The organism is Burkholderia sp. FL-7-2-10-S1-D7 (genome assembly GCF_001524185.1).
Taxonomy (GTDB): Bacteria; Pseudomonadota; Gammaproteobacteria; order Burkholderiales; family Burkholderiaceae; genus Burkholderia; species Burkholderia diffusa.
Window position 1 is genome coordinate 56027 of the sequence record NZ_LOWY01000049.1, and the last position, 55965, is coordinate 111991.

General features: G+C 67.7%; 56 protein-coding genes (2 of these 56 only partly in view). 43 read left to right on the forward strand and 13 right to left on the reverse strand.

All coding sequences use genetic code 11. The annotated features are described in order from the left end of the window. Positions 1–371, reverse strand: partial view of a gamma-glutamyltransferase gene (gene ggt, locus WS75_RS17210; RefSeq protein ID WP_059681615.1) — the 5' end (the start) only. It extends 1522 nt beyond the left edge of the window; the window shows 371 of its 1893 coding nt (coding positions 1–371); its start codon is at positions 369–371; the stop codon falls past the left edge of the window. Positions 372–441: 70 nt separating this feature from the next. Beyond that, complete coding sequence (locus WS75_RS17215; protein WP_059681617.1) at positions 442–1404, reverse strand: LysR family transcriptional regulator; 963 nt, start codon at positions 1402–1404, stop codon at positions 442–444. A gap of 240 nt (positions 1405–1644) precedes the next feature. Here WS75_RS17215 and WS75_RS17220 point away from each other — a divergent pair, with 240 nt between their 5' ends. The 9 genes from WS75_RS17220 to WS75_RS17260 all read left to right on the forward strand — a co-directional run bounded on the left by WS75_RS17220 (position 1645) and on the right by WS75_RS17260 (position 14619). Next, positions 1645–3780 carry a 3-hydroxyacyl-CoA dehydrogenase NAD-binding domain-containing protein gene (locus tag WS75_RS17220; RefSeq protein WP_059681619.1) on the forward strand — a complete coding sequence of 712 codons (2136 nt, stop codon included), beginning with the start codon at positions 1645–1647 and terminating at the stop codon, positions 3778–3780. Positions 3781–3809: 29 nt separating this feature from the next. Beyond that, entirely contained in the window at positions 3810–5006 is a 1197-nt protein-coding gene (locus WS75_RS17225) for an acyl-CoA dehydrogenase family protein (RefSeq protein ID WP_059681621.1), read from the forward strand. 14 nt (positions 5007–5020) lie between these two features. After that, entirely contained in the window at positions 5021–6166 is a 1146-nt protein-coding gene (locus WS75_RS17230; RefSeq protein ID WP_059681622.1) for an acyl-CoA dehydrogenase family protein, read from the forward strand. A 30-nt stretch (positions 6167–6196) separates the two neighbouring features. Then, positions 6197–7402, forward strand: a complete 1206-nt coding sequence (locus tag WS75_RS17235; protein WP_059681623.1) for a CaiB/BaiF CoA transferase family protein — start codon at positions 6197–6199, stop codon at positions 7400–7402. A 102-nt stretch (positions 7403–7504) separates the two neighbouring features. After that, the gene (locus WS75_RS17240) at positions 7505–7810 is read left to right on the forward strand and encodes a DUF485 domain-containing protein (RefSeq protein WP_059451527.1); all 306 of its coding nucleotides are present in this window, start codon (positions 7505–7507) and stop codon (positions 7808–7810) included. Positions 7811–7821: 11 nt separating this feature from the next. Next, positions 7822–9513: a cation acetate symporter gene (locus WS75_RS17245; protein WP_059681696.1), complete on the forward strand. Its 1692-nt coding sequence runs from the start codon at positions 7822–7824 to the stop codon at positions 9511–9513. Positions 9514–9868: 355 nt separating this feature from the next. Beyond that, complete coding sequence (locus tag WS75_RS17250) at positions 9869–11158, forward strand: dicarboxylate/amino acid:cation symporter (protein ID WP_059681624.1); 1290 nt, start codon at positions 9869–9871, stop codon at positions 11156–11158. Between the two features lie 4 nt (positions 11159–11162). Further along, entirely contained in the window at positions 11163–13172 is a 2010-nt protein-coding gene (locus WS75_RS17255; protein WP_059681625.1) for a sensor histidine kinase, read from the forward strand. Between the two features lie 91 nt (positions 13173–13263). After that, on the forward strand, positions 13264–14619 hold the full coding sequence (locus WS75_RS17260; RefSeq protein WP_059681626.1) for a sigma-54-dependent transcriptional regulator: 1356 nt from the start codon (positions 13264–13266) through the stop codon (positions 14617–14619). Between the two features lie 97 nt (positions 14620–14716). Here the strand turns inward: WS75_RS17260 and WS75_RS17265 are convergent, their stop codons facing one another. Next, positions 14717–15253, reverse strand: coding sequence for a peroxiredoxin family protein (locus WS75_RS17265; RefSeq protein ID WP_059681627.1), 537 nt, complete (start codon positions 15251–15253; stop codon positions 14717–14719). Between the two features lie 163 nt (positions 15254–15416). Between WS75_RS17265 and WS75_RS17270 the strand changes: the two genes are divergently transcribed. Next, positions 15417–15989 (forward strand): hypothetical protein, encoded by a 573-nt coding sequence (locus tag WS75_RS17270; protein WP_059681628.1) that lies wholly within the window; start codon positions 15417–15419, stop codon positions 15987–15989. 333 nt (positions 15990–16322) lie between these two features. Here WS75_RS17270 and WS75_RS17275 read toward each other — a convergent pair whose 3' ends face one another. Further along, complete coding sequence (locus tag WS75_RS17275; protein WP_059681629.1) at positions 16323–17957, reverse strand: YifB family Mg chelatase-like AAA ATPase; 1635 nt, start codon at positions 17955–17957, stop codon at positions 16323–16325. A gap of 249 nt (positions 17958–18206) precedes the next feature. Then, on the reverse strand, positions 18207–18458 hold the full coding sequence (locus WS75_RS17280) for an accessory factor UbiK family protein (RefSeq protein WP_059526259.1): 252 nt from the start codon (positions 18456–18458) through the stop codon (positions 18207–18209). A gap of 355 nt (positions 18459–18813) precedes the next feature. Between WS75_RS17280 and WS75_RS17285 the strand changes: the two genes are divergently transcribed. The 7 genes from WS75_RS17285 to ptsP all read left to right on the forward strand — a co-directional run bounded on the left by WS75_RS17285 (position 18814) and on the right by ptsP (position 26234). Next, a complete protein-coding gene (locus tag WS75_RS17285; protein WP_006398175.1) occupies positions 18814–19152 on the forward strand; it encodes a P-II family nitrogen regulator in 339 nt (112 codons plus the stop codon). Between the two features lie 33 nt (positions 19153–19185). Beyond that, a complete protein-coding gene (locus tag WS75_RS17290) occupies positions 19186–20697 on the forward strand; it encodes an ammonium transporter (RefSeq protein WP_059681630.1) in 1512 nt (503 codons plus the stop codon). Positions 20698–20940: 243 nt separating this feature from the next. Beyond that, a complete protein-coding gene (gshA, locus tag WS75_RS17295) occupies positions 20941–22230 on the forward strand; it encodes a glutamate--cysteine ligase (RefSeq protein ID WP_059681631.1) in 1290 nt (429 codons plus the stop codon). A 25-nt stretch (positions 22231–22255) separates the two neighbouring features. Beyond that, positions 22256–23212, forward strand: a complete 957-nt coding sequence (gene gshB, locus WS75_RS17300; protein WP_059681632.1) for a glutathione synthase — start codon at positions 22256–22258, stop codon at positions 23210–23212. Positions 23213–23444: 232 nt separating this feature from the next. Then, positions 23445–23915: a PTS sugar transporter subunit IIA gene (locus tag WS75_RS17305; protein WP_059526247.1), complete on the forward strand. Its 471-nt coding sequence runs from the start codon at positions 23445–23447 to the stop codon at positions 23913–23915. Positions 23916–23989: 74 nt separating this feature from the next. After that, positions 23990–24259 carry an HPr family phosphocarrier protein gene (locus WS75_RS17310; RefSeq protein WP_059599857.1) on the forward strand — a complete coding sequence of 90 codons (270 nt, stop codon included), beginning with the start codon at positions 23990–23992 and terminating at the stop codon, positions 24257–24259. 202 nt (positions 24260–24461) lie between these two features. Then, positions 24462–26234, forward strand: coding sequence for a phosphoenolpyruvate--protein phosphotransferase (gene ptsP, locus WS75_RS17315; RefSeq protein ID WP_059681697.1), 1773 nt, complete (start codon positions 24462–24464; stop codon positions 26232–26234). 83 nt (positions 26235–26317) lie between these two features. Here ptsP and WS75_RS17320 read toward each other — a convergent pair whose 3' ends face one another. From WS75_RS17320 to gpmA, 3 genes are all read right to left on the reverse strand, one after another. Then, positions 26318–27070 (reverse strand): HesA/MoeB/ThiF family protein, encoded by a 753-nt coding sequence (locus WS75_RS17320; RefSeq protein WP_059681633.1) that lies wholly within the window; start codon positions 27068–27070, stop codon positions 26318–26320. 112 nt (positions 27071–27182) lie between these two features. Beyond that, positions 27183–28724 (reverse strand): S41 family peptidase, encoded by a 1542-nt coding sequence (locus tag WS75_RS17325; RefSeq protein WP_059681634.1) that lies wholly within the window; start codon positions 28722–28724, stop codon positions 27183–27185. 249 nt (positions 28725–28973) lie between these two features. Further along, complete coding sequence (gene gpmA / locus WS75_RS17330; RefSeq protein ID WP_059681635.1) at positions 28974–29720, reverse strand: 2,3-diphosphoglycerate-dependent phosphoglycerate mutase; 747 nt, start codon at positions 29718–29720, stop codon at positions 28974–28976. A gap of 134 nt (positions 29721–29854) precedes the next feature. On the opposite strand from gpmA, the gene WS75_RS17335 reads away from it, so the two are divergent. From WS75_RS17335 to WS75_RS17355, 5 genes are all read left to right on the forward strand, one after another. Beyond that, on the forward strand, positions 29855–30277 hold the full coding sequence (locus tag WS75_RS17335) for a rhodanese-like domain-containing protein (RefSeq protein WP_059599861.1): 423 nt from the start codon (positions 29855–29857) through the stop codon (positions 30275–30277). After that, complete coding sequence (gene grxC, locus WS75_RS17340; RefSeq protein ID WP_012364773.1) at positions 30274–30534, forward strand: glutaredoxin 3; 261 nt, start codon at positions 30274–30276, stop codon at positions 30532–30534. The genes WS75_RS17335 and grxC overlap by 4 nt, the downstream gene beginning before the upstream one ends. Positions 30535–30641: 107 nt before the next feature. Continuing rightward, positions 30642–31124 carry a protein-export chaperone SecB gene (gene secB, locus WS75_RS17345; protein WP_059681636.1) on the forward strand — a complete coding sequence of 161 codons (483 nt, stop codon included), beginning with the start codon at positions 30642–30644 and terminating at the stop codon, positions 31122–31124. Positions 31125–31150: 26 nt separating this feature from the next. Further along, a complete protein-coding gene (locus tag WS75_RS17350) occupies positions 31151–32149 on the forward strand; it encodes an NAD(P)H-dependent glycerol-3-phosphate dehydrogenase (protein WP_059681637.1) in 999 nt (332 codons plus the stop codon). Positions 32150–32254: 105 nt separating this feature from the next. Then, positions 32255–32779 carry an O-acetyl-ADP-ribose deacetylase gene (locus WS75_RS17355; protein ID WP_059681638.1) on the forward strand — a complete coding sequence of 175 codons (525 nt, stop codon included), beginning with the start codon at positions 32255–32257 and terminating at the stop codon, positions 32777–32779. Between the two features lie 45 nt (positions 32780–32824). Here the strand turns inward: WS75_RS17355 and trmL are convergent, their stop codons facing one another. Both trmL and WS75_RS17365 read right to left on the reverse strand, forming a co-directional pair. Continuing rightward, complete coding sequence (trmL, locus tag WS75_RS17360; protein WP_059681639.1) at positions 32825–33295, reverse strand: tRNA (uridine(34)/cytosine(34)/5-carboxymethylaminomethyluridine(34)-2'-O)-methyltransferase TrmL; 471 nt, start codon at positions 33293–33295, stop codon at positions 32825–32827. 107 nt (positions 33296–33402) lie between these two features. Beyond that, positions 33403–34209 (reverse strand): amidophosphoribosyltransferase, encoded by an 807-nt coding sequence (locus WS75_RS17365; protein WP_059681640.1) that lies wholly within the window; start codon positions 34207–34209, stop codon positions 33403–33405. 84 nt (positions 34210–34293) lie between these two features. Between WS75_RS17365 and WS75_RS17370 the strand changes: the two genes are divergently transcribed. The 8 genes from WS75_RS17370 to WS75_RS17400 all read left to right on the forward strand — a co-directional run bounded on the left by WS75_RS17370 (position 34294) and on the right by WS75_RS17400 (position 41350). Beyond that, positions 34294–35259, forward strand: a complete 966-nt coding sequence (locus tag WS75_RS17370; RefSeq protein ID WP_059681641.1) for a methyltransferase domain-containing protein — start codon at positions 34294–34296, stop codon at positions 35257–35259. 195 nt (positions 35260–35454) lie between these two features. Beyond that, positions 35455–35979, forward strand: coding sequence for a DUF2244 domain-containing protein (locus tag WS75_RS17375; protein WP_059681642.1), 525 nt, complete (start codon positions 35455–35457; stop codon positions 35977–35979). A 57-nt stretch (positions 35980–36036) separates the two neighbouring features. After that, positions 36037–37620: a cytochrome c oxidase subunit II gene (gene coxB, locus WS75_RS17380; protein WP_059681643.1), complete on the forward strand. Its 1584-nt coding sequence runs from the start codon at positions 36037–36039 to the stop codon at positions 37618–37620. 43 nt (positions 37621–37663) lie between these two features. Then, on the forward strand, positions 37664–39271 hold the full coding sequence (gene ctaD / locus WS75_RS17385) for a cytochrome c oxidase subunit I (RefSeq protein WP_059681644.1): 1608 nt from the start codon (positions 37664–37666) through the stop codon (positions 39269–39271). Positions 39272–39351: 80 nt separating this feature from the next. Beyond that, positions 39352–39492 carry a cytochrome oxidase small assembly protein gene (locus WS75_RS34190; RefSeq protein WP_006760728.1) on the forward strand — a complete coding sequence of 47 codons (141 nt, stop codon included), beginning with the start codon at positions 39352–39354 and terminating at the stop codon, positions 39490–39492. Positions 39493–39527: 35 nt separating this feature from the next. Beyond that, on the forward strand, positions 39528–40136 hold the full coding sequence (locus WS75_RS17390) for a cytochrome c oxidase assembly protein (RefSeq protein WP_059681645.1): 609 nt from the start codon (positions 39528–39530) through the stop codon (positions 40134–40136). Positions 40137–40152: 16 nt separating this feature from the next. Continuing rightward, entirely contained in the window at positions 40153–40353 is a 201-nt protein-coding gene (locus WS75_RS17395) for a DUF2970 domain-containing protein (protein ID WP_059599870.1), read from the forward strand. Positions 40354–40492: 139 nt separating this feature from the next. Further along, positions 40493–41350 carry a cytochrome c oxidase subunit 3 gene (locus tag WS75_RS17400; protein WP_059464449.1) on the forward strand — a complete coding sequence of 286 codons (858 nt, stop codon included), beginning with the start codon at positions 40493–40495 and terminating at the stop codon, positions 41348–41350. 204 nt (positions 41351–41554) lie between these two features. On the opposite strand, the gene WS75_RS17405 is transcribed toward WS75_RS17400, so the two are convergent. Beyond that, positions 41555–41764: a twin transmembrane helix small protein gene (locus tag WS75_RS17405; RefSeq protein ID WP_059681646.1), complete on the reverse strand. Its 210-nt coding sequence runs from the start codon at positions 41762–41764 to the stop codon at positions 41555–41557. Between the two features lie 84 nt (positions 41765–41848). Between WS75_RS17405 and WS75_RS17410 the strand changes: the two genes are divergently transcribed. From WS75_RS17410 to WS75_RS17430, 5 genes are read left to right on the forward strand one after another with little or no spacing between them, the layout of a single operon-like run. Next, positions 41849–42559 (forward strand): SURF1 family protein, encoded by a 711-nt coding sequence (locus WS75_RS17410; protein ID WP_059681647.1) that lies wholly within the window; start codon positions 41849–41851, stop codon positions 42557–42559. A gap of 60 nt (positions 42560–42619) precedes the next feature. Beyond that, positions 42620–43246, forward strand: a complete 627-nt coding sequence (locus WS75_RS17415) for an SCO family protein (protein ID WP_059681648.1) — start codon at positions 42620–42622, stop codon at positions 43244–43246. Between the two features lie 25 nt (positions 43247–43271). Next, positions 43272–44384: a COX15/CtaA family protein gene (locus WS75_RS17420; protein WP_059681649.1), complete on the forward strand. Its 1113-nt coding sequence runs from the start codon at positions 43272–43274 to the stop codon at positions 44382–44384. An 8-nt stretch (positions 44385–44392) separates the two neighbouring features. Continuing rightward, positions 44393–45295: a heme o synthase gene (cyoE, locus tag WS75_RS17425; protein ID WP_006477738.1), complete on the forward strand. Its 903-nt coding sequence runs from the start codon at positions 44393–44395 to the stop codon at positions 45293–45295. Between the two features lie 18 nt (positions 45296–45313). After that, positions 45314–45931: an SCO family protein gene (locus WS75_RS17430; protein WP_059681650.1), complete on the forward strand. Its 618-nt coding sequence runs from the start codon at positions 45314–45316 to the stop codon at positions 45929–45931. Between the two features lie 151 nt (positions 45932–46082). On the opposite strand, the gene WS75_RS17435 is transcribed toward WS75_RS17430, so the two are convergent. After that, on the reverse strand, positions 46083–46373 hold the full coding sequence (locus tag WS75_RS17435; RefSeq protein ID WP_044848209.1) for a YciI family protein: 291 nt from the start codon (positions 46371–46373) through the stop codon (positions 46083–46085). 200 nt (positions 46374–46573) lie between these two features. On the opposite strand from WS75_RS17435, the gene WS75_RS17440 reads away from it, so the two are divergent. Together WS75_RS17440 and WS75_RS17445 are read left to right on the forward strand one after the other, a co-directional pair. Next, a complete protein-coding gene (locus WS75_RS17440) occupies positions 46574–48142 on the forward strand; it encodes a methyl-accepting chemotaxis protein (RefSeq protein ID WP_059681651.1) in 1569 nt (522 codons plus the stop codon). A 196-nt stretch (positions 48143–48338) separates the two neighbouring features. After that, on the forward strand, positions 48339–49154 hold the full coding sequence (locus WS75_RS17445) for a MetQ/NlpA family ABC transporter substrate-binding protein (protein ID WP_059599877.1): 816 nt from the start codon (positions 48339–48341) through the stop codon (positions 49152–49154). A gap of 109 nt (positions 49155–49263) precedes the next feature. Here WS75_RS17445 and WS75_RS17450 read toward each other — a convergent pair whose 3' ends face one another. Then, on the reverse strand, positions 49264–49572 hold the full coding sequence (locus tag WS75_RS17450; protein ID WP_059681652.1) for a VF_A0006 family four-cysteine protein: 309 nt from the start codon (positions 49570–49572) through the stop codon (positions 49264–49266). 347 nt (positions 49573–49919) lie between these two features. Here WS75_RS17450 and WS75_RS17455 point away from each other — a divergent pair, with 347 nt between their 5' ends. From WS75_RS17455 to WS75_RS17480, 6 genes are all read left to right on the forward strand, one after another. Then, entirely contained in the window at positions 49920–50885 is a 966-nt protein-coding gene (locus WS75_RS17455) for an ABC transporter substrate-binding protein (protein ID WP_059681653.1), read from the forward strand. A 138-nt stretch (positions 50886–51023) separates the two neighbouring features. Next, positions 51024–51920, forward strand: a complete 897-nt coding sequence (locus tag WS75_RS17460; protein ID WP_059681654.1) for an ABC transporter permease — start codon at positions 51024–51026, stop codon at positions 51918–51920. A 1-nt stretch (position 51921) separates the two neighbouring features. Continuing rightward, positions 51922–52716 (forward strand): ABC transporter ATP-binding protein, encoded by a 795-nt coding sequence (locus WS75_RS17465; protein ID WP_059681655.1) that lies wholly within the window; start codon positions 51922–51924, stop codon positions 52714–52716. Positions 52717–53010: 294 nt separating this feature from the next. After that, on the forward strand, positions 53011–53718 hold the full coding sequence (gene imuA / locus WS75_RS17470; protein ID WP_059681656.1) for a translesion DNA synthesis-associated protein ImuA: 708 nt from the start codon (positions 53011–53013) through the stop codon (positions 53716–53718). Beyond that, entirely contained in the window at positions 53651–55138 is a 1488-nt protein-coding gene (locus tag WS75_RS17475; RefSeq protein ID WP_059681657.1) for a Y-family DNA polymerase, read from the forward strand. The genes imuA and WS75_RS17475 overlap by 68 nt, the downstream gene beginning before the upstream one ends. Before the next feature lie 6 nt (positions 55139–55144). Beyond that, positions 55145–55965, forward strand: the 5' end (the start) of a protein-coding gene (locus tag WS75_RS17480) for an error-prone DNA polymerase (RefSeq protein WP_059681658.1). The gene runs 2398 nt beyond the window's last position; the window shows 821 of its 3219 coding nt (coding positions 1–821); the start codon lies at positions 55145–55147; its stop codon lies beyond the right edge, outside the window.

A 55965-nucleotide genomic window follows, 5' to 3' on the forward strand; every position in this document is an offset into this window, starting at 1 on the left:
CCGATCCCCGACGATTGCGGCTCGACGAGCGCGAGCACCATCTGCGTCGCGATCGCGGCGTCGATCGCGGTGCCGCCGGCCTTCAGCATCTCGTAGCCGGCCTGCGTCGCGAGCGGGTTCGCGGCCGCGATCATGAAGTGCTGCGAGGTCCAGCCCGGCTTGTCGGTCCAGCCGGACGACTGTTCCGGCGCGTGAACGCCGGGCAGCGGCACTGCGGCGCCCGACGCGGCGGCGACCGGGACGACGGCGCCCGACGGCGCGGACGGGGACGTGCAGCCGGCGCTGAACGTGACGAGCGCGGCGAACGTGACGTGCGCGAGCGCGGCGACGGGCGTCCAGGGACGCGAATGCGGACGAATCCGGTCGAACATTGAACCCTCGGCAACAGTGAATTCGAAGGAGGCGGCGTGTGCGCGGCACGCGCTCCGCACGGGCGGCGCGCTATTGTCGCCGCGCGGCCGGCGGGTTGTCACCCGACAGGAAACCCTGACGCATCCCCTCGGGCCCGCCCCGGCCGGTCTTTCCGGCCTGTTCGAGGATGAACTCTATGAACGTTGCGGTCGCGCGCGTGTGGTGCCGGTTCGGCATGTAGAGCATGTACATGTGCGTGCCGAAGATGCTGAGCCGGTACGCGTCGAGCGACGTGACGACCGTACCGCGCCGCATGTCGTCCTGCATCACGTAGTCGGGCACGATGCCGACGCCGATCCCGGCGAGGATCGCCTGGCGCAGGAACAGGAAGTTCTCCGAAATCAGCGTGGGTTCGAGCAGCACCTCGTGGCGCTCGTCGCCGAGATACGCGGCGATCCGCAGCTGCCGCCCCAGCACCGTCGCGGTGACGACCGGCGCGGCGGCCAGCGCGTCGAGGCTCGCGGGCATCCCGTGCGCGGCCGCGAACGCGGGCGACGCGCACGCGACGTAGCGCACCGCGCCCATGTCGCGCGCGACGAGGTTCTGAGGCGGCTCGGACATCACGCGGATCGCGATGTCGACTTCGTCGCGCATCAGGTCCTCCACGCGATTCTCGAACACCACGTCGAGCACGATGCCCGGATGCAGGCGCTTGAACGCGAGCAGCCACTCCGACATTACCATCTGCCCGTAGCCGCTCGGCACCGACAGCCGCACGCGGCCCTGCAGGTCCTGGCCGAGCGTCGTCACCGATTCCTGCGCGGCGAGCAGTTCGTTGCGGATGCGCCGGCCGTGCTCGTACAGCTTCAGCCCGATCTCGGTCGGCTCGATGCGGCGCGTCGTGCGACGCACGAGCTGCTGGCCAATCGAGCGTTCGAGCTGGTTCAGCCGGTAGCTGACGTTCGCGCGGCTCATCTTGAGCCGCTGCGCGGCCTTGCTCAGATTGCCCGCGTCGAGAATCTCGACGAGCAGCGTCAGCGCGTTCAGGTCCATGCCCGGTGTCTCCCGATCCGGCCCGTTTAACGGTCCGAAAACATTCAATGTCAAGTCAGACTTGACAGCTTGTAAAGGCGCGCGGGAATTGTCAATGAATCTCGATCAATCGAGAATCGAGTCATGCCCGGCAAACACGCCGGATCGTTTCCCGCCGCGCGGCACCCGGCTCGGGAGCCGGCACCGCTCGCCGGCCCGACGACCGGTTCCGCCCGAGCGGCGCACCGCACTGGAGACACGATGAATTCACCCGCTTCCCCCGAACCTTCCCGAGCCGGCACCGTCACGCGCGAACGGCGCGACAAGGTGCTCGTCGTCACGATCGACCATCCGCCCGTCAACGCGCTGTCCGCCGACGTGCGGCGCGGTCTCGCCGACGCGCTCGACGCCGCGCAGGCCGACGACGCGATCCGTGCGGTGCTGATCGTCGGCGCCGGCCGCAACTTCATCGCGGGCGCCGACATCCGCGAGTTCGGCAAGCCGCCGGTGCCGCCGTCGCTGCCGGACGTGTGCGAGCGGATCGAGTCGAGCGCGAAGCCGGTCGTGGTGGCGCTGCACGGCGCGACGCTCGGCGGCGGCCTCGAGGTCGCGCTCGCCGCGCATTACCGGCTGGCGGTGCCCGGCGCGAAGCTCGGCCTTCCCGAAGTCACGCTCGGCCTGCTTCCCGGCGCGGGCGGCACGCAGCGCACGCCGCGCCTGATCGGCGCGAAGGCCGCGCTCGACCTGATGCTGACGGGGCGTCACGCAAGCGCCGACGAAGCGCTCGCGCTCGGCCTCGTCGATCGCGTCGCGCACAGCGACGACACGCTCGCCGAAGGTCTCGCCTATGCGCAGGAACTCGTGTCGCTCGGCGCGCCGGCGCGGCGCACGCGCGATGCGCAGGGGCTTGCCGATCGCGCGGCCGCGCGGGCCGCGATCGACGCGGCGCGCGCCGACCTGCCGAAGAAGTCGCGCGGCCTGTTCTCGCCGGCGAAGATCGTCGATGCAGTCGAGGCCGCGCTCACGCAGTCGTTCGACGCGGGGATGAAGCTCGAACGCGGCCTGTTCCTGCAATGCATCGACAGCCCGCAGCGCGCGGGCCTCGTGCATGCATTCTTCGCGGAACGCGAGGCGGCCAAGGCACCCGAGGCGCGCCGCGCGAGCGCGCGTCCGGTCGAGCGGATCGGCGTGGTCGGCGGCGGCACGATGGGCGCGGGCATCGCGGTCGCGGCGCTCGACGCCGGGCTGCCCGTGACGATGATCGAGCGCGACGAAGCGTCGCTCGCGCGCGGCCGCGCGCATGTCGAGAAGGTGTACGACGGCCTCGTCGCGAAGGGGCGGATGACGCCGGCCGCGCACGCCGCACGGCTCGCGCGCTTCAAGGGCAGCACGTCGTATGACGCGCTCGCGCAGGCCGACGTGGTCATCGAAGCCGTGTTCGAGGACATGGGCGTGAAGAAGGCGGTGTTCGCGGAACTTTCGCGCGTGTGCAAGCCGGGCGCGGTGCTCGCGACCAACACGTCGTATCTCGACATCGACGAGCTGGCCGCCAGCATCGACCGGCCGTCCGACGTGATCGGCCTGCATTTCTTCTCGCCGGCCAACGTGATGAAGCTGCTCGAGATCGTCGTCCCGGCGCGCGTGAGTGCGGATGTCGTCGCGACCGCGTTCGCGCTGGCCAAACAGCTGAAGAAGACGCCGGTGCGCGCCGGCGTGTGCGACGGCTTCATCGGCAACCGGATCCTCGCCGTCTATCGCACGGCGGCCGACTACCTGATGGAAGACGGCGCGTCGCCGTATCAGATCGATCGCGCGGTGCGTGAATTCGGCTTCCCGATGGGGCCGTTCCAGGTCGTCGACCTCGCGGGCGGCGACATCGGTTGGGCGACCCGCAAGCGCCGCGCGGCAACGCGCGACCCGCGCGCGCGCTACGTGGAGATTTCCGACCGGCTGTGCGAGCGCGGCTGGTTCGGGCAGAAGACCGCGCGCGGCTACTACCTGTATCCGGACGGCGCGCGCGTCGGCACGCCGGACCCGGAAGTCGAGGCGATCGTCGCCGACGAGCGCGCGAAGAAGGGCATCGTGCCGCGCACGTTCACCGACGACGAGATCATGCGCCGCTACCTCGCCGCGATGATCAACGAAGGCGCGAACGTCGTGCACGAGAAGATCGCGCTGCGCCCGCTCGACGTCGACGCCGTGTTCCTGTACGGCTACGGCTTCCCGCGCTATCGCGGCGGCCCGATGCACTACGCGGACACGGTCGGCCTCGCGAACGTGCTCGCCGACATCCGCGCGTTCGCGAAGGAGGATCCGCTGTTCTGGAAGCCGTCGCCGCTGATCGTCGAGCTGGTCGAGCGCGGCGCGGATTTCGCGAGCCTGAACCGTATCGACTGAACGCCCACCGCATTCGCAACGGACTCACGATGGACCTCAATTTCACTCCCGAAGAGGAAGCGTTCCGCACCGAAGTGCAGCGCTTTCTCGCCGCCGAACTGCCCGCGCGCACCGCGCGCAAGGTGAAGGGCGGCCTGCATCTGACGCGCGACGACATGCGCGAATGGCACGCAATCCTGAATGCCCGCGGCTGGCTCGCGAGCCACTGGCCGCGCGAGTATGGCGGCCCCGGCTGGAGCGTCGCGCAGAAATTTCTGTTCGACAACGAATGCGCGCTCGCCGGCGCGCCGCGCATCGTCCCGTTCGGCGTCAACATGCTCGGGCCCGTGCTGATCAAGTACGGCGACGAAGCGCAGAAGCGCCACTGGCTGCCGCGCATTCTCGACGGCACCGACTGGTGGTGCCAGGGCTATTCGGAGCCGGGCGCCGGTTCCGATCTCGCGTCGGTGAAGACGAGCGCGGTGCGCGACGGCAACCACTACGTCGTGAACGGCCAGAAGACGTGGACCACGCTCGGCCACTACGCGAACATGATCTTCTGCCTCGTGCGCACCGCGACCGACGTGCGCAAGCAGGAGGGCATCAGCTTCCTGCTGATCGACATGACCACGCCGGGTGTCGAAGTGCGCCCGATCATCACGCTCGACGGCGAGCACGAGGTGAACGAAGTGTTCTTCACCGACGTGCGCGTGCCCGTGGAGAACCTGGTCGGCGAAGAGAACCGCGGCTGGACCTACGCGAAATACCTGCTCACGTACGAGCGCACCAACATCGCCGGCATCGGCTTCTCGACGGCCGCGCTCGACCGCCTGCGCGCGGTCGCCGCGAAGGTGACGAAGAACGGCCGGCCACTCGCGGACGATCCGTTCTTCGCGGCGCGCGTCGCCCGCGTCGAGATCGAGCTCGAGAACATGCGCACGACCAACCTGCGCGTGCTGGCCGCGGTCGCGGGCGGCGGCGTGCCGGGCGCGGAAAGCTCGATGCTGAAGATCCGCGGCACGCAGATCCGCCAGGAGATCACCGCGCTGATGCGCCGCGCGATGGGGCCGTACGCGCAGCCGTTCGTCGAGGAGGCGCTCGACGCCGATCACGACGGCGAGCCGGTCGGCCCGGACGGGGCCGCGAGCGCCGCGCAGCAGTACTTCAACAACCGCAAGCTGTCGATCTTCGGCGGCTCGAACGAAATCCAGAAGAACATCATCGCGAAGATGATGCTCGGGCTGTAACGAGGGACGCGACGATGGATTTCCAGCACACAGAAGACCGCCGGATGCTGGCGGACACGTTGAACCGCTTCATCGCCGAACAGTATGCGTTCCCGGTGCGCGATCGCATCGCGCAGTCGGCCGACGGATTCGATCGCGCGATGTGGCGGCGCTTCGCCGAACTCGGTGCGGTCGGCGCGCTGTTTCCCGAAGCCGACGGCGGCTTCGGCGGCGCGGGCTTCGACATCGCCGTGGTGTTCGAATGCCTCGGGCGCGGGCTCGTCGTCGAGCCGTTCCTCGGCGCGCTGCTCGCGGGCCGCGCGCTGTCGCTCGCCGGCGGCCACGCGCATCGCGAACGGCTTGCCGCGCTGATCGACGGCAGCGCGAGCGCCGCGTTCGCGCACGACGAGCCGGGCTCGCACTACGAACTGACGACCGTGCGCACGCGCGCCGAGCGTGCCGGCGACGGCTGGGTGTTGACGGGCGCGAAGGGCGTCGTCGACCAGGCCGCGCAGGCGGCGTTCTTCGTCGTCAGCGCGCGCGTGTCGGGGCGCGACGACGATGCGGCGGGCATCGGCCTGTTCGTCGTGCCGGCCGATGCGCCGGGCGTGTCGCTGCGCGACTACCGGAAGATCGACGGCGGCCGCGCGGCCGAAGTGCGCTTCGAGCGTGTCGCGCTGCCGGCCGATGCCGCGCTCGGCGCGCCGGATGCGCTCGACGGCGAAGCGGGCGCCGCACTGCTCGAACGCGTGCTCGGCTACGGGCTGCTCGCGTTGTCGGCGGAGGCGCTCGGCGCGATGGACGTCGCGAAGGACGCGACGCTCGACTACCTGCGCACGCGCAAGCAGTTCGGGCTGCCGATCGGCAGCTTCCAGGCGCTGCAGCACCGGATGGCCGATCTGCTGCTCGAAGTCGAGCAGGCGCGCTCGGCGGTGATCAATGCGGCCGCGCAGCTCGATGCGCCGCGCGTGGTGCGCGAGCGCGCGCTCGCGGCGGCGAAATACAGCATCGGCCGGATCGGCACGCTGGTCGCCGAGGAAAGCATCCAGCTGCACGGCGGGATCGGGATGACGTGGGAGCTGCCGCTGTCGCATTACGCGAAGCGGCTCGTGATGATCGATCACCAGCTCGGCGACGAGGATCACCATCTCGCGCGCTACATCGCGCTGTCGAAACAGTAAGGGCATACGACGCGAATGGAGGAGACAAGGATGACGAACGACCCGCGCGCATTGCCGCTGGCCGGCGTGAAGGTGCTCGATTTCTCGCGCGTGCTCGCGGGCCCGTGGAGCGCGATGGTGCTCGCCGATTTCGGCGCGGACGTGATCAAGGTCGAGCATCCGGTGCGCGGCGACGACACGCGCGACTGGGGGCTGCGGATCGGCGAGACCGAGACGACCTACTTCAACAGCGTGAACCGGAGCAAGCGGTCGATCTGCGTCGACCTGCAGACCGAAGAAGGGCAGCGCATCGCGCGCGAGCTGGCCGCGCAGGCCGACGTGTTGATCCACAACTTCAAGTTCGGCGGCGCAGAGAAGCTCGGCCTCGGCTACGACGCGCTGGCCGAATTGAATCCGCGGCTCGTGCATTGCGCGATTTCCGGCTACGACCGCTCGGGCCCGGAGGCCGCGCGGCCTGGCTACGACCTCGTCGTGCAGGGCGAGGCGGGGCTGATGGCGCTGAACGGCGAGGCCGGTCAGCCGCCGCTGAAATTCGGCGTCGCGGCGGTCGACATGTTCACCGGCATGTATTCGGCGCAGGCGATCCTCGCCGCGCTGTACGAGCGCCACGCGACGGGGCGCGGACGGCGCATCGAGATGGCGCTGTTCGACTGCGGGCTGATGATCAGCGCGTACTACGGACTCGACGCGCTGCTGATGGGCGAGGATCCGCCGCGCTACGGCAACGCGCATCCGTCGGTCGTGCCGTACGGCGTGTTCGATGCGGCCGACGGCGCGCTCGTGATCACGGTCGGCAACAACGCGCAGTTCGCGCGTTTTTGCGACGCGATCGAGCGGCCCGACCTCGCCGCGGACGACCGCTACAGGACCAACCTCGGCCGCTCGGAGAACCGCGCCGCGCTGCTGCCGGAGCTTCGCGGCGAACTCGCGCGGCGGCCGCGCGCGATGCTGCTCGCGGCACTCGCCGATGCGGGCATTCCGTGCGGCGAGGTGCTCGGGCTGCACGAAGCGCTGACGTCGGAGCGCGCGACCCGCGCGGGGCTCGTCACGCGGCAGCCGCATCCGGTCGCGGGCGGCGTCGACGTGCTCGCGCCGCCGTATCGCTTCGACGGCGCGCGCCTGCCCGTGCGCGGTGCGCCGCCCGTGCTCGGCGCCGATACGGACGACGTGCTCGGTAGCTGGCTCGGGTTGTCGCCGGACGACCTGGCGCGGCTGCGTGAGGATCACGTCGTGTAGCGCGTTTCATGTATTGCCGCCGCGGCGCGGGCGGAGCAGTCGACGCGCGTCGCCCATCGATAAGACACGCCTCGCGAACGACGAGGGGACATTGGAGACACCATGGAGCATTCGGTCATCGAATCGGTCACGGCGCGCCGTGACTACCAGCAGCTCGTGCGTGCGCGACGCCGCTTCAGCTTCACGCTGACGGCGCTGATGATCGCCACCTACTACGGCTTCATCCTCCTTGTCGCGCTCGCGCCGCACGTGCTGGCCGCGCCGCTGTACCGCGGCGCGACGACCACGGTCGGGATCGTCGCGGGCGTCGCGATCATCCTGGTCGCGATCGGCCTGACCGCGTGCTACGTGCTGCGCGCGAACCGTGCGTTCGACCGCCGCGTCGACGCGATCCTGCAACGTTCGTGACGGAGGCCGACATGCGACGCATCTCGAGCGCGCTCGGCGCGCTGGCCGTTCTCGTTTTCTCCACTTCCACCGTGCACGCGAGCGCCGTCGCGGGGCCGATGCCCGACAAGGTCGAGCTGAACCCGGTCGCGATCGCGATGTTCTTCGCGTTCGTGTTCGCGACGCTCGCGCTCACGCGCTGGGCCGCGCGCCGCACGCGCTCGACGCGCGACTTCTACACGGCCGGCGGCGGCATCACCGGGCTGCAGAACGGGCTCGCGATCGCGGGCGACTACATGTCGGCCGCGTCGTTCCTCGGGCTGTCGGGGATGGTGTTCATGTTCGGCTTCGACGGACTGATCTACTCGATCGGCTTCCTGGTCGGCTGGCCGTTCGTGATGTTCCTGATCGCCGAGCCGCTGCGCAACCTCGGCAAGTTCACCTTCGTCGACGTCGTCGCGTACCGCTTCGCGCAGCGGCCGATCCGGCTGCTGACGTCCGCGAACGCGCTGACGATCGTCGTGCTGTACCTGGTCGTGCAGATGGTCGGCGCGGGCAAGCTGATCCAGTTGCTGTTCGGGCTGTCGTACGGCACGGCCGAGCTGATCGTCGGCGTGCTGATGGTCGTGTACGTGTTCTTCGGCGGGATGACCGCGACCACCTGGGTGCAGGTGATCAAGGCCGTGCTGCTGCTGTGCGGTGCGACGCTGCTCGTGTTGCTCGCGCTCGGCGAATTCGGCTTCAGCGTCGACGAGATGTTCCGCCGCGCGGTGGCCGTGCACCCGGGCGCGCAGTCGATCATGGGGCCCGGCAAGCTGATCCGCGATCCGGCCAACGCGCTGTCGCTCGGCATCGCACTGATGTTCGGCACGGCCGGCTTCCCGCACATCCTGATGCGCTTCTTCACGGTGCCGAACGCGAAGGAGGCGCGCAAGTCGGTGCTCTACGCGACCGGCTTCATCGGCTACTTCTACCTGCTCACGTTCGTGATCGGCTTCTCGGCGATCGTGCTCCTCGCGCAGCATCCGGAATTCTTCCGGCTCGGCGCGAACGGCACCTTCAACCTGACGCACGACCTGCTCGGCGGCTCCAACATGGTTGCCGTGAAGCTCGCGCAGGCGGTCGGCGGCAACTGGTTCTACGGCTTCATCGCGGCCGTCACGTTCGCGACGATCCTCGCGGTGGTCGCCGGGCTGACGCTCGCCGGCGCGACCACGATCTCGCATGACCTGTACGCGCAGATGTGGGCGCGCGGCAAACCCGACGAGCGGCTGGAAATGCGCATCTCGCGCGCGGCGACGATCGGGCTGTCCGCGGTCGCGATCGCGCTGTCGATCCTGTTCGAGCACGTGAACGTCGCGTTCATGGTCGGCCTCGTCGCCGCGGTGGCCGCCAGCGCGAATTTCCCGGTGCTCGCGATGTCGATCTTCTGGCGCGGGATGACGACGCGCGGCGCGGTGCTCGGCGGCAGCCTGGGCCTCGCGTCGGCGGTGACGCTCACGGTGCTGTCGAAGTCGGTGTGGGTCGACGTGCTGCACCACGCGCATGCGCCGGTGTTCCTCGACAACCCGGCGCTCGTGTCGGTGCCGCTCGCGTTCGTCGGGATCATCGTCGGCTCGCTCGCGGACCGCGGCGAACGCGCGCGGCGCGAGCGCGAGGCCTTCGCGCGGCAGGAGTTCTACGCGCAGACGGGCGTGCTGGCCGGTGAAGCCGTGCAGCACTGATTCGTCAGATGAAACGCCGTATCCGTCCGGATCGCCGGACGGATGTTTTCCGGAAATCCGGAATCCCGGATTTCCTTGCCTGCCGCATTATGGGAAATACAATAAAAACAATGGCTTGAGGGGTTTCGGAAACCTGGCATCGACCTTGCAATATGAAAAGCACGGCCATCTCCCCCCCGGCCGACTATTAAACCAAGGAGACAATCGATGACCACTGCCTTCCACTCCCCCCGGACGTCCTGAGGCATCGCTTGTTGCGGCACGGCAGCCGCGCGGGCGAATGGCGCCTCCCCTGACATTCGTCCGCGCGCGTGACGCCGTTTCCACCGGCTCATCTACTTCAGCAGGAACCATCGTGAAGAAGAAACCCTTCTACAAAGTGCTCTACGTGCAGGTGATCTTCGCCATCATCGTCGGCGTGATCCTCGGCCACTTCTACCCGGCGCTCGCCACCGACATGAAACCGCTCGGCGACGGCTTCATCAAGCTGATCAAGATGGTGATCGGACCGATCATCTTCTGCACGGTCGTCACCGGCATCGCCGGCATGGAGGACATGAAGAAGGTTGGCCGCGTCGGCGGCAAGGCGCTGCTGTACTTCGAGATCGTGTCGACTTTCGCGCTGCTGCTCGGCCTCGCGGCCACGCACATCCTGCGTCCGGGCGTCGGCTTCAACATCGATCCGGCGACGCTCGACGGCAAGGCCGTTGCGTCGTACGCGGCGAAGGCGCACGGGCAGTCGACGGTCGACTTCCTGATGCACATCATCCCGAACACGATGGTCGATGCGTTCGCGCAGGGCGAAATCCTGCAGATCCTGCTGATCGCGCTGCTGTTCGGCAGCGTGCTCGCGCACCTCGGCGAGCGCGGCAAGGTCGTGACCGACTTCATCGACGGCCTCACGCGCGTGCTGTTCGGCATCGTGCACATCGTCACGAAGCTGGCGCCGATCGGCGCGTTCGGCGCGATGGCGTTCACGATCGGCAAGTACGGCGTCGGCTCGCTGGTGCCGCTGCTCAAGCTGATCGGCACGTTCTACCTGACGTCGGTCGTGTTCGTGCTGGTCGTGCTCGGCGCGATCGCGCGCTTCACCGGCTTCTCGATCATCCGCTTCGTGACGTACATCAAGGAAGAGCTGCTGATCGTGCTCGGCACGAGCTCGTCGGAAGCCGCGCTGCCGCAGCTGATGGAAAAGCTGGAGAAGGCCGGCTGCTCGCGCTCGGTGGTTGGCCTCGTCGTGCCGACCGGCTATTCGTTCAACCTCGACGGCACCAACATCTACATGACGATGGCCGTGCTGTTCATCGCGCAGGCGACCAACATCGAGCTCACGTGGATGCAGCAGCTCACGCTGCTCGCGGTCGCGATGCTGACGTCGAAGGGCGCGAGCGGTGTCACGGGCGCGGGCTTCATCACGCTCGCCGCGACGCTCGCCGTCGTGCCGACGATCCCGCTGTCGGGCATGGTGCTGATTCTCGGCATCGATCGCTTCATGAGCGAATGCCGCGCGCTGACCAACATCGTCGGCAACGGCGTCGCGACCGTCGTCGTGTCGGCCTGGGAAAAGGAACTCGACCGCAACAAGCTGCGCCAGGCGCTGAAGGGCGGCGGCGAGGTCGCGACGACCGAGACGGCCGGCGTCTGACGTCATGAAGGAGCAGGCGGCGGCACCGCCCGCGGGCGGCGCGCCGCGCGGCGGCCCGGGCGGCGATATGGAGCCCTATGACACAATAGGCGATCCGCATCGCCAGGAAGTCACGTCCGTGAAGCGCCGCCTGCTCATCCTCGTCATGCTTGCCGCCGCGCTCGCGGCGGCGTGTGCGCTGACGTGGACCATCACGTGGCGGCGCGGCGTCGCCGAGTTGCAGCGCAACGCCGCGGTGCGGGTCGACCGCACCACCAACGCGCTCAAGAGCACGCTCGACCGTTACGAGTCGCTGCCTTATCTGCTCGGCAGCCACCCGTACGTCCTGGACCTGCTCGCCGAGCCGAAGCGCGCCGATTTCGCCGCGCGCGCGAACCGCTATCTCGAAGACCTCAACGAACACGCGCACGCGACCGTCACCTACGTGATCGGCGCGGACGGCCTGTGCGTCGCCGCCAGCAACTGGCGCGCGCCCGACAGCTTCGTCGGGACCGGATACCAGTTTCGTCCGTATTTCATCGATGCGATGAGCGGCCAGGTCGGCCGCTTTTTCGGGATCGGCACGATCTCGCGCGATCCCGGCTATTACATCTCGCAGCCGGTGTGGCGCGACGGCAGGATCGCGGGCGTCGTCGTCGTGAAGCTCAATCTCGAATGGTTCCAGGGCGCCGACGCGTCCGAGCCGCTCGTCGTCGCGGACGATCACGGCGTCGTGTTCCTGTCGTCCGTGCCCGCGTGGAAATACCACACGCTGCATCCGTTGACGGGGCCCGTCGCCGCGTCGATCTACGAGACGCGCCAGTACGCGCAGCAACCCGTCACGCCGCTGCCGCTGCGCGTCGAGCAGGTGCTCGACGCCGATGCGGAGATCGTGCGTCTCGGTCCCGGCCTGCGCGCGCCGCGCTTCCTCGCCAGCAAGCGGCGGATCGGCGAACCCGACTGGCTGCTGGTGACGCTCGCGCCGATCGCGCCCATCGACACCGACGCGCGCAACGCGACGATCGTCACCGGCTTCGGTTTCGTGTCGGTCGCCTTGCTCGCGTTCTACTGGCGCATGCGCCGCGCGCGCGTGCGCGAGATGATCCGCGGCCGCGCATTGCTGCAGCAGGCGTATGCCGAGCTGAACCGGCGCGTCGAGGAGCGCACGGCCGACCTGTCGGAGGCGAACGAGCAATTGCAGAAGGAAGTCGGCGACCGGATCCGCGCGGAACAGGAGTTGCGCGCCGCGCACGACGAACTGATCCAGGCGAGCAAGCTCGCCGCGCTCGGCCAGATGGCGGCCGGCATCACGCATGAACTAAACCAGCCGCTCGCCGCGCTGCGCAGCTTCTCCGACAACACGCGCGTGCTGCTCGATCGAGGCGAGCAGGCGGCCGCGCGCGAGAACCTCGAGGCGATCGCCGCGCTGACCGAGCGGATGGGCAAGATCACCAACCAGCTGAAGCTGTTCGTCGGCCGCGCGAAGCCGCGCAACGAACGGGCGCTCGTCGTGCGCGCGCTGCGTAGCGTGCTGTCGCTGCTCGGCGACCGGCTGCGCGGCGTCGCGCTCACGCTGACGCTGCAGGATGCGACCGTGTCGCCCGCGCAGGATGCGCCGCTCGACCTCGCGTGCGACTATCCGGAACTCGTTGCCCGCTGCGAGGACTTGCGCCTCGAGCAGGTGCTGATCAACCTGCTCGGCAACGCGCTCGACGCGGTCGCGGGCGTCGCGGCACCGGCAATCGAAGTGACGATCGCGGTGTCGGTCGCGACGCTCGCGGTCGAGGTGCGCGACAACGGCTCCGGCATCGCGCCCGACTTGCTGCCACGCTTGTTCGAGCCGTTCTTCACGACCAAGGAAATGGGGCGCGGGCTCGGGCTGGGCCTCGCGATCTCGTCGTCGATCGCGAGCGACGCGGGCGGCGCGCTGACCGCGCGCAATGCACCGTCCGGCGGCGCGCTGTTCGTCTTGACGCTGCGGCGCGCGCGCACGCATCATCCGGACTCGGTGTCCGAGCCGGCGGGCTCGCACTAGGACCCGCCGCAAACCCGTTCGCCGCACGACCGGCATCAACGAGAGCCGCGCGCACCTGCGCCGCGCGGCCTGTCAGGAGCAAGTGACCAAGATGGCCAACCGGCTGCAAGTGATCTATATCGAAGACGATGCGCTCGTTCGCCGGGCGAGCGTGCAGAGCCTCCAACTCGCGGGGTTCGACGTCGTCGGGTTCGAATCGGCCGAGGCGGCCGACAAGGCGATCGTCGCGGAAACCGCCGGCGCGATCGTCAGCGACATCCGGCTGCCCGGCGCGAGCGGGCTCGACCTGCTCGCGCAGTGTCGCGAGCGCGTGCCCGACGTGCCGGTGATCCTCGTCACGGGCCACGGCGACATCTCGATGGCCGTGCAGGCGATGCGCGACGGCGCGTACGACTTCATCGAGAAGCCGTTCGCGGCCGAGCGGCTGATCGAGACCGTGCGCCGCGCGCTCGAGCGGCGCGAGCTCGTGCTCGAGAACCATGCGCTGCGGCGCGAGCTGGCCGGGCAGAACATCGTCGCGCCGCGCATCATCGGCCGCAGCCCGGCGATCGAACAAGTGCGCAAGCTGATCGCGAACGTCGCGCCCACCGACGCATCGGTGTTGATCAACGGCGACACGGGCGCCGGCAAGGAGCTGATCGCGCGCAGCCTGCACGAGCTGTCACCGCGTCGCGACAAGCCGTTCATCGCGGTGAACTGCGGCGCGCTGCCCGAGCCGATGTTCGAGTCGGAGATGTTCGGCTACGAGCCCGGCGCGTTCACCGGTGCCGCGAAACGCCGCGTCGGCAAGCTCGAATACGCATCGGGCGGCACGCTGTTCCTCGACGAAATCGAAAGCATGCCGCTCGCGCTGCAGGTGAAGCTCTTGCGCGTGCTGCAGGACGGCGTGCTGGAGCGGCTCGGCTCGAACCAGCCGATCCGCGTGAACTGCCGTGTCGTCGCGGCCGCGAAAGGCGACATGAGCGAACTCGTCGCGGCCGGCACGTTCCGGCGCGACCTGCTGTACCGGCTGAACGTCGTGACGATCGCGCTGCCGCCGCTCGCCGAGCGCCGCGAGGACATCGTGCCGCTGTTCGAGCACTTCATGCTCGACGCGGCCGTGCGCTACGGGCGGCCGGCCCCCGTGCTGACGGATCGGCAGCGTGCGAGCCTGATGCAACGCGACTGGCCCGGCAACGTGCGCGAGCTGCGCAACGCGGCCGACCGCTTCGTGCTCGGCGTCGCCGACATGCCGCAGGAAGCCGGCGCGGGCGGCGACGATGCGCAGAGCGACCAGACGCTGAAGGAGCGCATCGAGCAGTTCGAGCGCGCGGTGATCGCCGAGGCGCTGAACCAGACCGGCGGCGCGGTCGCGGCGACGGCCGACCGGTTGCATGTCGGCAAGGCGACGCTGTACGAGAAGATGAAGCGCTACGGGCTGTCGGCGAAAGGCGAAACCGAGCGCTGAAAAAGAGACGGACCGCGGAACCGGGCTGGCCGGTCGGGCGGTCCGTGGTGCGGAGCAGGGCGCAGTGGGCGCCCCCGCGAGTCCTGTCGTGCGGCGCTCAGGCCGCGTTGCCGTCGAGCGCCTTCTTGAGCAGCGCGTCGAGTTCCGCGAATTGCGGGGCGCCGACGTAGCGCTTCAGGATCTTGCCGTCCTTGTCGATGACGAAGGTCGTTGGCGTGAGCTGCACGTTGCCGAACTGCTTCGCGACGCTGCCGTCGTCGAGCGCGACCTTGAACGGCAGCTGGCGCGTCTGCGCGTAGTTCGCGACGTACATCGGCGGATCGTAGTTCATCGCGACCGCGACGAATTCCAGCCCCTGGCCCTTGAAGCGATTGTAGGTATCGACCATCTGCGGCATTTCCTGCATGCAGGTCGCGCAGCTCGTCGCCCAGAAATTCACGAGGTAGACCTTGCCCTTCAGGTCGCCGGCCGTCGACACCTTCTGGCCCGACAGCAGCGTGAACGTGGCGTCCGGCACGCTGGACTTGCCGTTGAACGCGAAGAAGCCGGCAACGGCGATGGCCGCGACAACGACGGCCGCAACGATATAGCGGGCGGGGCCGGTGCGGCGCTGGGCGGGAGGCGTGGTGTTCATTTGCGGTGCTCTCGGAGTCGGTCGATGACGCGGATCGATGCAAAGGACGTCGAAGTTCGGCGCTCATTTTAGCGCGAATGCGGCGCGTGCACCGGTGGCCGCCACGCATACCGGGCGTCGGCTTCGGCGGATAATGGGCTTTTTGCCTGTCCCCATCACTGCCATGCCGAAGGAAGTTCTCCATTCGTTGCGCCCCCTTTTTCGCCCTCTGCGACACTTCGCCGCGCTCGCGTGCGTGAGCGCGGCGCTGGCCGCCTGCTCGCCGTCATATGACTGGCGTACGCTGCACAACGACGCCGGCTACACGATCGACCTGCCGGCGAAGCCGACCGTCGAGGATCAGCCGGTGGCGGTCGGCGGCGCATCGATGCCGATGCGGATGCAGGCCGCGCATGTCGACGGCGCGGTGTTCGCGGTCGGCACGCTGACGCTGCCCGACGACCGCGACGATACGCGCCGCGCAGCGCTCGAGTTCCTGCGGGCCGGGTTGTCGCGCAATCTCGAAGGCGTGCCGGAGACGGCCTCGGTGCCGGTGCCGCTCGCGGCCGGCGGTGCGGTGAACGGGCTCGAACTGCGCGTCGCGGGCGCGGCCAGCGGCGGCGACCACTCCCGCAAGACAATCGTGGCGCGGCTCGTGGCGCGGGGCCGGCACGCGTACCAGGCCGTCGCGATCGCCGACCGGCCGCTCGCGCAGGAACAGCTCGACCAGTTTTTCGGCTCGTTCAAACTCGACTGACAGCGGTCGGCGAGGGTGCTCAGACTCACCGTGACAATTGAAAGTTCATTCGCAGCTTTCGACGCTAATCGCCGGATTTTGCGGGGATTTTTCGGCTATCCACAGCGCATGTGGATAACTTTGTTGAAAAGTTGACCGAATCTCCCGCAAAGCCGCGCCGGACGGCCTTCCGGCGCATTTGACAGCTCACGCTTTCCTTGAGAAAAATCAATAAAAACAAAGGGATACGGGTTTCTCGTTGAAAGGGCGCCCGCGCAGCGTGATCTGGGGCCGGGTTCGTGAAATTGTGCATAAGTCAAGTCTTGACAGCCGTATTTTGTCCTCCGAGGGCGTTCACAGCGCCGTGAGCGCACGCCGGTAGCGGATCGCCTCGGCGATCTGCGCGGCCGTCGGCAACGGGTCGCCGGCCAGGTCGGCGATCGTGCGCGCGACCTTCAGCACGCGGAAATACGCGCGCGCCGACCAGCCGAAGCGCTCGCCGGCCTCGCGCAGCAGCCGCTCGCCGTCGTCGGTCGGCCGGCACAGGTCGTCGGTCTCGCGGCCGCTCAGCATGTGATTGGTCTTGCCCTGCCGCTCGAGTTGCAACGCACGCGCCCGGGCCACCCGCGCGGCGACCGCCGCGCTCGGCTCGCCCGGTGCCGTCGCGCGCGACGCGAGTTCGGCCGGCGACAGCGCTGGCAGGTCGATCTGGATGTCGATCCTGTCGAGCAGCGGGCCCGACAGCTTGCGCAGGTAGCGCGCGGCGACATCCGGCGTGCAGCGGCAGCGCCCGGACGGATCGCCGTGCCAGCCGCACGGGCACGGATTCATCGCGGCGATCAGCTGGCATGCGGCGGGGAAGTCGGCCTGCTGGGCCGCGCGCGAGATCGTGATGCGGCCCGCTTCCAGCGGTTCGCGCAGCATTTCCAGCACATGCCGGTCGAATTCGGGCAACTCGTCGAGAAACAGCACGCCGAGGTGCGCGAGCGTGATCTCGCCCGGCTGAGGCGGGTTGCGGCCGCCGACCAGCGCGGCGGCGCTCGACGAATGGTGCGGCGAGCGGAATGGACGCCGCCGCCACTGCGTGGGTGAAAAGCCGATGCGGCTCGCGGAAAGGAGCGCAGCCGACGTCAGTGCCTCGTCGTCGGTCAGCGGCGGCAGGAGGCCGGGCAGCCGCGCGGCGAGCATCGACTTGCCGGCGCCGGGCGGCCCGATCATCAGCATGTGGTGCCCGCCGGCGGCGGCGACTTCGAGCGCGCGCCGGGCGCCGCGCTGGCCGACGACGTCCGCGAGATCGGGCGCGGCCGGCGCCGGCACGCCATCGAGGCAGGGCGCCGCGACCGGCGCGAGCCGGGCATCCGGCGCACCGGCCAGGTGCGCGCACAGCGCGGGGAGGTCGGGCGCGCCGAACACGGTGACGCCCGGCACCAGCGCGGCCTCGGCCGCGCTGTCGAGCGGCAGGTACAGCTCGGGCGGGCGCGACAGCGCTGTCACGCCGGACATCGCGACGCAATCGACGCCGGAATGGCCGCTGGCATCGAAACTGGAACGAGGGCCGGAATCGAGGTGCGCTTCGGCATGACCCGCGCGCCAGTCGCGCGCGGCGCCGCACGCCATCGCGAACGCGCCGCGCATCGGCCGCAGCGCGCCGGTCAGCGACAGTTCGCCCGCGAATTCGCGGCCGGCCAGCGCGTCGGCCGGGAGCTGGCCGTTCGCGGCAAGGATGCCGAGCGCGATCGGCAGGTCGAAGCGGCCCGACTCCTTCGGCAGGTCGGCCGGCGCGAGATTGACGGTAATACGCCTGACGGGGAAGTCGAATCCGCAGTTCTGCAGCGCGGCGCGCACGCGCTCGCGGCTTTCGCGGACTTCGAGATCAGGCAGGCCGACGATCGAGAACGACGGCAACCCGTTGGCAAGATGAACTTCGACGGTGACGTCCGGCGCGCGGCCGGCCGCCGGCGCGCGACTGCGCACCACGGCGAGCGACATGGCGAGGCTCCTGTAGATGAATCGGACGGGCAACGGCCGTTCAGGGCCGCATGCCGCGGGAATCGGAGGAATCGTTGCGCGCTGCCGGCGTGGCGCGGAAAAGAACGAGGAACGACGAACTGCGAAGAGCGAGGAAGAGCGAGGAACAGCGAAGAGCGACGGGACGGCTTGCCGACTGGCTGATTTCCGGGTGGCGGGCGCGGGCCGCACGAGGCGGCCCGCGCCCGGACCAGTCGGTCGGGTGGGGCGTCAGGCCTGGGACGCTGCGAGCTTCTGCTCGAGTTCCGCGACGCGCTTCTCGAGTTCCTCGAGACGCACGCGAGTGCGGGCGAGCACATGTGCCTGCGTGTCGAACTCCTCGCGCGTGACGAGATCGAGCTTCGAGAAGCCTTGCGACAACATGGCCTTCACGTTGCGCTCGACATCCTTGGCCGGCGAGTTTTTTAGCAGGTCGCTGACGCGCGACTGCAGGTCGTTGAAAACATCGCTGGGTTGCTTCATGAGATTTTCCTTCCTTGCACAAAAAGTGTGCATCTTCAGTTGCATACGTGCCCATGATGCACGCGTGACCGGAAATGGTGCGCCCGCGGCGCGATTTCCGGGCATGGCGCCCGCATGGGTGAATGGCCCGGTAAGCCGGGACGTGCGAGCACTCTAGCAACGATCCTTTCGGCGCGCCAGCAAACCGGGCCATGTTGGCCATTCGGCCGGGCTTCCGCGCCTTTCAGCATCAGATACGACCCTGTTTGAGAGCCATTCGAGGCGGTGTTCGGACGAACATGGCATGCGAGTTGCTGAGGAGAGACCGTTCCACCATTCCAACCAATTCGACGGGACCACCCAGCGAGAGGACTTCATGAAACTCATTACCGCAATCATCAAGCCGTTCAAGCTCGATGAGACGCGCGAGGCGCTCTCCGCGCTCGGCGTCTCCGGCATCACGGTCACGGAGGTGAAAGGGTTCGGGCGCCAGAAGGGGCACACGGAGCTGTACCGCGGCGCCGAATACGTGGTCGATTTCCTGCCGAAGATGAAGATCGAGGCGGCCGTGTCCGACGATCTCGTCGACCAGGCGGTCGAGGCGATCGAGCGGGCCGCCCGCACCGGCAAGATCGGCGACGGGAAGATCTTCGTCACGCCGATCGAGCAAGTGATCCGGATCCGGACCGGGGAGACCGGCGCAGACGCGCTGTAACAGACAAAGACAAGCGACAAGAGGAAATCCAAGATGCGCAAACTTCTGATGTCCCTGCTGATGGCCGGCTCGCTGATCGCGGCCGGTGTCGGCCCCGCGCTCGCCGACGACGCGGCGTCCGCCGCGGCTGCGTCCGCGCCCGCCGCAATGGCTTCCGACGCATCGGCTGCCGCGGCACCCGCCGCGATGGCGAGCGCCGCGCCTGATGCATCCGCCGCGGCCGCGGCACCCGCTTCGGGCGCCGCCTCCGACGCATCGGCTGCCGCCGCCGCGTCCGCGCCGGCCGCACCCGCCGCGCCGACCGCACCGTTCTCCGTCGATTCGTCGAAGATCAATTCGGGCGACACCGCGTGGATGCTGACGTCCACCGCGCTCGTGCTGTTCATGACGGTTCCCGGCCTCGCGCTGTTCTACGCGGGCATGGTCCGCAAGAAGAACGTGCTCGCGACCGTGATGCAGAGCTTCGCGATCACCGCGCTGATCACGGTGCTGTGGACGGTGGTCGGCTACAGCCTCGCGTTCACGCCGGGCAACGGCTTCATCGGCGGCATGTCGCGCGCGTTCCTGCACGGGATGAACTACATCCACGGCGACAAGGCGACGACGCTGACCGTCAGCCACCTGGCCCCGACGATTCCGGAATCGGTCTATTTCGTCTACCAGATGACGTTCGCGATCATCACGCCGGCACTGATCTGCGGCGCGTTCGCCGACCGGATGAAGTTCTCGGCGATGCTCGTGTTCATGACGCTCTGGTCGCTGATCGTCTATGTGCCGATCGCGCACATGGTGTGGGAGCCGACCGGCTGGCTGTCGGCCGACGGCGTGCTCGACTTCGCGGGCGGCACGGTGGTGCACATCAACGCCGGTATCGCGGGCCTGATGTCGTGCCTCGTGCTCGGCAAGCGTGTCGGCTACGGTCGCGAATCGATGGCGCCGCACAACCTCGTGCTGACGATGATCGGCGGCTCGATGCTGTGGGTCGGCTGGTTCGGTTTCAACGCGGGTTCGGCGGTCGCGGCTGACGGCCGTGCCGGCTTCGCAATGCTGACGACGCAAGTCGCGACGGCCTGCGCGGCGCTCGGCTGGATGTTTGCCGAGTGGGTCGCGAAGGGCAAGCCGTCGGTGCTCGGCATCGTGTCGGGCGCGGTCGCGGGTCTCGTGGCGATCACGCCGGCTGCCGGCTTCGTCGGCGTGGCGGGTGCACTCGTGATCGGCATCGCGGCAGGCGTGGTCTGCTTCTGGTCGGCGACGTGGCTCAAGTCGAAGCTCGGCTACGACGATTCGCTCGATGCGTTCGGCGTGCACGGCGTGGGCGGGATTCTCGGCGCGCTGCTGACGGGCGTGTTCGCGGTCAAGGACATCGGCGGCGCCGACGGCAGCCTGCTGCTGCAGGCGAAGGGCGTGCTGATCACGCTGGTCTACAGCGGCGTGCTGAGCTTCGTGCTGCTGAAGCTGATCGACCTGACGATTGGTTTGCGCGTGTCCGAAGAGGAAGAGCGCGAAGGTCTCGACGTGATCCTGCACGGCGAGCACGTCGAATAAGTCGTACGGATGACGGCGGGCCGCCGCGCAGACGGCACCCGCCTCGAATGAGCGCAGCGACTTCGGCCCGCCCGCCTGGCGGGCTTTTTTTTCTCCTGCCGCGCGCTCCCGTAGCGCATAACCCTTCACGCTATCGGGTCAATAGCCGAAAACTTCCTCCAAACCCTTGCGAAGCCGGGAACAATCCCCAAATGGACAGGGCAATTGCTCTACAATCTTCATTCTCCCGCTCGCGAGTGATTCATGGTTCCCCACCTCGTTACCGCGTTGAACGGTCCGCTGCTCGAGCTCGAGCAGAAGATCCTCGACGCGACGCCTGCGATCGAACGCTGGTTCAGGCTCGAATGGCAGGAACACACCCCGCCGTTCTATTGTTCGGTGGACCTGCGCAACGCCGGTTTCAAGCTGGCGCCCGTCGACGCGAACCTGTTCCCCGGCGCGTTCAATAATCTGCCGTCTGAAGTGCTGCCGCTCGCCGTCCAGGCCGCGATGGCCGCGATCGAGAAGATCTGCCCGGACGCGAAGAACCTGCTCGTGATTCCCGAGCTGCCGACCCGCAACGCGTTCTACCTGGAAAACGTCGCACGGCTCGCGACGATCATGCGCCAGGCCGGCCTGAACGTGCGCTTCGGCTCGCTCGACCCGAGCATCACCGACATGACGCCGATCACGCTGGCCGACGGCCAGAAGATCGTGCTCGAACCGCTCGAGCGTTCGCCGCGCCGCCTCGGCCTGAAGAATTTCGATCCGTGCTCGATCCTGCTGAACAACGACCTGTCGGCCGGCATTCCCGCCGTGCTGGAAAACCTGCACGAGCAGTACCTCCTGCCGCCGCTGCACGCGGGCTGGGCCGTGCGCAGCAAGTCGACGCACTTCTCGTGCTACGACGACGTCGCGAAGAAGTTCGCGAAGATGGTCGGCGTCGATCCGTGGATGGTGAATCCGTATTTCGCACACGTCGAAGGCGTCGACTGGCAGGGCCATGAAGGCGAGCAGGCGCTCGCCGACGCGATCGACGGCGTGCTGAAGAAGATCGCGCGCAAGTATCGCGAATACGGGATCAGCGAAAAACCGTACGTCGTCGTGAAGGCCGACGCGGGCACTGCCGGGCGCGGCGTGATGACCGTGCACGACGCGGCCGAGATCGGCCGCATGTCGAAGGCCGAGCGCGCGCAGATGGCCGAGTCGAAGGCCGGCCTCGCGGTGCGCGACGTGATCGTGCAGGAAGGCGTCTATACGTTCGAGCGCGTCGGCGACGAAGTCGCGGAGCCGGTCGTGTACATGATCGACCGCTACGTGGTCGGCGGTTTCTACCGCACGCACGGCGGCCGCGAGCGCGACCAGAACCTGAACGCGCCTGGCATGCACTACGTGCCGCTCGGCTTCGAGCACACCGCGCTGCCGGATGCCGGCGCGAAGCCGGGCGCCGCGCCGCCGAACCGTTTCTACATGTATGGTGTCGTCGCGCGGCTGTCGCTGATCGCGTCGTCGATCGAACTGGAAAAGACCGATCCCGAAGCCATCCAGGTGTAACGGCTTCGCTACGTACAGGACCCGCATGGACATTCTCTTTATCGCCGACCCGCTCGAGCGCTTCAAGATCTACAAGGATTCGACCTACGCGATGATGGCGGAGGCCGCGCGGCGCGGGCACACGATCTATACGTGCGAGCCGCATCAGCTTGCGTGGACGGGGTCGGGCGTCGAGGCGGACGTGCAGCGCGTGACGATCGTCGGCGACACGGCCGACCTGCATCGCCATCCGTGGTACGAGGCGGCCGCGCATCAATCGCGTCTTCTCACGTCGTTCGGCGCGGTGCTGATGCGCAAGGATCCGCCGTTCGACATGGAGTACGTGACGGCCACGTGGATGCTCGAGCTTGCCGAACGTGCGGGCGCGCATGTGTTCAACAAGCCGCAGTCGATCCGCGACCATTCGGAGAAGCTGGCGATCGGCGAGTTTCCGCAATTCGTCGCGCCGACGCTGGTCACGCGCGATGCCGCGCGATTGCGCGCGTTCCACGCCGAGCACGGCGACGTGATCGTGAAGCCGCTCGACGGCATGGGCGGGATGGGCGTGTTCCGCGTGAAGGCCGACGGGATGAACCTCGGCGCGATCATCGAGATGCTCGGCCACGACGGCACGCGCTCGCTGATGATCCAGAAGTTCATCCCCGAGATCACGGCGGGCGACAAACGCATTCTGCTGATCGCGGGCGAGGCGGTGCCGTATTCGCTCGCGCGCATTCCGCAGGGCAGCGAAGTGCGCGGCAATCTCGCCGCGGGCGGGCTCGGCGTCGCACAGCCGCTGACTGCCCGCGATCGCGAGATCGCGGAGACGCTCGGGCCCGTGCTCGCGTCGCGCGGGCTGCTGCTGGTCGGGCTCGACGCGATCGGCGACTGGCTGACCGAGGTGAACGTGACGAGCCCGACGTGCTTCCGCGAGATCATGGAGCAGACGGGCTTCGACGTCGCCGCAATGTTCATCGACGCGCTGGAACGTGCGGCCGCGTAGGCCGTCTTCCCGTGCAACCCCGGCGGCGGCCGCGCAGGTCCCCCGTCGCCGGAGCAGCTTGACTGGCCTGCTACAATGCCCGCTTGCCCGGTGCCGCGACCAGCGCGCCGAAGGCCCGGCGGTCGGGCCGAAACCGTTGCAAGGCTGAACATGAAACGATTCCCTCTTTCGCTATGCTCGTTGCCCCGCTGCGGGGCGTCGGCCCGCCAAGGGCGGCCGGGGGCAGTCTGACATGGCCGGGATTCTGATCATCGCGCACGCACCGCTCGCCACCGCGCTGCGGGACTGCATCGCGCACATCTACGGCGGCGTGCCCGCGCGCATCGGCTGCATCGACGTGCTGGCCGACAGCGATCCCACCCAGGTGATGGCGTTCGCGCACGCGGAGCTCGCGCGGCTCAGGGAAGAAAACGGCGTCGTCGTGCTGACCGACATGTACGGCGCGACGCCCGCGAACATCGCGGGCCAGCTCGCGAAGCTCGACAACGTGCGCGTGCTGGCCGGCGTGAACCTGCCGATGCTGGTGCGGGCCGTCTGCTACCGTACCGTGCCGCTGGACAAGCTCGTCGACAAGGCGCTGTCCGGCGGCGCGAAGGGCGTCCACGAAGTGGCGGCCGGTACACCGCCGCCGCCGACCGAAGTCGGCTGCGGCCAGTGCGCGCCGATTCCGCCCGAGCCGCAACCGCGCACCGAATCGCACTGACCGTCCCGTTTTTCGTTTTAGACCGACCCGCCGACGCACGTCGCCGGCGGCCGCGACCGACCCGACCGAGAATCATGCTTCAACAAGAAACCACCATCGTCAACAAATTGGGGCTCCATGCACGCGCATCGGCCAAGCTTACGCAACTGGCCGGCAACTTCCAGTCCGAAGTCTGGATGACGCGTAACGGACGCAAGATCAACGCGAAAAGCATCATGGGCGTGATGATGCTCGCGGCCGGCATTGGCAGCACCGTGTCGATCGAGACCGACGGTCCCGACGAACGCGAGGCGATGGATGCACTGCTCAAGCTGATCGCGGACAAGTTCGGCGAAGGTCAGTGATCCCCGCGCGGGATCGTTGTCGTTTCGAAGCAGAATGCCGCGTTTGCCGCGGCATTTTTTTTCGTCCGCGGCGTTGATGCGGATATTGCAATGCTGCGGTGCACGCAGTCAGCATGGAGGTACGGAATTTATAATTGCCAACCGGGGTCATAAGCGCATCGCAGCAGTGTGCCGCGGCTTTACATGTACAGAGGAGGTGCGCGTGTCCTTCACGCTGCATGGCATTCCCGTCTCACGTGGTATCGCAATCGGGCGAGCGTATCTGATCGCGCCGGCGGCGCTCGACGTCGCCCATTACCTGGTCGAGGCGAACCAGATCGACGCCGAGGTCGAGCGTTTCCGCACGGCGCTCGAAGTCGTGCATCGCGAACTCGACGCGTTGCGCGCCGACCTGACCGACGACACCCCGAGCGAAGTGGGCGCATTCATCGACGTCCACATGATGATCCTGAGCGACGCGATGCTCGTGCAGGAAACCATCGACCTGATCCGCACCCGTCGCTACAACGTCGAGTGGGCGCTGACCGAGCAGCTCGAATTGCTCACGCGCCACTTCGACGACATCGAGGACGAATACTTGCGCGAGCGCAAGGCCGACATCGAACAGGTGGTCGAGCGCGTGCTGAAGGCACTCGCCGGTGCGCCGTCCGCGTCGCAGGCGCTCGACCGCGCGGCCGCGAACGGTACGAACGAGATGATCGTCGTCGCGCACGACATCGCGCCGGCCGACATGATGCAGTTCAAGTCGCAGTCGTTCCAGGCGTTCGTCACCGATCTCGGCGGCCGCACGTCGCACACGGCGATCGTCGCGCGCAGCCTCGGCATTCCGGCCGCGGTCGGCGTCCAGCATGCGAGCTCGCTGATCCGGCAGGACGACCTGATTATCGTCGACGGCGACCAGGGGATCGTGATCGTCGATCCCGCGCCGATCGTCCTCGAGGAATATTCGTACCGCCAGTCCGAGAAGCTGCTCGAGCAACGCAAGCTGCAGCGCCTGAAGTTCTCGCCGACGCAAACGCTGTGCGGCACGAAGATCGACCTGTACGCGAACATCGAGCTGCCCGACGACGCGAAGGCCGCGGTCGAGGCTGGCGCGGTCGGCGTCGGGTTGTTCCGATCCGAGTTCCTGTTCATGCATCAGAAGGAGATGCCCGAGGAAGAGGAGCAGTTCGCCGCGTACAAGCGCGCGGTCGAGTGGATGAAGGGCATGCCGGTGACGATCCGCACGATCGACGTCGGCGCGGACAAGCCGCTCGAGGCGCTCGACGAAGGCTACGAGACGGCGCCGAACCCGGCGCTGGGCCTGCGTGCGATCCGCTGGAGCCTGTCCGAGCCGCAGATGTTCCTCACGCAGTTGCGCGCGATCCTGCGCGCGTCCGCGTTCGGGCAGGTGAAGATCCTGATCCCGATGCTCGCGCATGCGCAGGAGATCGACCAGACGCTCGACCTGATCCGCGAAGCGAAGCGCCAGCTCGACGACGCGGGGCTCGCGTACGATCCGAACGTGCGCATCGGCGCGATGATCGAGATTCCGGCCGCGGCGATCGCGCTGCCGCTGTTCCTGAAGCGGTTCGATTTTCTGTCGATCGGCACGAACGACCTGATCCAGTACACGCTCGCGATCGATCGCGCGGACAACGCGGTCGCGCACCTGTACGACCCGCTGCATCCGGCCGTGCTGCACCTGATCTCCTATACGCTGCGCGAAGCGAAGCGCGCGGGCGTGTCGGTGTCGGTGTGCGGGGAGATGGCGGGCGATCCGGCGCTCACGCGCCTGTTGCTCGGGATGGGACTCACCGAGTTCTCGATGCACCCGAGCCAGTTGCTCGTCGTGAAGCAGGAGATCCTGCGCGCGCACCTGAAGGCGCTCGAGAAGCCCACGGCCGACGTGCTGGCCGCATTCGAGCCGGAAGAAGTGCAGGCGGCGCTCAAGCGCCTGTCGGTCGCGGAACCGCGCGCGGACGCGGCCGCCTAGGCGGCACGCGCCGCGCCGAGGAACCGTCGCGATGGTTGCGAAACGTCACGCATGCGCCGCCCGGCGCATGCATCCCGCGCGCGTCAGTGCCGGCCCTGGCACACGGGGCAGTCGGCCTGGCGCGCGATCTTCATCGTCGTCCATTCCATCCGCAGCGAATCGAGCATCATCAGCCGCCCGTTGAGCGTCGTGCCGATATCGCCGATCACGCGCAGCGCCTCGGCGGCCTGCATCGCACCGATGATGCCGACCGTCGGCGCGAACACGCCCATCGTCGCGCACGCGACTTCCTCGAACGGCTGGTCTTCCGGAAACACGCACGCGTAACAGGGCGCGGCCGGGTCGCGGAAGTCGAACGTACTGATCTGGCCGTCGAAGCGCAGCGCGGCGCCCGACACGAGCGGCACGCCGTGCGCGACGCACGCGCGGTTGATCGCATGGCGCGTCGCGAAGTTGTCGGTGCAGTCGAGCACGACGGTGGCCCGCGGCACGTGTTCGTCGAGCCACGCATCGTCGACGCGCGCCGCGACCGCGTGCACGATCACGTCCGGGTTCAGCTGCGCGAGCGCGTCGCGCCCCGATTCGACCTTGCTGCGGCCGACCGATGCAGTCACGTGGAGGATCTGCCGCTGCAGGTTCGTGAGGTCGACCGTGTCGGCGTCGACGAGCGTGATCGTGCCGACCCCGGATGCCGCGAGATACATCGCGGCCGGCGAACCGAGACCGCCGGCGCCGACGACGATCGCATGCGCGTCGAGAAAGCGCTGCTGTGCCTCGATGCCGATTTCGTCGACGAGGATGTGGCGGGAGTAGCGGAGAAGTTGATCGTCGTTCATGGGACAGTCGTGAGCGGGGCGCAAGCGCCGGCGTATCGATTCATTCTAGGCGCACATGAAAAACGGGCCATCGCGGTCTTCCCGCGATGGCCCGTCGGATGCCGGCCGGCGCTTACTGCGGTGCCGGCGCGGGCTTCGGTGCGGCCGCCTTCGCCCCCGACGCCTTCGTGACGGACGAGGCCTTGCTGGCCGGGCTCTTCGCCGTGCTTTCGGCGAGCAGCGACTTCGATTCCTGCACCGGCTTGCCCTCCAGCTTGTTGAGCGCCTGCTGCATCATGAAGTCGTCGGTGCTGCCGAACTCGATCGGCTTGCGATCGCGGTCCTTCTGGCGCTGCTCCGGCGTCTTCTTGTCGTTCTGCTCCTCGAGGACGCGCAGCTGGTCCATCCGGCGCTGCTCGCGTTCTTCCTGTTCCTTCTTCTCGTTCGGATCCTGCGTGTTCGCGAGGTGGTTCGTGTAGTCGACCTCGCGCGTCACGAGCACGTCGTCCGGATCGCCGTCCGCGTACTGATCGACCGGCACGTCGGGCGTGATGCCCTTGTTCTGGATCGAACGGCCGCTCGGCGTGTAGTAGTAGGCCGTCGTCAGGCGCAGCGCGGTGTCGGCCGTCATCGGACGGACCGTCTGCACCGAGCCCTTGCCGAACGTCGTCTTGCCCATGATCTGCGCGCGCTTCGAATCCTGCAGCGCGCCGGCGACGATTTCCGACGCGGACGCCGAATACGCGTTTGTCAGCACGACCATCGGCACGGTCTTGAAGACCGGCGGCAGGCTCTTCAGCGGATCGCCGTCGAAGGACGGCAGGCGATAGTTGTCGTAGGTATCGCGGTAGACCTGCTTCGAATCCGGAATCTGGCCGTTGGTCGACACGACGACGGAGTCGGGCGGCAGGAACGCGCCGGCGACGCCGACCGCGCTTTGCAGCAGGCCGCCGCCGTTGTTGCGCAGGTCGAGGATCAGGCCCTTCAGATTCGGCTGCTGGCGTGCGATGTCCTGCAGCTTCGCGGCGAGATCGGGCGTCGTGCGCTCCTGGAAGCTCGTGATCCGGATGTATGCGTAGCCCGGGTCGAGCAGCTTCATCTTCACGCTCTGGACCCGGATGATCGCGCGCGTGACCGTGATCGGGAACGTGCGGTCGTCGCTCTTGCGGAAGATCGTCAGCGTGACCTTGGTGCCCGGCTCGCCGCGCATCTGCTTGACGGCCTTGTCGAGCGTCATGCCGCGCACCGGCTTGTCGTTGATGCGGGTGATCAGGTCGCCCGGACGGATGCCGGCGCGGAACGCGGGGGTATCTTCGATCGGGGAGATCACCTTGACGAGGCCGTCTTCCTGCGAGATCTCGATGCCGAGACCCGCGAAGCGACCCTTGGTCTGCTCCTGCAGTTCGTCATAGTCGGTCTTGTCGAGGAACGATGAATGCGGGTCGAGGCTCGACACCATGCCCTTGATCGCCGCCGTCAGCAGCTTCTTGTCGTCGACCGGTTCGACGTACTCGCGCTTGATCTGGCCGAACACTTCCGCGAACAGGCGGAGCTGGTCGAGGGGAAGCGGCGCCGTGGCGGTCTGCTCGGCCGACGCCGAAACCTGCAGCGTGGCGAATACGCCCGTGGCGAGGCCCGCGGCAATCAGGCCGATGTTCTTCAATTTCATTCGCATAGAGAGTCTGGTGCGGTCGGGAAGCGCGTGGCGGTAGCGGGGATGTAGCGGACAAGTATAACTGTTCGTCCGATTGCTCAGTGCAACGGTGCGAAATGGCCCCGGAGCCCTGGTTCCCGGCGGGGGCCGCCCCACGCGCAGCGGATTCGAAAGCGAATTCGACAGCACTGGGGCCGCGAAGGTTCGCGCCGCACGCCGGGGTGGGCCGGGCAGGCCGCGCGCGCGGCGGCATGCCCGGCATCGCGGGTATCAGCCCGCCTTGCCCTGCTTCGCGACGGCGGCCTGAGCCTTCGCGATCGCGTCCTGGTCGCCCAGGTAGTAATGCTGGATCGGCTTCAGGTTCTCGTCGAGTTCATACACGAGCGGCACGCCGTTCGGGATGTTCAGGCCGACGATGTCGCTGTCAGAGATGCCGTCGAGGTACTTGATCAGCGCGCGCAGCGAGTTGCCGTGCGCGGCGATCAGCACCTGCTTGCCCGCACGGACGGCCGGTGCGATCGATTCGTTCCACAGCGGCAGCACGCGCGCGACCGTGTCCTTCAGGCACTCGGTGAGCGGCAGCTGCTCGCGCGGCACCTTCGCGTAGCGCGGGTCGTTGAACGGCGCGCGTTCGTCGGTCGGCTCGAGCGCCGGCGGCGGCGTGTCGTAGCTGCGGCGCCACACGAGCACCTGGTCGTCGCCGAACTTGGCGGCCGTTTCCGCCTTGTTCAGGCCCGACAGCGCGCCGTAGTGGCGCTCGTTCAGGCGCCACGAGTGAACGACCGGCAGATACATCAGGTCCATCTTGTCCTGCACGTGCCACAGCGTGCGGATCGCGCGCTTGAGCACCGACGTGTACGCGATGTCGAACGTGTAGCCGGCTTCCTTGAGCAATTCGCCGGCCTGGTAGGCTTCGTTGCGACCCTGCTCGGTCAGGTCGACGTCGACCCAGCCGGTGAAGCGGTTTTCCTTGTTCCACGTCGATTCGCCGTGGCGGATGAGAACGAGTTTGTACATGGATCTTGCGGTCGGTAGTGAAGGAAGCGGGGCGCGTCGCGCGGTACCCGATCCGGGTCCGCCATCGCGCAAGACGGTTATTTTATAATGGCGGGATTGTCCTTTTCCGATTTCTCTTTTTCCGGCGGCATTCCGTGACGTTCTTTACCAATTACACGAACCTGGCCCTTATCGCGATCCTGGTGGTTTCCGGCGGCCTGCTCGCGTGGCCGGCCCTGCGCCGCGGCCGCGGCGGCCTGTCGGCCGCGGAGGCGACGCAGCTCATCAATCGCCGCAACGCGGTCGTGATCGACCTGCGTACCGCGTCCGACTTCGCCGCCGGCCATCTGCCGTCGGCGCGCCAGGTCGCCGCCGGCGAGATCGGCGCGAAGATCGCGCAGGTCGCGAAAAACAAGAGCACCCCCGTGCTGCTCGTCTGCCAGAACGGCCAGCAGTCGCAGAAGGCGGCGCGCGAGGTCGAGGCGGCGGGCTATGCCGAGGTCCACGTGCTCGAGGGCGGCGTCGCCGCGTGGCAGCAGGCCGGGATGCCGGTCGTCAAACAAGGAGTGGCGAAGTGAGCAAGGTTTTGATGTACAGCACGCAGGTGTGTCCGTATTGCATTCAGGCCGAGCGCCTGCTGAAGCTGCGCGGCGTCGAGCAGATCGAAAAGGTCCTGATCGACCGCGACCCGGCCCGCCGTGAGGAAATGATGACGCGCACGGGCCGTCGCACGGTGCCGCAGATCTACATCGGCGACACGCATGTCGGCGGTTACGACGATCTGTCGAAGCTCGATCGCGAAGGCGGCCTCTTGCCGCTTCTGCAAGCGGCCTGATTAGGGCAGAATGGCCGCCGGTCGCGCCGCGGCTCGAGCGCGCAGGATTCAACCGAGGCGACCGGCGTGAAGCCGGGCCGCCCCGTCACCACTTTTAGGGAAACACCATGTCCGACGTCGAAAACCAACCGTTCTTCAACATCCAGCGCGTCTACCTGAAGGATATGTCGCTCGAGCAGCCGAATTCGCCGGCGATCTTCCTCGAGCAGGACATGCCGTCGGTTGAAGTCGAAGTCGACGTCAAGGCCGACCGCCTCGCGGAAAGCGTGTTCGAGGTCGTCGTGTCGGGTACCGTCACCGCGAAGGTGAAGGACAAGGTCGCGTTCCTGATCGAAGCGAAGCAGGCCGGCATTTTCGACATTCGCAACATTCCGGACGAACAGCTCGACCCGCTCGTCGGCATCGCGTGCCCGACGATCCTGTTCCCGTACCTGCGCTCGAACATCGCCGACGCGATCACGCGTGCGGGCTTCCCGCCGATCCACCTGGCGGAAATCAACTTCCAGGCGCTGTACGAGCAGCGTCTCGCTCAGCTTCAGCAGCAGCAGGCCGGTGCGGCAGGCGCGCCGAACGGCACGACGCTGAACTGACGTTTCACTCCGGACCGGTGCTGGGTATGAAAGTAGCCGTTCTCGGCGCCGGTGCCTGGGGCACCGCGCTCGCGGGCCATCTGGCCGCGCGGCACGATACGCTTCTCTGGGCGCGCGACGCTGCGCTGATCGCCGGGCTGCAGGCCCGGCACGAAAATTCCCGCTATCTGGACGGCATCGCGCTGCCCGATGCGCTGCGCTACGACGCCGATCTCGGCGCCGCGCTTGCGCACGGCGCCGCGGACGACGCGCTGTGCGTGATCGCCGCGCCCGTGGCCGGGCTGCGCTCGCTGTTCGGCGCGATGCGCGACGCAGGCTGCGTGCCTGCGCACATCGTGTGGGTCTGCAAGGGCTTCGAGGCCGACACGCACCTGCTGCCGCATCAGGTGATCGCGGCCGAGCTGCCGGAGCAGCACAGCAACGGCGTGCTGTCGGGGCCGAGTTTTGCCCGCGAGGTCGGGCTCGCGCTGCCCGTCGCGTTGACGGTCGCAAGCACCTCCGCCGAATGCCGCGAGCGCACGCTCGCCGCGTTCCATCACGGCGCGATGCGGATCTATACGGGTGACGACGTGGTCGGCGTCGAGGTTGGCGGCGCGGTGAAGAACGTGCTGGCGATCGCGACCGGCATCTCCGACGGCCTCGGGCTCGGGCTGAATGCGCGCGCCGCGCTGGTCACGCGCGGCCTCGCCGAAATGTCGCGGCTCGGCGTCGCGCTCGGCGGCCGTGCGGAAACCTTCACGGGCCTCACGGGCCTCGGCGACCTGATCCTCACCGCGACGGGCGACCTGTCGCGCAATCGCACGGTCGGCCTGCAACTGGCGGCTGGCCGCTCGCTGAACGACATCCTCGGCGCGCTCGGCCATGTGGCCGAAGGCGTGCGCTGCGCGCAGGCCGTGCTCGCGCTCGCGCGCGCGCAACCGATCGAAATGCCGATCACCGAAGCCGTGTGCGGCGTGCTGTTCGACGGCGTCGCACCGCGCGATGCGGTCAGCGGCCTGCTGCGGCGCGACGCGCGCGCCGAATAGCACGGACGAATCTCACCGATTATTGCGGCCGGGCGCGCTCGCGCAAAGCGGGCAGCGCCAAAGCGCACTACGCTTGAATAGTCTCCGGCGTTTCGGGAGGGTGTCATGCTGCAGATCGGTTCCACCACGTTCGACGCGCAACTCGTCGACATCACGACGCTCGACGTCGACGCGATCGTCAACGCCGCGAACGGTTCGCTGCTCGGCGGTGGCGGGGTCGACGGCGCGATCCATCGCGCGGCCGGCCCGGGCCTCCTGACCGAGTGCCGCACGCTCGGCGGCTGTGAGACCGGCGACGCGAAGCTCACGCGCGGCCACGGGTTGCCGGCGAAGTATGTGATTCATGCAGTCGGCCCGGTGTGGCACGGCGGCGGGCGCGGCGAGCCCGAGCTCCTCGCGGCATGCTACCGGCGCGCGATAGAGCTGGCCGAGGAAGTGGCGGCGACGTCGATCGCATTCCCGGCGATCAGCTGCGGCGTGTACCGCTATCCGGCCGAGGAGGCCGTCGACATCGCCGTCGGCACGGTCGCCGAAATGCTGCCGCAGGCGCCGAACCTCGCACGCGTGATATTCGCGTGTTTTTCATCCGACATCTACGACCTGTATCGCGCGCGGCTCGCGCGCAGCTAGCGCTGCCCGGCCGCGCGGCGCGGTGCGGGCCGCGCCGGGCGCGCGTCAGGCGCCGCCTTCGAAACCGGCCTGGCGCCACGCCTCGAACACGACCACGGCCACCGTGTTCGACAGGTTCAGGCTGCGGTTGCCTGGCCGCATTGGCAGGCGTACGCGCTGTTCGTTCGGGAAGCGTTCGAGCAATTCGGCCGGCAGGCCGCGCGTCTCGGAGCCGAACACGAACCAGTCGCCCGGCACGAACGCATGGTCGTGGAAGCGGCCCGAGCCGCGGGTCGTGAACGCGAACATTCGCGCGGTATCGGGCGCTTCGGCGGCGATGAACGCGTCCCAGTCGCGGTGCACACGCATTTCCGCGTACTCGTGATAGTCGAGGCCCGCGCGACGCATCTTCGCGTCGTCGAGCGGAAAGCCGAGCGGCTCGATCAGATGCAGACGCGCGCCGGTATTGGCGCACAAGCGGATCACGTTGCCGGTGTTCGGCGGAATTTCGGGGGCGACGAGGACGACGTTGAACATGGTTGGGTCTGGCTGGGCCGGCCGGGGCGGAGCAGCGTGCATTCCGTCCCGGCCGGCCGGTTCGTGACGACCGTCGCCGCGTGCGGGCGGCCGGCCTCTCTAACTAATTAATCCCTGGCGGTGCGCAGCGCAACCAGATTCGTCACGCGCGCGGCACCCGCCGCCTTCAATGCATTCGCGGCTGCCGCGAGCGTCGCACCGGACGTCATCACGTCGTCGACGAGCGCCACGTGGCGGCCGCTGAGGTCGCCCGCCGCTGCGAACGCTGCCTGCACGTTGTCGCGCCGCGCACGCCGGTCGAGCCGCGACTGCGGCGCGGTCTCGGTCACGCGTGCAAGCAGCGCCGCGTCGGCGCGCACGCCGAGCCGGCGCGCGAGCGGCCGCGCGATCGCCCACGCCTGGTTGTAGCCGCGCGCGACGAGCCGTCCGCGCGACAGCGGCACCGGTGCGATCACGTCGAAGCCGCCGGCGGCGCGCATCGCGTCCGTGTCGTCGACCCGCTCCGCGAGCCGGGCCGCGAATTCCGCACCCAGCGCGAGCCGTGAATGAAACTTCAGGCTGCGCGCGAGCCCGTTGAGCGGCGCGCGGTAATCGGCGAGCGCGAGCGTCGCATCGAACGGCGGCGGCGTCGTGCGGCATGCGTCGCACCGGTACGCGGATGCGAAACCGGCGCTACCGTGCCGGCCGCGCGCTCCGCGCGTCTGCACGACGCCCAGCGGCACCGCGCAGACGGCGCAGCGCAGCCGCGCTTCGTTCCAGTACGCTGCGTCGCAGGCGCTGCAAATCACCGTGTGTGACAAATTGCCGCACAGTGCGCACCGATTCGGTAACGCGAGCGCGACGACGCGCACGGCTAGCGCACCAATCTGCGACAAAACGACGCGCATTGGGCGCGGGGCGAAACGGCGATCCATCGCGAACACTCCTGGCGGCCCGCGTCTCGCTGAAGGCAACGAGGCGAGCGAGTATACTTCGGGCTCTTCGCCAGTGTGCCCGACATGTCCCCAGCTTCGACTTCAACCGGCCGTCCGGCCAATGACGCCCGGCGTTTGCGGCGGATCTTCGATCGCCGCGCCGCCGTGTTCGACGCGGTCGCGTTCCTGCCGCGCGAGATCGCGCAGCGGATGAACGAGCGCCTCGAATACATCAAGGTGAGCCCCGCGGCGGTGCTCGACGCGGGCTGCGGTCCGGGCGACGACCTGCCGGCGCTGCGCGCGCGCTTTCCCGAAGCGCCGGTGTTCGGTGTCGACCTGTCCGGCGCGATGCTCGCGCGGGCGGGCCACCGCGAGGTCGAGCAGACGAGCTGGCGCCGCTGGCTGCCCGCGTCGCTCGGCCGGGCGCTGGGCCAGCGCGGCCCGCGCGTCGCGCAGGCCGACTTTTCGATGCTGCCGTTCGCGGCCGGCGCGTTCGACCTGATCTGGTCGAATCTCGCGCTGCACTGGCATTCGCGTCCCGATACGGTATTTCCTGAATGGCAGCGCGTGCTGCGTGTGAACGGCCTGCTGATGTTCAGCACGCTCGGCCCCGACACGCTGCGCGAACTGCGTGCGGCCTGCGCGGACGCCGAAGCGGCGCTCGGCATCGCGCCGCCCTCCGCGCGCGTCGTCGATTTCGTCGACATGCACGACCTCGGCGACATGCTCGTCGAAAGCGGCTTCGAGATTCCGGTGATGGACCAGGAAGTGCTGACCGTGACGTACAAGACGCCCGATTCCCTGCTGGCCGACGTGCGCCGCTGGGGCGCCTATCCGTTCGACCGCGCGGTGCCGCAGCGGGCGGCGCGGCGCTTTCGCGCGGCGCTCGGCGATGCGCTGGAAGCGCGCCGGCGCGCGGACGGCACGATTGCCCTGACGTTCGAAGTGATCTACGGCCACGCGTGGAAGGCCGTGCCGCGCACGACCGCCGAGGGGCACGGGATCGTGCGCATCGAAGATATCGGAAAGGGGCGTCCGAAGAATCGGTAAAGCGGTAAAGAGGGGTTTTGTTATGTCTGAAATTAGCGGCGCAAAGCGGGGTCGAATTGACGTGAAAAACGGCCGGGAAGCTTGTGGCGCTTGGCTCGCGGGCCGATAGCCGCTTGCTTGTGGATGCCATTGAACCCGCCTATAATGCGTCAGCTTGTCGTCCCGGGGTCCCCGCAATACGGGCCGACGAGTCCGATGCAGGCATGCATCGCATGCCATTCGCGTGAGGCGGCGATGGAAGCAGCGAGGGTTTTGGCGGAGACGACGAACGGTGAGCCGGTCCTCGAAGACTGGCTCATGAAACGTAACTGTTCGGTGTCGCCGCGCCAGTTCGTGCTGTTTTACGCGTCGCTCGCGGGCTTCTCGCTGGTGATCGCGGCATTGCTGATGTGGCGGGGGGCCTGGCTCGTCATGCCCTTCACTGGAATCGAATTGCTGGCGGTAGGCGTCGCGTTTGCGGTCTACGCCCGTCATGCGGTCGATTACGAGCGCATCAGGCTGTTTCCGCACCGGCTCGTGATCGAGCGGATGGATGCGGAGCGGTTCACGCAGATCGAATTCAACCCGCGCTGGGTGCGGGTCGAGCCGGGGGCGACGCCACGCGATCCGATTCGACTGGTATCGCGCGGGCAGACCGTCGTAATCGGGCAGCATCTCGCGCAGTACAAGCGTGCGCAGTTCGCCGACGAACTGCGCGTGTCGCTCAGGCGCTGCGGCTGACGAGGCGCGGGCATCGGCCGGAACGGGCCGGCGGCTTGCGACGGGGGAGGGGTTTGAATGGAAATTTTGGGTAAGGATGCTATGAAAACAATCAAGCGAGCCCTCACGGGCGTGCTGGCATGCAGCGGATTGCTCTTTGCCGGCGCTGCTCTGGCGGTCGGTGATAGCCCGGGCGGCCCCCGCGTCAATGAAATCAACTTTCAGCCGCCTGTCACGAAGATCGCCGAGGAGCTCTACGATCTCCACACGATGATGCTGATCCTGTGTACGGTGATCTTCGTCGGCGTGTTCGGCGTGATGTTCTATTCGATCTTCGCGCACCGCAAGTCCAAAGGCCACAAGGCCGCCAATTTCCATGAAAGCACGACCGTCGAAATCATCTGGACGATCGTGCCGTTCATCATCGTCGTGCTGATGGCGCTGCCGGCCACGAAGGCCGTCGTCGCGATGAAGGACACGACCAACGCCGATCTCACGATCAAGGTCACCGGCTACCAGTGGAAGTGGGGCTACGACTACGTGAAGGGCCCGGGCGAGGGCATCAGCTTCCTGTCGACGCTCAGCACCCCGCGTGACGAAGTGATGGGCAAGACGCCGATCACCGAGACGTACCTGCAGGAAGTCGACAACCCGCTCGTCGTGCCGGTCAACAAGAAGATCCGCATCATCACGACCGCGAACGACGTCGTTCACTCGTGGTACGTGCCTGCGTTCGGCGTGAAGCAGGATGCGATCCCCGGCTTCGTGCGCGACACGTGGTTCAAGGCCGACAAGGTCGGCACGTTCCGTGGCTTCTGTACCGAACTGTGCGGCAAGGAACACGCGTTCATGCCGGTCGTGGTCGTCGTGCTGTCGGACGACGACTACGCGAAGTGGGTCACCGCGCAGAAGGCCAAGCTGGCCAGCGCCTCGGTCGATCCGAACAAGGTTTACACGATGGCCGAACTCGTCGCGCACGGCGAGGAAGTCTACAAGGCGAACTGCGCGGCCTGCCACCAGGTGAGCGGCAAGGGCCTCGGCGCCTTCCCGGCGATGGACGGCAGCCCGATCGTGAACGGCCCGATCGCAGGTCACGTCGAGCGCGTGCTGCACGGCAAGGGTGCAATGCCGTCGTGGGCATCGCTGTCGGACCTCGACATCGCATCGGTCATCACGTACGAGCGCAATTCGTGGGGCAACCACAAGAACGACCTGCTGCAGCCGAAGCAAGTGGCTGACGCGCGCAACGGCAAGATGCCGGAAGACGCGGCAGGTGCGGCGGCCCCGGCCGAAGCGGCCTCGGCACCGGCGCAAGCCGCGTCGGGCGCGGAGGCAGCGTCGGCATCGGCTGCGCTGTCGACGATCTACTTCGAGACGGGCAAGAGCGTGCTGCCGGCCGACGCGAAAGCGGCCATCGCAGCAGCGGCCGACTATGCGAAGGCACATCCGGACGCGAAGCTCGCGCTGTCGGGTTTCACCGACAAGACGGGCTCGGCCGACGCGAATGCCGAACTCGCCAAGCATCGTGCACAGGCCGTGCGCGACGCGCTGAAGGCAGCAGGCGTGGCGGAAGACCACATTATTCTCAAAAAGCCGGAAACGATCACGGGCGGGGCTGACGCCAAGGAAGCCCGGCGTGTCGAGATCGGGCCGGCGGCTTGACGTGTCGCTGAGTTAGTCGACGTATTCGCATTAGGAGATTCTCATGTCTAGCATCGGGCACGACGTAGCCGCGGACCACGCGCACGACGACCACGCGCACGAAGCCCCGCACGGCTGGCGGCGCTGGCTGTTCGCCACCAACCACAAGGACATCGGTACGCTGTACCTGCTGTTCTCGTTCATCATGTTCCTGTCGGGCGGCGTGATGGCGCTCGCCATCCGTGCCGAACTGTTCGAGCCGGGCCTGCAGATCATGCGTCCGGAGTTCTTCAACGAACTCACGACGATGCACGGCCTGATCATGGTGTTCGGCGCGATCATGCCGGCGTTCGTCGGCTTCGCGAACTGGATGATTCCGCTGCAGATCGGCGCGTCCGACATGGCGTTCGCGCGGATGAACAACTTCAGCTTCTGGCTGCTGCCGGTCGCAGCCGTGCTGCTGGTCGGTTCGTTCTTCGCGCCGGGCGGCGCGACGGCCGCCGGCTGGACGCTGTACGCGCCGCTGTCGACGCAGATGGGCCCGGGCATGGACTTCGCGATCTTCGCGGTCCACATCATGGGTGCTTCGTCGATCATGGGCGGGATCAACATCGTCGTGACGATCCTGAACATGCGCGCACCGGGCATGACGCTGATGAAGATGCCGATGTTCGCATGGACCTGGCTGATCACCGCGTACCTGCTGATCGCCGTGATGCCGGTTCTGGCAGGCGCGATCACGATGGTGCTGTTCGACCGCCACTTCGGCACGTCGTTCTTCAACGCGGCAGGCGGCGGCGACCCGGTGATGTACCAGCACATCTTCTGGTTCTTCGGCCACCCCGAGGTGTACATCATGATTCTGCCGGCGTTCGGGATCGTGTCGCAGGTGATCCCGGCGTTCGCACGCAAGACGCTGTTCGGCTATAGCTCGATGGTGTACGCGACGGCTTCGATCGCGATCCTGTCGTTCATGGTCTGGGCGCACCACATGTTCGCCACGGGCATGCCGGTTACCGGCCAGCTGTTCTTCATGTACGCGACGATGCTGATCGCCGTGCCGACGGGTGTGAAGGTGTTCAACTGGCTCGCGACGATGTGGCGCGGCTCGATGACGTTCGAAACCCCGATGCTGTTCGCGATCGGCTTCCTGTTCGTGTTCACGTTCGGCGGCCTGACGGGCCTGATGCTGGCGATGGCGCCGCTCGACATCCAGTACCACGGCACCTACTTCGTGGTGGCGCACTTCCACTACGTGCTGGTGGCCGGTTCGCTGTTCGCGCTGTTCTCGGGTTGGTACTACTGGGCGCCGAAGTGGACGGGCTGGATGTACAACGAGACGCGCGGCAAGATCCACTTCTGGGCGTCGATGATCTTCTTCAACCTGACGTTCTTCCCGATGCACTTCGTCGGTCTCGCGGGCATGCCGCGCCGCTATGCGGACTACCCGGCGCAGTTCACGGACTTCAACCAGGTCGCGACGATCGGTGCATTTGGCTTCGGCCTCGCGCAGGTGTACTTCCTGTTCGCGGTCGCGCTGCCGGCCTACCGTGGCGGCGGCGAGCTGGAAAAGGCGTCGGACAAGCCGTGGGATGGCGCGACGGGCCTCGAGTGGACGGTGCCGAGCCCGGCTCCCTTCCACACGTTCGAGCAACCGCCGCACGTCGAATAAGTTTCAACCGGCGTTCCGTCGCTGCCTGCCGTGCAGGCAGGCGCGGCGGGCGCCGAATCGAAGTTTCAGCGAAGTTTCAGATGAACCGGAATCCACAAGAAAGACGAACGCCCGAGCAGATTCGCGCGGGCAACAAGCGGCTCGGCCTCATCCTGCTCGTCATCGCCGCCGTTTTTTTTGTGGGTGTCGTGATCAAGCAGTGGTGGCTGTCCACTCACTGATGCAGCAACTGACGCAGTAGCGAGGAAGTAGTCGTATGTCGAAGCCGGAAGAGGGCGCCGTCGATCGCGCGTTCAATCGTTCGATGCTGATGAAGCTCTTCGTCGTGGCCGGACTGATGTTCGGCTTCGGCTTCGCGCTGATTCCGATGTATCGCGCGATTTGCCAGATCACCGGTATCAACAACCTGGTGCAGCGCGATGTCAGCGAACGCGAGGCGAAGAACTCGCAGGTCGACTACAGCCGCACGGTGTCGGTCGAGTTCGATGCGAATGCGCGCGGCCCGCTCGGGTTCAAGCCGGAGCACAACAGCCTCGACGTGCATCCGGGCGAACTGACGACGATCGTGTACGACGTGACCAACGGGCAGGGCCGGCCGATGGTGGCGCAGGCGATTCCGAGCTACGCGCCGAAGCAGGCAACGGAATTCTTCAAGAAGATCGAATGTTTTTGCTTCACGCAACAGACGCTGGCCGCGAACGAGTCGCGCAAGATGCCGGTGGTGTTCGTGATCGATCCGAAGCTGCCGAAGGACGTGAAGACGATCACGCTGTCGTACACGTTCTTCGAGCTGAACACGCCAGCCACGCCGGCGCCGGCAACGCGCAAGACGGCGGCGCAGGGCGCGGCGAAGCCGGACGCATGACGACGGAGACGGGGCGGTGACAGAGACCAAGCGGAGCGGGTCGTTCGGCCAGGCGGTGAAAGCGGTGTTGTGGTCGTTCTTCGGGGTGCGCAAGCGGCGCGACCTGGAGGCCGATGCGACGCAGCTCAATCCGCTGCATGTGCTGATCGTCGCGTTGATCGCGGCCGGTGTGTTCATCGGCGTGCTGATCCTGATCGTGCGCGCGGTCGTGGGTTGAGGCCCGCGGCCACGAAAGAATGCAGTGCGTGGCGCCCGGGCGCCGCGTGCGGGAAAGAGCGGCGGCGGCACGCGCCGTGCAAGAAATAAATCCGGAGCGGTTTCCGGTACACAAATTGGACTGAAGTGGAGAATCAAGCATGAGCGGTCAAAACCAGACCCCGTACTATTTCGTGCCGCATCCGTCGCAGCATCCGATCAGCGCGGCCATCGGCCTGCTGGTCATGCTCGCGTCGGTGGCGCTGTGGATCAACGGTCACGACTGGGCTCCGTACACGGCGCTGCTTGGCCTGCTGTGGTTGCTCTTCACGCTGTATCACTGGTTCGGCGACGCGATCGCCGAGTCGGAAGGCGGTCATTACGGCAAGAACGTCGACAAATCGTACCGCTGGAGCATGAGCTGGTTCATCTTCTCCGAAGTCATGTTCTTCGGCGCATTCTTCGGCGCGCTGTTCTATGCGCGTGAAATCGCGCTGCACCAGCTCGGCAGCCTCGACTACAAGCTGATCTGGCCGGACTTCTCCGCCGTGTGGCCGAACGAAGGCCCCGCCGCGCTTGCCGGTCACTTCAAGACGATGGGCCCGTGGCCGGTCCCGACGCTGAACACTGCGTTCCTGCTGGCGTCGGGTGCGACGCTGACGGTATCGCACCACGCGCTGCGCGACGATCACCGCAACAAGGCGATCGCCTGGCTGGCCGCGACGCTCGTGCTCGGTGTCTGCTTCCTGTTCATGCAGGGCTTCGAGTACTACCACGCGTACAACGAACTGAACCTGACGCTGAACTCGGGCGTGTACGGCTCGACGTTCTTCCTGCTGACGGGCTTCCACGGCTTCCACGTGTTCCTCGGCGGCACGATGCTCGCGGTGGTGCTGGTGCGGATGATCCGCGGCCACTTCAAGCCCGATCACCACTTCGCATTCGAAGGCGCCGCGTGGTACTGGCACTTCGTCGACGTCGTCTGGCTCGGCCTGTACGTCGTCGTCTACTGGCTGTAAATGCAGGAACGGCCCGCGCAGCGATGCGCGGGCCGTTTTCATTGGCGGGGACGGGGCAGCGGCTGGTTGCCTGCGCTCAACGCCAACCCGGCGCCGCCGCGACTTCGTCAGGCGGCGCTTTTACTTGGTGGCGCCGTTGTGCGGCGAAATGTCACAGCGGTCAGAGCGGCCGAGGCGGTCACGGTGACCGCCGGCACGCATGCATCAACGCCCGATCGGCAGGCCGGTCGAATGGATCCAGCCCATCCAGTTCGCGAGCAGGATGAACAGGAACAGCGAGATCGACAGCCCGACGCGGGTGGCAAGCGACCACACCATGCGTTTCGTATGGCCGCGGTCTTGCATCATGAAGTAGAGCGCCGAGCCCATGCTGGCGACGATGAGGACGAAGGCGATGGGAACGAGGATGTGCATGACACGAACCGGACGACGGCAATTCGAAAGGAAGAGGATAATTATCGCACTTCGCTTTCGCGCATGCGTGTCGCGGGTGGCCCGATGAAGATCCGCTGGCTGCCTGCGCTGCTGATACTCGCCGTCGTCGCGGTTACGATTCGCCTCGGATTCTGGCAGCGCGACCGTGCGCACCAGAAGGAGGCGCTGCAGGCGAGCATCGTGCGCTACGAGCACGCGGTGCCCGTCGACGTCGGTGCGCAGCCGATTCCGCTCGCGTCGATCGAGTTCCACCGCGTGCGGGCCAGGGGGCGCTTCCTGCCGGAGCAAGCGGTGTTCCTCGACAATCGGCCGTATAACGATCAGCCGGGTTTTTACGTCGTGATGCCGTTTAAACTCTCGGGCGGCGGCGTCGTGCTGGTGAACCGCGGCTGGCTGCCGCGCAACATCGCCGATCGCACGGCGATCGAGCCGTTTTCGACGCCGGACGGCGACATCGAGATCGAAGGCATCGCGCGCGCCGATGCGTCGCGCGCGTTCGAGCTTGGCGAAGGCGGCTCGGCCGCGCACCAGAAGATCCGGCAGAACCTGGACGTCGCCGCGTATGCGAAGGAAACGGGGTTGCCGCTGCAGCCGTTCGTGATCCAGCAGACGAGCGACGACGGCGACAAGCTCGTGCGCGACTGGCCGGCGGCGACGACCGGCGTCGAGCGCAATTACGGTTACATGTTTCAGTGGTGGGCCATGGCGGCGGCCGCGCTCGGTTTCGGCCTGTACGCCGCGCGGCGTGCGGCGAAGAAGTCGGCCGGCGCGTGAGCGCCATGCCAGGACGCGGCGCAAGCGCCGCGGGTTCGTTTCGAGAGGTCTGATTTGTCCATGCAATCTTCCCGTCGGGGTCCGGCCGCAGCGCCGATCTCGCCCGCGGCCCGCAAGCGCGGCCGCTGGATGCTCGTGCTGCTGGGTCTCGTGTGCGCAGCACCGATCATCGCGTCGTACTTCACCTATTACGTGATCAAGCCGAAGGGCGGCTCGACCAACTACGGCACGCTGATCGAGCCGCAGCGGCCGATCCCGGCCGACCTGCAGGTGACCGACGAAACCGGCAAGACGGTGCCGCTGTCGTCGCTGCGCGGCGTGTGGCTGTTCGTGATGACCGACCGCAGCGCGTGCGATGACGCCTGCGCGCAAAAGCTCTACTTCATGCGCCAGGTCCGCGTCACGCAGGCGGGCGAGCGACACCGGATCACGATGGTATGGCTGCGCAGCGATGCGGGCGCGGTACCGCCGAAGGTGCTGGAGGCCTATCCGGACACGCGCCGGCTGATCGCCGATCCGGCCGCGGTCGCCGCGTGGCTGCCGGCGGAAGCCGGCACCAGGGACAGCGACCACATCTACATGGTCGACCCGAACGGCAACCTGATGATGCGTTTCCCGAAGGACCCGAACCCCAGCAAGATCAAGGCGGACGTCACGAAGCTGCTGAAGTGGTCGAGCATCGGTTAAGGCGAGACGACGAGGCAACCATTCAATGTCGTATCTACTGCAACTCGGCCTGATCGGCCTCTGCATCGCGCTGCTGCCGCTGTCGTACGTGTGGGTCAAGGCCGACGACGACAAGTTCCGCAAGCTGGTGTGGATCACCACGTTCCTGACCCTCGACCTCGTGATGTTCGGCGGCTTCACGCGGCTGACCGATTCGGGCCTCGGCTGCCCGGACTGGCCCGGCTGCTACGGCACGTCGTCGCCGTTCATCGCGCACGCCGCGATCACGGCCGCGCACCAGGCGATGCCGACCGGCCCCGTCAGCATGACGAAGGCGTGGATCGAGATGATCCACCGTTATTTCGCGATGGCGATCGGCGTGCTGATCATCGCGCAGGTCGTGATTGCGTGGTCCGCGCGGTTGCGCCGCCGCCCGCTGCACGTGTCGCCGTGGTGGCCGACGAGCCTCTTGCTGCTGATCGTCGTGCAGGGCGTGTTCGGCGCGTGGACGGTCACGATGAAGCTGCAGCCGGTGATCGTCACGACGCACCTGCTGCTCGGCCTTACGCTGCTCGGCACGCTCGGCTGGCTCGCGGCGCGGCAGACGCCGCTGCCGTCGCATGACCCGGAGGCTGGCCGCTACCGCGCGGCCGCGCTCGCGGCGCTGGTGCTGCTGGTCGTGCAGATCGCGCTCGGCGGCTGGGTGAGCACCAACTACGCGGTGCTCGCGTGTACCGACTTCCCCACCTGCAACGGTCAGTGGATTCCGCCGATGAATTTCGAGCAGGGCTTCCATCTGTGGCGCGCGCTCGGCATGACGAAGGATGGCGACGCGATCACGCAGGACGCGCTGGTCGCGATCCACTGGACGCACCGCACGTTCGCGTTCGTCGTGGTCGCGTACCTGGTCGCGTTCGCGCTGAAGATGCGCCGCTTCGAGTCGCTGCGCCGGCCCGCGAACGGCGTGCTGCTGGTGGTCCTGCTGCAGTTCCTGACGGGCCTGACCAACATCGTGCTGCAGTGGCCGCTGCCGGTCGCCGTCGCGCACAACGGCGGCGCCGCGATCCTGCTGCTGCTCGTCGTCATGTTAAACTTTCGCATCCTTTCAAGCCGCCCCGGCCGTGTCGCGCAGCCTGCGCGCGACGCCGCCCCGGCGTGACCGCCCCCATGCAAAGCACCCTTTCCCAATCGCCCGGTAGCCGGTTTTCTCAGTACATGGCGCTGACGAAGCCGCGTGTCACGCAGCTTGCGGTGTTCTGTGCTGTGATCGGCATGTTTCTCGCGACGCCGGGCATGGTGCCGTGGCATGTGCTGATCGGCGGCACCGTCGGCATCTGGCTGCTGGCCGGCGCGGCGTTCGCGATCAACTGCCTCGTCGAACAGAAGATCGACGCGATGATGCGGCGCACCGCATGGCGTCCGTCCGCGCGCGGCGAGATCACGACCCCGCAGATCCTGCTGTTCTCGGCCGTGCTCGGCAGCGTCGGCGCATGGACGCTCTATACGTTCACGAACCCGCTGACGATGTGGCTGACGATCGCGACGTTCGTCGGCTACGCGGTGATCTACACGCTGCTGCTCAAGCCGATGACGCCGCAGAACATCGTGATCGGCGGCGCATCGGGCGCGATGCCGCCGGCGCTCGGCTGGGCCGCGGTCACCGGCGCGGTGCCCGGCGACGCATGGATCCTCGTGCTGATCATCTTCGTGTGGACGCCGCCGCATTTCTGGGTGCTCGCGCTGTATCGCCGCAAGGATTACGAAAACGCGGGCCTGCCGATGCTGCCCGTCACGCACGGCGAGAAATTCACGCGGCTGCACATCCTGCTGTACACGGTGATCCTGTTCGCGGTCACGCTGATGCCGTTCATCTCGGGGATGAGCGGGGCCGTCTACCTGACGAGCGCGGTGCTGCTCGGCGCGGTATTCCTCGCGTATGCGTGGAAGATCCACCGCGACTATTCGGATGAACTCGCCCGCAAGGCTTTCCGTTACTCGATCGTCTACCTGTCGCTGCTGTTCGCCGCGCTGCTCGTCGATCACTATGCACGCCCGCTGCTCGGCGTGTAACCGCACGGTTTGAACGCAATGATCCATTCATGGTTCGGGCGCCGCGCGCGCCAAGGCTGGATGCTCGCGTGCGCATTTGCGGCAGCCACGCTGCTCGCCGGCTGCGACAACGCGCCGAAGTTCCAGAATCTCGACATCACCGGCAACACGCAATTCGGCAGCGATTTCTCGCTGCCCGACACGACGGGCAAGGTGCGCACGCTCGCCGACTTCAAGGGCCGTGCTGTCGTGATGTTCTTCGGCTATACGCACTGCCCGGACGTGTGCCCGACGACGATGGCCGAGCTGTCTGAAGCACTGAAGCAGCTCGGGCCCGATGCCGCGAAGCGCGTGCAGGTGCTGTTCGTCACCGTCGATCCGGAGCGCGACACGCCCGCGCTGCTCGGCCAATACGTGCCCGCGTTCGATCCGTCGTTCATCGGCCTGCGGCCGGCCGACGAAGCGGCGCTCAAGAAGGTCACGAAGGATTTCCGCGTGTACTACGCGAAGGTGCCCGGCAAGACGCCCGGCAGCTACACGATGGATCACACCGCCGCGAGCTACGTGTTCGACCGCGACGGCAAGCTGCGCCTGTTCGTGCGCGACGGCCAGGGCCCCGGCCCGTGGGTTCACGACCTGAAGCTGCTGGTCGACTGAGCGGCGCGCGCCGCATGTTCGCCCGGGCGTTCCCCCGGCGAAACGCGTGACGGCCGCGACGCGCCGTCACGCATTCCTCCTGTTTCCCCTCGATCTGCATGCGCCGCCTCGCGAGGCGGCGTGCGTACGCACATTCGCGCGCCGGCGCGCGTTACGGCAGTGCCGGCACGTTGAAGCCCTGCGCAGCACGCGTGATCCGGAATTCCGTCACGCGATACGTCGCGAGCCCTTCGGTCACGAACGGATCGGTCTCGAGGATCGCGTCCAGTTCGTCGCGGTCGATGCGGGCCGCGAGGATCACGCCGCCTTCGCGCGGCACCTTCGGCCCCGCTGCGATGAAGATGCCGCGCTCGAACAGCGGCTGCAGATACGCACGATGGCGTTCGAGCGCATCGTCGATGCGCTCGAGCGACGCGTTGTAGTGGATGTCGATGACGTACATGGATGGCCCTGGAATGTCGCCGGCGCGTCGTGTGCCGGTCAGCCGGTCTTTTTAGCACAGCGGCCGTCCCGTGTCGTGCCGGCCGTCGTGCGTGTATTCAAGTTGTAAGTCACGCTGCCGTAAATATGGAGGCAACCGTTTGCGCGCGACCGGCCGTTCGCGCGTATCGCGGGCATCGACTTCGACAACAAGGCACGCAGATGAGCAGAATGAGTTTGAATCGCAAGCTGTGGCTCGCGCTTGCGCTGGTATGGATCGGCTTGATCGGCGTCGGCGCATGGAGCGCATACGAGACGCGCGCGACGATGCTCGCCGAACGCAAGGCAGGCATCGCCAACCTGGTCGAGTCGGCGGCCGGCATCGTCAGCGCATATCACGCGCTCGCGCAGAGCGGCACGCTGTCCGAGGCCGACGCGAAGCGCGACGCGCTCGCGAGCGTGGCCGCGATGCGCTACGGCGAGTCGGGCTATGTGTTCGTGATGGATTCGAAACCCGTCGTGCTGATGCACCCGACGCTGCCGAAACTCGTCGGCACGCAGGTCGGCGACTATCTCGACCCGGACGGCAAGCCGCTGTTCGTCACGATCCTGAACGCCGCGAAGGCGACCGGCAGCGGCTTCGCCGAGTATCGCGGGCGGCTGCCGCACAGCGAGACCGCGGTGCCGAAGATCAGCTACGTCACGCGCTTCGCGCCGTGGGACTGGAACATCTCGAGCGGCGTGTTCCTCAAGGACATCGATACCGTCTACTACCGGACGCTGTTCGGCCACCTCGCGGTCGTGTTCGCGATCGGCTTCGCGATCAGCGCGGCGATGCTCGTGATCATCCGCAACGTGCGCGGCAGCCTTGGCGGCGAGCCGGACGAAGCGGCCGCGCTGGCGACCCGCATCGCGCAGGGCGACCTCACGCGGCCCGTGCCGGTGCGCGCAGGCGACGACACGAGCATGATGGCGGCGATGCGCGACATGCAGGCGCGCCTGCAGGCGACGATCGGCGGAATCCGCCAGTCGGCCGAGTCGATTGCGTCGGCGAGCCGCGAGATCGCAGCCGGCAACGACGACCTGTCGCAGCGCACGGAGGAGCAGGCCGCGTCGCTCGAGGAAACGGCCGCGAGCATGGAGCAGCTGACCGCGACGGTGAAGCAGAACGCCGACAACGCGCGGCAGGCGAGCGGGCTCGCGAACAACGCATCGGAGATCGCGCGGGCGGGCAACGACGTCGTCAGTCGCGTGATCGGAACGATGGGCGAGATCGACGACAGCTCGCGCAAGATCGCCGACATCATCGGCGTGATCGAGGGCATTGCGTTCCAGACCAACATCCTCGCGCTGAACGCGGCGGTCGAGGCCGCGCGGGCCGGCGAGCAGGGGCGCGGCTTCGCGGTGGTCGCGGGCGAGGTGCGTTCGCTCGCGCAGCGCAGCGCGACGGCCGCGAAGGAGATCCGCGAACTGATCGTCGATTCGGTCGAGCGCGTGCGTAACGGCTCGACGCTGGTCGGCCAGGCCGGCACGACGATGGGCGAGATCCTGCAGGCGGTCGCGCGCGTGACCGACATCATGGGCGAGATCGCGGCGGCGTCCGAAGAGCAGGCGAGCGGCATCACGCAGGTTGGGCGCGCGGTCACACAGATGGATCAGGTCACGCAGCAGAACGCGGCGCTCGTCGAGGAGGCCACCGCGGCCGCGGCGTCGCTGCAGGAGCAGGCCGGCCGGCTGCGCGACGCGATCGGTGCGTTCCGGGTCGCCGATGCCGGTGGCCGCGTGCATTGAATGCAACTAACGGCCTGGAGGCGGCCTAGTGGCGGCCTGGTCGCGCATCTGTCGCCAGCACCGCTGCGGTGCATACCCATATGAGCGGGATGTATTTCACTTCCGGCCGATCCTGTGACACCATTTGCCCCTTCCTGCGAGTTCGGGGATACCCGTATCGCGCCCCATTTTCAGTTAGCAAGAAAGCGAGAAACAGATGAAGCGTCGCAGTCTCCTGAAGGTATTTTCCGTGCTGGCCACCGGTGCCGCGCTGACGCTGTCGGCGGGCGCGCACGCCGAAGACAAGGTCATCAAGGTCGGCACGGTCGCCGGCCCGGATGCGGAAGTGTGGCAGGTCGTGCAGAAGGTCGCGAAGGAGAAGGAAGGCCTGAACGTGAAGGTCATCGAGTTCAACGACTACGTGCAGCCGAACGCGGCGCTCGATGCGGGCGACCTCGACGCGAACAGCTTCCAGCACCAGCCCTACCTCGACAGCCAGGTGAAGCAGCGCGGCTACAAGATCGTCAGCGCGGGCCTGACCTACATCTCGCCGATCGGCGTGTACTCGAAGAAGTTCAAGGCGCTGAAGGACCTGCCGCAAGGCGCGAAGCTCGCGGTGCCGAACGATCCGTCGAACGAGAACCGCGCGCTGTTGCTGCTGCAGACCCAAGGCGTGATCAAGCTGAAGGCCGGCGCCGGCACGGGCGGCAACAACGCGACGGTGCTCGACATCGCCGAGAATCCGAAGAAGCTGAAGATCTCCGAGCTCGACGCCGCGCAACTGCCGCGCGTGCTGTCGGATGTCGACGCCGCCGTGATCAACACGAACTACGCGCTTGCCGCGAACCTGCAGCCGACCAAGGACGCGATCGCGCTCGAATCGCTGACGAGCCCGTATGCGAACCTGATCGCCGTGCGTGCGAAGGACAAGGATCAGCCGTGGGTGAAGAAGCTGGTCAAGGCGTACCAGTCGCCGGAAGTGCGGGAATTCATCAAGAAGCAGTTCAAGGGCTCGATGGTCGCGTCGTTCTGAACGCCGCCCCCCGGTCGGACCGCTGAAACGAAAGGGCCTGCCTCGCGCAGGCCCTTTTTCATTGGCGCGGCCGCAGATCATTGCGCGGCGCCCGGCGTTCAGCGCTGGCTCACATCTCGCCGCGCCGCGAGCAGATCGCCATGATCTGCTGGATCGCGTAGTTGTCGCGCACGCCCGGCAGCGACTGCACGACGCACTCGTGAAAGCGCCGCTCGCGCGGCAGCAGCATCGCGTTGTTGCGGTACAGCGCGTCGCACGAGCGCTGGATCAGTTGCGCGGCCGCGCCGTTGCGGCTCTCGCGCAGCGCGCCCAGCATGCAGTCGTCGTATGGCGCGCTACCGTCGGTCAGCGCGAATGCCGCGCCCGGCAGCACCAGCGCGGCGACCGCGCACGCGATCGCACGGATTCCCCGTTTCATGCACGCTCCGTGGGTGTGGATTGGGTCGGCGGACAGCATAACGTAAAGCTGTGAACGCGGCTGACGTGTTGCGCCGGGGCCGGCGCCAAGCCTCGCCGGCCGGGCTTCCCGAGCGTTTCGCGGCGGCTCGGTGGCCGCGTGCGCCGGCCGGACGACCGAAAGCGCGAAGTCAGGTGGTGGTCTGCGGAAATGGTATCCTCGTGCGTTCGCCGCCGCGCGCCTTCCCGGGGCCCGCGCGGGGCCGCTGCCGCCCACACCGTCACCCGGTTGCGCGTGCATCGGCACCTGCATGACGGCGGCGGGAATCCATCATCCAGAACCGATACAAATACGGGGGAGACTCACCCATGAAGCGTTTCAAGATTTTCGCGATCCGTTCGATCACGGCCGGCGTCGCCGCATTCGCGCTCGCGGGCGCCGCGCACGCACAGACGGTCAAGGTGCTGTCGATCGTCGACCACCCGGCACTCGATGCGATCCGCGACGGCGTGCGCGCCGAACTGAAGGCGGAAGGTTACGGCGACGACAAGCTCAAGTGGGAATACCAGAGCGCGCAGGGCAACACGGGCACGGCCGCTCAGATCGCACGCAAGTTCGTCGGCGACCAGCCCGACGTGATCGTCGCGATCGCGACGCCGGCCGCGCAGGCGGTGGTCGCGTCGACGAAGAGCGTGCCGGTCGTCTATTCGGGGGTGACCGATCCGGTCGCAGCCCAGCTCGTGAAGGGCTGGGGCCCGTCGGGCACCAACGTGACGGGCGTCTCCGACAAGCTGCCGCTCGATCGCCAGGTCGCGCTGATCAAGCGCGTCGTGCCGAAGGCGAAGACGGTCGGCATGGTCTACAACCCGGGCGAGGCGAACTCGGTCGTGGTCGTGAAGGAGCTCAAGGAGATCCTCGCGAAGCAGGGGATGACGTTGAAGGAAGCGGCCGCGCCGCGCACCGTCGACATCGGCCCGGCCGCGAAGAGCCTGATCGGCAAGGTCGACGTGATCTACACGAACACCGACAACAACGTCGTGTCCGCGTACGAAGCGCTCGTGAAGGTCGCGAACGAAGCGAAGATCCCGCTCGTCGCCGGCGACACCGACAGCGTGAAGCGCGGCGGCATCGCGGCGCTCGGCATCAACTACGGCGACCTCGGCCGGCAGACCGGCAAGGTCGTCGCGCGCATCCTGAAGGGCGAGAAGCCGGGCGCGATCGCGTCGGAGACGAGCAGCAACCTCGAGTTGTTCGCGAACACGGGCGCGGCCGCGAAGCAGGGCGTGACACTGTCGCCGGATCTGCTCAAGGAAGCGAAGACGGTCATCAAGTAAGCCGCGGCCCGACCGCCGCGCTTGCGGCCCGATCCGGGCCCGAACGAAACCGCCGGACGGGCGGCTCCCACCCGGGGCTGCCCGTCCGCTTCGCCCGGCCGTACACGTGAGGCCGGGAAGCAACAGGATTTCCCCATCATGTCTCTGTTCTCGTTTCTGGGCGCGCTGGAGATCGGCCTGATCTTCAGTCTCGTCGCCCTCGGGGTGCTGATCTCGTTTCGCATCCTCAACTTCCCCGACCTGACCGTCGACGGCAGCTTTCCGCTCGGCGGCGCCGTCGCCGCGACGCTGATCTCCGCCGGCCACGACCCGTTCACGTCGACGGTGTTCGCGATCGTCGCGGGCGCGCTGGCCGGCTTCGTCACCGGCTGGCTCAACGTGCGCCTGAAGATCATGGACCTGCTCGCCAGCATCCTGATGATGATCGCGCTCTATTCGGTGAACCTGCGGATCATGGGCCGGCCGAACGTGCCGCTCATCACCGAGCCGACGATCTTCACCGTGCTGCAGCCCGACTGGATGCCCGACTACGTGCTGCGCCCGGCGCTGCTCGCGATCGTCGTCGTGGTCGCGAAGCTCGGCCTCGACTGGTTCTTCTCGTCGCAGCTCGGCCTCGCGATGCGCGCGACCGGCGCGAACCCGCGGATGGCGCGCGCGCAGGGCATCGCGACGGGCCGCGCGACGCTCGCCGGGATGGCGCTGTCGAACGCGCTCGTCGCGCTCGCCGGTGCGCTGTTCGCGCAGACGCAGGGCGGCGCCGACATCTCGATGGGGATCGGCACGATCGTGATCGGGCTGGCCGCGGTGATCATCGGCGAGACGCTGCTGCCCGCGCGCCGGCTCGTGCTGACGACGCTCGCGGTCGTGGTCGGTGCGATCGTCTACCGCTTCTTCATCGCGCTTGCGCTGAACAGCGAATTCATCGGCCTGAAAGCGCAGGACCTGAACCTCGTGACGGCCGCGCTCGTCACGATCGCGCTGGTGCTGCCGGCGACGCGCAAGAAGCTGTTCGCGCGCAAGAATGGAGGGGCCTGACATGCTGTCCGCACAAGACCTGAAGCTCACGTTCAACCCCGGCACGCCGATCGAGACGCGCGCGCTGCGCGGGCTGTCGCTCGAGATTCCCGACGGCCAGTTCGTCGCGGTGATCGGCTCGAACGGCGCGGGCAAGTCGACCTTTCTCAACGCGATCAGCGGCGACCAGCGCGTCGATTCGGGACGCATCGCGATCGACGGCACGGACGTCACGCGCCAGCCGGCGTGGGATCGCGCGCACCTCGTCGCGCGCGTGTTCCAGGATCCGATGGCCGGCACCTGCGAGGCGCTGACGATCGAGGAGAACATGGCGCTCGCGATGGCGCGCGGCGTGCGGCGCGGCTTCCGGGCCGCGCTCGACCGTCCGTCGCGCGAGCTGTTCCGCGACAAGCTGCGTCTCTTGAATCTCGGGCTGGAAAACCGGCTGACCGACCGGATCGGGCTGCTGTCGGGCGGCCAGCGGCAGGCGGTGAGCCTGTTGATGGCATCGCTGCGGCCGTCGCGGATCCTGCTGCTCGACGAGCACACGGCCGCGCTCGACCCGAAGACGGCCGCGTTCGTGCTGGAACTGACCGCGCGCATCGTCGACGAAAGCAAGCTGACGACGATGATGGTCACGCACAGCATGCGGCAGGCGCTCGACTACGGCGACCGCACGGTGATGCTGCACCAGGGGCAGGTCGTGCTCGACGTGTCGGGCGACCAGCGCCGCGGGCTCGACGTGCCGGACCTGCTGCAGATGTTCGAGAAGGTGCGGCACGAGCAGCTCGACGACGACGCGTTGCTGCTCGGCTGACGCGCGGCGGGCGGGCCGGCGCGGTGCGAGGTGCTGCATCGTGCCGGTTTGCGTGAGGGTGGGCATGCCGAACCGGCAGGGCGATTCGGCGCGTGTGCGCCGCATCGGGCCGGATGGTTGGGGCGGGCGTTCGGGCGGCACGATCCCGGCCACGCCCGATCCGGCGCGCCGTAACATGACGGGTACGCCGGCTTCTCCCCGTTTTTCCTCTGACAAAAACCGGTTTCGCACCGGCGCTGTGCGATGCGAGCGCATTGCCATATACTGTATATCCATACAGTTGTGGGTGGCGTCATGCTCGCATCCTCCATTTCTCCCGAATCCCTTCATCCATCGCTCTGGCGTGGCTCGCAGCTCGCGCGCGGCGGTCTGCGCACGATCGATACCGGCTTCGCGCCGCTGTCCGCCGAGCTGCCGGGCGGCGGCTGGCCGGTCGGCGGGCTCGTCGAACTGCTGGCCGCGCAGCCGGGCTGCGGCGAGATGCGGCTGCTTGCACCCGCGCTCGCGCGTACCGTCAGCGCGCGGCGTCCGCTCGCGCTCGTCGCGCCGCCGCAATCGCCACATGCGACCGCGCTCGCCAGTCTCGGCGTGCCGGCCGACGCGTTGCTGTGGCTGCGCGCCGGCAGCCGCACGGATGCGTTGTGGGCCGCCGAACAGGCGCTCAAGACCGGCTGTTGCGGTGCGCTGCTGCTCTGGCAAGACGCGCGGCCCGATGCGCTGCGGCGCCTGCATCTCGCGGCCGCGCGCACGGGCGACACGCTGTTCGTGATGTTGCGCCCGCTGTCGGCCGCGCGGCAGCCGTCGCCGGCCGTGCTGCGCGTCGCGCTGTATCCCGTGCCGGGCGGCGTGTCGCTCGACATCGTCAAGCGTCGCGGACCTGCGAGCGGCGAGCCGCTCGTGCTCGACCTGCCGTCGCCCATCGTGGAGAGCCGCTATGCGCGTCTTGCTCGGCATCCATCTGCCGCGCCTGCCGCTCGACGTGTGCGCCCCGCAGCCGTCTGACGCAGCGGCCGGCGGCGCCGGCTGCGCGGTGCTCGAGCAAGGCGTCGTGCTGATCGCCGATGCGGCCGCGCGCCGGCAAGGCGTGCGCGCGGGCATGAAGCGCGGCGGCGTGCTGACGCTCGCGCCCGAGACGCAACTCGTCGAACGCGATCCCGCGCGCGAGGCCGATGCGCTGCGCGCGGTCGCGCTCGCGTTGCTGCGCTTCTCGCCATGCGTCGCGTTCGACGACGAAGCGACGCTGATCGTCGACGTCGGCCCGAGCCTGCGCCTGTTCGGCGGCTTGCCGTCGCTGTGCCGCCAGGTGCGCGCGACGCTCGCGGCGCTCGGTTATGCGGCGCGCCTGTCCGCCGCGCCGACCGGGCGCGGTGCGTGGCTGCTCGCGCGTGTCTCGGCCCGCGCGCGGATCCGGCGCCGGTTGGCCGCCCCTGCGTCGCTGGTTCGTGCGCTCGATGGGCTGCCGTGCGCGTTGCTGCCCGACGCGCGCCCGTATGCGGGCTGGTTCGACGGCCTCGGTTGCCGCACGCTCGCCGATCTGCGCGGCTTGCCGCGCGCGGGGTTGCAGCGCCGCTGCGGCCCGGCGCTGCTCGCCGCACTCGATCGCGCGTACGGCGATGCGGTCGAGCCGCTTGCGTGGATGGCGGTGCCGCCCGTGTTCGACGTGCGGCTCGAATTGCCGGAGCGCGTCGAATACGCGGAAGCCGTGCTGTTCGCCGCGCGGCGGCTCGTCGTGCAGCTCTGCGGGTGGCTGGCCGCGCGGCAGCTGTCGCTGGCCGCGATGACGTTCGATCTCGAGCACGAGCGCGGCCGTCAGGCCGTGCCGCCGACCCCGCTCGAACTCGCGTTCGCCGCGCCCGTGCGCGACGAGACGCACTTCATGCGGCTGCTCGGCGAGCGGCTCGCGCGCGTCGAATTGCCGGCCGCGGTGATCGCGGTGCGCCTGAAGGCCACGCGCGTCGAATCGGTCGCGCCGCCGGCCGACGATCTCTTTCCCGAGCCGGGCGGCACGCGCGAGACGCGCGCGCGGCTGTTCGAACTGCTGATCGCACGGCTCGGCGCGGAGAACGTGCTGCGCGCGGCACCCGTCGCCGATCACCGTCCGGAGGTCGCGAACCGCTGGCTGCCGCTCGATGCGCAAGCGGGCAAGCCGGCCGGCGGGCCGCCTGCCGTGCCGCCGCGTCCCGCGTGGCTGCTGGCCGAGCCGCTGCCGTTGCTGATGCGCGGGGAGCGCCCGGTGTTCCATACGCCGCTCAGGATGATGTCGTCGGTGGAGCGGATCGAGGCGGGGTGGTTCGATGGTCAGCTTGCTGCACGCGATTACTGCGTCGCGCAGGACGAGGCCGGTGCGTGCTACTGGGTATTCAAGGAACGGGCGGGGAGCGAGTCCGAGCCGCGCTGGTTCCTGCACGGCCTGTTCGGGTGAACCGTCATGGTTGCGGAATTCAGCTGGCTGCCCGATTACGCGGAGTTGTTCTGCCGCTCGAACTTCTCGTTCCTGCATGGCGCGTCGCATGCGGACGAACTGGTCGAGCGCGCGGCCGAACTCGGCTATCGCGGGATCGCGATCACCGACGAATGCTCGCTCGCAGGTGCGCCGCGCATGCATGTCGCGGCGAAGGCGAACGGGCTGCCGCTCGTCATCGGTTCGTATTTCGAAGTCACGCCGGATGAAGTCGCGCCCGGCCACGATCCGGGCCCCGGCGCGTTCGGGCTCGTGTTGCTTGCGCAGAACCGCGAGGGCTACGGCAACCTGTCCGAGTTGATTTCGTGGCGACGGATGGCATCGCCGAAGGGCACTTACACGCTGACGTCGCGGATGCTGTCGGCGCCGCCTGCCGAGTTTGCCCACTTGCGCGGCATGCCCGACTGCTTCGCGATTCTCGTGCCCGCGTATCCGGTGCGTGCTGATGTACTCGATGCGCAGGTCGCGTGGTTTCGCGCGACGTTCGGCGAACGTGCGCGGCTCGGGCTCGTGCAGTTGCAGCGCGCACTCGATGGCGCGCAGCGCGAGGAGATTCGTGCGGCCGGCGCGCGGCGCGGCGTGCGTATCGTCGCGCTCGGCGATGTGACGATGCACCGGCGTTCATGCAAGCCGCTGCAGGATGTGATGACGGCGATCCGCGTCGGAATGCCGGTTTCAGAGTGCGGCTATGCGCTCGCGCCGAATGCGGAACAGCATCTGCGTTCGCGACAGCGGATCGGACAGTTGTATTCGCCGGACGAGATCGCGGAGACGTGCGCGATTCTCGA

Bases quoted from the DNA above. Each gene is read 5' to 3' on its own strand.
- WS75_RS17460 (WP_059681654.1), top strand. From the start codon at position 51,024: ATGTCTCTGTTCTCGTTTCTGGGCGCGCTGGAGATCGGCCTGATCTTC.
- WS75_RS17440 (WP_059681651.1), top strand. From the start codon at position 46,574: ATGAGCAGAATGAGTTTGAATCGCAAGCTGTGGCTCGCGCTTGCGCTG.
- WS75_RS17405 (WP_059681646.1), bottom strand. From the start codon at position 41,764: ATGCACATCCTCGTTCCCATCGCCTTCGTCCTCATCGTCGCCAGCATG.
- WS75_RS17235 (WP_059681623.1), top strand. From the start codon at position 6,197: ATGACGAACGACCCGCGCGCATTGCCGCTGGCCGGCGTGAAGGTGCTC.
- WS75_RS17230 (WP_059681622.1), top strand. From the start codon at position 5,021: ATGGATTTCCAGCACACAGAAGACCGCCGGATGCTGGCGGACACGTTG.
- WS75_RS34190 (WP_006760728.1), top strand. From the start codon at position 39,352: ATGAACCGGAATCCACAAGAAAGACGAACGCCCGAGCAGATTCGCGCG.
- WS75_RS17430 (WP_059681650.1), top strand. From the start codon at position 45,314: ATGATCCATTCATGGTTCGGGCGCCGCGCGCGCCAAGGCTGGATGCTC.
- WS75_RS17415 (WP_059681648.1), top strand. From the start codon at position 42,620: ATGCAATCTTCCCGTCGGGGTCCGGCCGCAGCGCCGATCTCGCCCGCG.
- WS75_RS17390 (WP_059681645.1), top strand. From the start codon at position 39,528: ATGTCGAAGCCGGAAGAGGGCGCCGTCGATCGCGCGTTCAATCGTTCG.
- WS75_RS17225 (WP_059681621.1), top strand. From the start codon at position 3,810: ATGGACCTCAATTTCACTCCCGAAGAGGAAGCGTTCCGCACCGAAGTG.
- WS75_RS17355 (WP_059681638.1), top strand. From the start codon at position 32,255: ATGCTGCAGATCGGTTCCACCACGTTCGACGCGCAACTCGTCGACATC.
- WS75_RS17465 (WP_059681655.1), top strand. From the start codon at position 51,922: ATGCTGTCCGCACAAGACCTGAAGCTCACGTTCAACCCCGGCACGCCG.
- WS75_RS17285 (WP_006398175.1), top strand. From the start codon at position 18,814: ATGAAACTCATTACCGCAATCATCAAGCCGTTCAAGCTCGATGAGACG.
- WS75_RS17445 (WP_059599877.1), top strand. From the start codon at position 48,339: ATGAAGCGTCGCAGTCTCCTGAAGGTATTTTCCGTGCTGGCCACCGGT.
- cyoE (WP_006477738.1), top strand. From the start codon at position 44,393: ATGCAAAGCACCCTTTCCCAATCGCCCGGTAGCCGGTTTTCTCAGTAC.
- gshA (WP_059681631.1), top strand. From the start codon at position 20,941: ATGGTTCCCCACCTCGTTACCGCGTTGAACGGTCCGCTGCTCGAGCTC.
- WS75_RS17370 (WP_059681641.1), top strand. From the start codon at position 34,294: ATGTCCCCAGCTTCGACTTCAACCGGCCGTCCGGCCAATGACGCCCGG.
- WS75_RS17270 (WP_059681628.1), top strand. From the start codon at position 15,417: ATGCCGAAGGAAGTTCTCCATTCGTTGCGCCCCCTTTTTCGCCCTCTG.
- WS75_RS17305 (WP_059526247.1), top strand. From the start codon at position 23,445: ATGGCCGGGATTCTGATCATCGCGCACGCACCGCTCGCCACCGCGCTG.
- WS75_RS17420 (WP_059681649.1), top strand. From the start codon at position 43,272: ATGTCGTATCTACTGCAACTCGGCCTGATCGGCCTCTGCATCGCGCTG.
- gshB (WP_059681632.1), top strand. From the start codon at position 22,256: ATGGACATTCTCTTTATCGCCGACCCGCTCGAGCGCTTCAAGATCTAC.
- secB (WP_059681636.1), top strand. From the start codon at position 30,642: ATGTCCGACGTCGAAAACCAACCGTTCTTCAACATCCAGCGCGTCTAC.
- WS75_RS17290 (WP_059681630.1), top strand. From the start codon at position 19,186: ATGCGCAAACTTCTGATGTCCCTGCTGATGGCCGGCTCGCTGATCGCG.
- WS75_RS17350 (WP_059681637.1), top strand. From the start codon at position 31,151: ATGAAAGTAGCCGTTCTCGGCGCCGGTGCCTGGGGCACCGCGCTCGCG.
- ctaD (WP_059681644.1), top strand. From the start codon at position 37,664: ATGTCTAGCATCGGGCACGACGTAGCCGCGGACCACGCGCACGACGAC.
- WS75_RS17410 (WP_059681647.1), top strand. From the start codon at position 41,849: ATGAAGATCCGCTGGCTGCCTGCGCTGCTGATACTCGCCGTCGTCGCG.
- WS75_RS17240 (WP_059451527.1), top strand. From the start codon at position 7,505: ATGGAGCATTCGGTCATCGAATCGGTCACGGCGCGCCGTGACTACCAG.
- WS75_RS17325 (WP_059681634.1), bottom strand. From the start codon at position 28,724: ATGCGAATGAAATTGAAGAACATCGGCCTGATTGCCGCGGGCCTCGCC.
- WS75_RS17265 (WP_059681627.1), bottom strand. From the start codon at position 15,253: ATGAACACCACGCCTCCCGCCCAGCGCCGCACCGGCCCCGCCCGCTAT.
- trmL (WP_059681639.1), bottom strand. From the start codon at position 33,295: ATGTTCAACGTCGTCCTCGTCGCCCCCGAAATTCCGCCGAACACCGGC.
- WS75_RS17475 (WP_059681657.1), top strand. From the start codon at position 53,651: ATGCGCGTCTTGCTCGGCATCCATCTGCCGCGCCTGCCGCTCGACGTG.
- WS75_RS17450 (WP_059681652.1), bottom strand. From the start codon at position 49,572: ATGAAACGGGGAATCCGTGCGATCGCGTGCGCGGTCGCCGCGCTGGTG.
- coxB (WP_059681643.1), top strand. From the start codon at position 36,037: ATGGAAATTTTGGGTAAGGATGCTATGAAAACAATCAAGCGAGCCCTC.
- WS75_RS17280 (WP_059526259.1), bottom strand. From the start codon at position 18,458: ATGAAGCAACCCAGCGATGTTTTCAACGACCTGCAGTCGCGCGTCAGC.
- WS75_RS17455 (WP_059681653.1), top strand. From the start codon at position 49,920: ATGAAGCGTTTCAAGATTTTCGCGATCCGTTCGATCACGGCCGGCGTC.
- WS75_RS17255 (WP_059681625.1), top strand. From the start codon at position 11,163: ATGAAGGAGCAGGCGGCGGCACCGCCCGCGGGCGGCGCGCCGCGCGGC.
- WS75_RS17375 (WP_059681642.1), top strand. From the start codon at position 35,455: ATGCAGGCATGCATCGCATGCCATTCGCGTGAGGCGGCGATGGAAGCA.
- WS75_RS17320 (WP_059681633.1), bottom strand. From the start codon at position 27,070: ATGAACGACGATCAACTTCTCCGCTACTCCCGCCACATCCTCGTCGAC.
- WS75_RS17435 (WP_044848209.1), bottom strand. From the start codon at position 46,373: ATGTACGTCATCGACATCCACTACAACGCGTCGCTCGAGCGCATCGAC.
- WS75_RS17220 (WP_059681619.1), top strand. From the start codon at position 1,645: ATGAATTCACCCGCTTCCCCCGAACCTTCCCGAGCCGGCACCGTCACG.
- WS75_RS17260 (WP_059681626.1), top strand. From the start codon at position 13,264: ATGGCCAACCGGCTGCAAGTGATCTATATCGAAGACGATGCGCTCGTT.
- WS75_RS17310 (WP_059599857.1), top strand. From the start codon at position 23,990: ATGCTTCAACAAGAAACCACCATCGTCAACAAATTGGGGCTCCATGCA.
- WS75_RS17400 (WP_059464449.1), top strand. From the start codon at position 40,493: ATGAGCGGTCAAAACCAGACCCCGTACTATTTCGTGCCGCATCCGTCG.
- WS75_RS17215 (WP_059681617.1), bottom strand. From the start codon at position 1,404: ATGGACCTGAACGCGCTGACGCTGCTCGTCGAGATTCTCGACGCGGGC.
- WS75_RS17245 (WP_059681696.1), top strand. From the start codon at position 7,822: ATGCGACGCATCTCGAGCGCGCTCGGCGCGCTGGCCGTTCTCGTTTTC.
- gpmA (WP_059681635.1), bottom strand. From the start codon at position 29,720: ATGTACAAACTCGTTCTCATCCGCCACGGCGAATCGACGTGGAACAAG.
- WS75_RS17365 (WP_059681640.1), bottom strand. From the start codon at position 34,209: ATGGATCGCCGTTTCGCCCCGCGCCCAATGCGCGTCGTTTTGTCGCAG.
- imuA (WP_059681656.1), top strand. From the start codon at position 53,011: ATGCTCGCATCCTCCATTTCTCCCGAATCCCTTCATCCATCGCTCTGG.
- WS75_RS17275 (WP_059681629.1), bottom strand. From the start codon at position 17,957: ATGTCGCTCGCCGTGGTGCGCAGTCGCGCGCCGGCGGCCGGCCGCGCG.